Here is a 55829-nt window from a genome sequence, read left to right on the forward strand (position 1 = left end):
CGTCCTCGCGGGACGCGCCGACGCAGGTCAGGTGGGCCACCGGCAGGACGGGCGTGCCCTGCAGCAGCTTGCTCACGACGTTGCGCGCGGTGGCGCGGTCGCCGCCGCCCGCGCCGTAGGTGACGGAGATGAAGTCGGGACGTGTCGCGACGAGCCGCTGCGCGGTCTCCCAGAACTTCGGCGCGGCGTCGGGACGGCGCGGCGGCATGAGCTCGAAGGAGATCGTCGGGCGGCTCGGGTGCGGCGTCTCGACTGCCATGAAAATGATGCTCCCATCGGGCCTGGCGTTAGCACCTTGCCCGCGCCCGGAGGCCGGCAGGTTGCTGCGGTGTCGACGAGCCAGGACTCTCGACCGCTCTTGATGGACGGCAAGTATCGTCACACATGTCCACGACCGGATCGTTGTCGTGCTCACGTGCCGAGACGGCGCGTAGGGTGGCAGGCATGGACAACGAAGAGCGCCTCGCCGTCTTCATCGACTACGAGAACCTTGCGCTCGGTGCCCGGGAGCACCTGGGCGGCATGCAGTTCGACTTCGGGCCCATCGCCGACGCCCTCGCGGTGCGCGGCAGGGTCGTGGTGCGCCGCGCGTACGCGGACTGGTCGTACTTCGACGAGGACCGCCGCGCGCTGACGCGGCACCAGGTCGAGCTGATCGAGATGCCGCAGCGGATGGGGGCCTCCCGGAAGAACGCCGCCGACATCAAGATGGTCGTCGACGTCATCGAGATGGCCTTCGAGCGCGACTACATCTCCACGTTCGTGATGTGCACCGGGGACAGCGACTTCTCGCCGCTCGTGCACAAGCTGCGGGAGCTGAACAAGCGGGTGATCGGCGTCGGCGTGGAGCTGTCGACGTCGCGCCTGCTGCCCGCCGCCTGCGACGAGTTCCTCTTCTACGACCGCCTGGAAGGCGTGGACGTGCCGGACGAGGCCCCGGCCCCGGCGCCGAAGTCCCGCGGACGACGCCGGGCCGGGACGGCGGCCGGCGCGCGCGCCAGGGCCGTGCCGAGCGAGGAACTCGCGGAGAAGGCCCCCGAGGCCGAGGCCGCGGAGCCGGTGGCCCCGGAGGAACCCGCCGCGAAGGACGAGACGGGTGCCAAGGGCCGGGCGGCGTCGTCGTCGGGCCGGCGCCGGAAGCCGAAGGCGACGCCCGAGCCGGCCGACGTCGGCGTGCACGACGACGTCCAGGACGACGAGGCCGACGAGCCGGGCGGCGAGTCGCCGACCATGGAGGTACGGGTCGCGCAGACGCTCAAGGACATGCAGGCGTCCGCCGAGGGGTCGGTGACCGCGTCCATGCTGAAGCGGACGCTGGTGCGCAAGGACCCGACGTTCAGCGAGTCCGACTACGGGTTCCGGACGTTCGGCGAGTTCCTGCGGTTCCTGGCGGAGCGCGGGTTCGTCGTGCTGTCGGACGGCCCGTCGAAGGGCGACCCGGAGGTCTCCCTGCCCGAGGCGGGCAACGCGGACTCCGCGTTCGCGCTGCTGCGTGCGGTGGTGCAGGGGTCGGGCGGGAACGCCGTGCTGTCGGGGCTGAAGAACCGGGTGCGCAAGGAGCGGCCGGACTTCTCGGAGAAGGCGCTCGGGTACCGCGGGTTCCTGCAGTTCGCCAAGGCCGCGCAGACGGCGGGGGCGATCGACCTGACCTGGGACGACGACGCCGACGACTACCTGGTGACCGCGCGCTGACGTCGTGTTGATCACATCCGGCGGTTTGGTCGGATTCCCCTCGGGGGCGGTGTGCCAGGGCACAATGTGCGGGTGACCTACCGGGTACTCAAGCTCATCCTCTCGCTCCTGATCTTCGCGCTCCTGCGGCCGCGGGTCACGGGCGCCGAGAACATCCCGCGCCAGGGCCCGGTGATCATCGCGAGCAACCACCTGTCGTTCATCGACTCGATCCTCATCCCGATCATCGTGCCCCGGCACGTGACGTTCCTGGCCAAGAAGGAGTACTGGACCGGGCGCGGTATCAAGGGCGCGCTGTCGCGGTGGTTCTTCACCACGATGGGGGACATCCCGGTGGACCGCAACGACCCGCGTGCCGGGCAGCGGTCGCTGGAGGACGCGCTCGCGGTGCTGGAGCGGGGCGGGGCGTTCGGGATCTACCCGGAGGGGACGCGGTCCCGGGACGGCAAGCTGCACCGGGGCCACACCGGCGCCGCGTGGCTCGCGCTGCAGGGCCGGGCGAAGGTGGTGCCCGTCGGCCTGATCGGGACCGACAAGGTCAAGCCGATCGGCAAGCTGCCGCGGCTCGGGCGGATCGAGATGCATTTCGGTGCTCCTATCGATCCGTCCCGTCAGATCGAGGCGGGCTCGAAGCCGGCGATGGCCCGCCGCCAGCTGACCGACGAGGTCATGACGTCGATCCAGAAGCTGAGCGGCCAGGAGCGCGCTGACTGACGGACGGGCAGCCGGCCAGGTGATCGTCGACGACGCCGCAGGCCTGCATGGCGGCGTACATCGTCGTCGGGCCGACGAAGCGGAAGCCGGCCTTCTTCAGGGCCTTGCTCAGGGCCTTCGACTCCGGGGTGTGTGCCGGCACGTCCGACCAGACCGCCGGGCGGGCGACGCGCTGGGACGGGTCCGGGGCGAAGGACCAGAACAGCTCGTCGAGGCTGCGCCCGGACTCGTGCAGCGCGACGAGGGCGCGGGCGTTGCCGACCGTCGCCTCGATCTTGCTGCGGTTGCGGATGATGCGGGCGTCCTCGAGGAGCCGTTCGACGTCGTCGTCCGTGAACGCGGCGACCGCCTCCGGGTCGAAGTCCTTGAACACCTCGCGGAAGGCGGGGCGTTTGCGCAGCACCGTGATCCACGAGAGGCCCGACTGGAAGCCCTCGAGGGTGATGCGTTCGTAGAGCGCGGACTCGCCGTGCACGGGCAGGCCCCACTCGGTGTCGTGGTACTGCTCGTAGAGCGGGGTGCCGTCGCCGAAGCAGCGGGCGCCGGACAGTGGCTGCGGTGAGATCAACTCGGTCATGCCACAACTGTGCACCGGGTGGCTGACAGCGGGCCGAAGTTATCCACAATCCGCAGCTCAAGGCGTGTCTCGAGCCCCAGCGTCCGCCGAATCCACGTCGATGTCAGTACTCGATGTCAGTGGCCGGTGTGATGCTAGGGGCCATGGCACGAGACTCTCTGAGCAGATCGCAGGCGCGGCGGGTGGCGCTGGCCGCGCAGGGGCTGGCCCGGCCGCGGGTCGCCGGCGAGGACGGCGCCGGGCCGACGACCAGGCAGGTGCACGGTGCGCTGCAGCGGCTCGGGGTGCTGCAGATCGACTCCGTGAACGTCCTGGCGCGGGCGCACCTGATGCCGCTGTACTCGCGGCTCGGCGCGTACGACGTCGGGCAGCTCGTGCGCCTCGCCTCGCGTGCGCCGCGGCGGATCGTGGAGACCTGGGCTCACGAGGCCTCGTACGTTCCCGTGTCCACCTGGCCGCTGCTCGGGTGGCGGCGGCGTGAGTACCGCGATCACGCCTGGGGATCGATCGCCCGGACCGCCCACGATCACCCGGCGGAGCTCGACGTCGTCCGGCAGATCGTCGCGGCATCCGGACCCGTGACCGCCGCGCAGGTGCACACGATCATGGAGGCCGGCGGCGGCCCGGCGCGTCCCCCGAAGGACAACTGGGGGTGGAACTGGTCCGTCGCGCGACGCTGCCTGGAACTGCTGTTCTTCACCGGGGAGATCGCCGCCGCGGCACGCGACTCCGCGTTCCAGCGCCGGTACGACCTCACCGAACGTGTCGTCCCGCGGCAGATCCTCGCCGCCGGGGAGCCGGACGACGCCGCGGCCGTCCGCGGCCTGATCGAGATCGCCGCCCGGGCGCACGGCGTGGCCACGCAACGCGACCTGAACGACTACTTCCGCATCGGCAGGGGCGGCACCCGGGAACTGGCGAGGCAGGCCGTAGCCGACCTGGTCGACGAGGGCACGCTGCGCCCCGTCACCGTCCGGGACGCCCCCGGGGAGTGGTACCTCCACCGCGACGCCACCATCCCGCGCCGCGCGGAGGCCCATGCCCTGCTCAGTCCGTTCGACCCGGTCGTCTTCGAACGGAACCGGCTGGACGCGCTCTTCGACGTCCACTACCGCATCGAGATCTACGTCCCGAGGCACAAGCGCGTCCACGGCTACTACGTGCTGCCGTTCCTGCAGGGCGAGCACATCACCGCGCGTGCCGACCTCAAGGCGGACCGGCCCGCCGGAACGCTGCTGGTCCAGGCCGTGCACGCCGAGCCCTGGCTCCCCGCCGGGGAACAGCCGGGCACCGCGGAGGCACTCGCCCGGGAACTCCGCGGGCTGGCCGCATGGCTGGGCCTGGAGCAGGTCACCGTCGTCGGGCCCGGGGACCTCGCCCCCGCGCTCAAGGCCTGCCTGTCGTGAACCGCCCCGCAGACGTCGCCTCCCGGTACCCCGCGGCGGCCGCTCTGCAATACTGCCAAGCGTGCTCCGACGTCGCACCGCCCTGATCGTCGCCGCCGCTCTCGCGCTGCCCGCGGCGATCGTCGGCGTCGCCTGGAGCGTGCAGGAGAGCCGCGAGGTGGCCGCCGGGGAGGTCGCCGCGGCAGAGCTCCAGGACGCCCGGGCCTCCGTGGTCCGGCTCGTCGACGAGGGCCACGCCGCACGCGCCGACCTGGGCGAGCGCATCGCCGAGGCACGGGACGTCACGCGCGCGGGCCGCACCGCCGAGCGCGGCGTCATGCAGGCGCTCCAGGAGGCGCTGTCCACCGCGGAATCGCACCGCAGGGCCGAGGCCCCCCGGGTGCCGCCCGCCGACGCCGGCCCGGCAGCCCTCGCGGACGCCCGGTCCGCGGCCCGGGACTGGACCGGCGAGCTCACGTGGATGTCGGGCGAGCTCGCCAGGAACATCGCCGCGGCCGAGAAGTCCCAGCAGGAGTTCCGCCAGGCCCAGGAGGCGAGGCGGGAACGCGAGCGACAGCAGGCGGCCAGGGCCGGGCGGGAGCCGGCGTCCCGGCACGAGCCCGCCCCGCCGGGCACGCTCCCCGAGGCGCGGGACGCCCTCCGCCAGGCGGTCACCGACCTCCCGCCGCTCGTCGAGGACGCCGGGTTCACCATCGACTGGGCCGAGCAGGCGGGAGTCCCCGGCGACCTCGTGTCGCGCCTCCGGGCCCGGCTCGGCGAGGCCCAGGAGGCGCTCGCGGACGGCGAGGCGGTCGCCGGATCGGGCGAGCTCGGTGTCGTCGCCGGAGCGGCACGGCGGCTCGACGCCGCGTTCGCCGCGCTGGAGGAGGCCTCGTGGCGGGCCCGGGACGCCGGGGCGGACGGGACCAACGGGCGCCTCTCGCGTGCCGAGCTGTGCCTGGCGAGCCACAGCCCCGAGGGCCTGCGGCAGTACCTGCGGTGCGACGCCGCCGAGGCGTGGCGGCGGCTCGGCGCCGAGTTCGAGCAGGAGTTCGGTGTGCCGCTGTACGCGGAGTACGGCTACCGCGCCTACGACCTGCAGCTGTGGGCGATGGCCGTGTACGGCGCCGGGCAGGCCGCCGAGCCGGGCACGTCCAACCACGGCTGGGGCGAGGCGGTCGACCTGCAGGACGACGCGGGCTGGGGCTTCGGCGGCGAGTACCACGAGTGGCTCCGCGCGCACGCGCCCGCGTACGGCTGGGACAACCCGCCCTGGGCCCGCCAGGGCAACGGCCGCGAGGAGCCGTGGCACTGGGAGTACGGGACGAGCTGACGGCGCCGGCCCGTGGCCTGCCGGGTCACGGGACCGGCCGGGTCGGCCCGTGGCCTGCCGGGTCACAGGACCGCCGGGCCGGTCCGGGCGCCCGCGGGGCGCCGGGGTCGCCCGGGGGACAATGGCGTGTGCAGTGTTCCCATTACGAGGCCGGTCGCTGCCGTTCGTGCGCCCTGCTGGAGACGCCGTACGCGACCCAGGTCGCGGACAAGCAGGAGCAGGTGGCGCGGCTGCTGGACGCCCCGGGGATCGAGTGGCTGCCGCCGGTGACCGGCCCCGAGTCCGGGTTCCGCAACAAGGCGAAGATGGTGGTCAGCGGCACGATCGACGCGCCGGTGCTCGGCATCCTCGACCCCGCCGGGCGCGGCGTCGACCTCACCGACTGCGGGCTCTACCCGCCCGCGCTCCAGGCGGTGTTCGCCCCGCTCACGGAGTTCGTGACCCGCGCCCGCCTGGAGCCGTACCAGGTGACGGCGCCCCGGAACGCCCCCGCGCGCGGCGAGCTCAAGTACGTCCTGGTCACCATCTCCCCCGACGACGAGTTCATGGTCCGTTTCGTCATGCGCTCCACCGAGGCCGTGGCCCGGATCCGCAAGCACCTGCCCTGGCTCCGCGCGGCCCTCCCTGGCCTGGTGGTCGTCACGGTCAACGTGCAGCCCGCCCACGCGGCCGTTCTCGAGGGTGACCGCGAGATCGTGCTGACCGAACGCGAGGCCCTGACCATGCGAGTGGGCGGCGTCCCGCTCCAGCTCCGCCCGCAGAGCTTCTTCCAGACGAACACCCGGGTCGCGGCGGCGCTCTACCGGCAGGCGCGCGAGTGGGTCGACGACGTCTCGCCCGCCGGCCTCTGGGACCTGTACTGCGGCGTCGGGGGGTTCGCCCTCCACTGCGCGGCGCCGGGCCGGGCCGTGGCGGGGATCGAGCTGAGCGCCGAGGCGGTCGCCGCGGCGTCGGCCACGGCCGCCGGACTCGGGCTGACCGGCGTGACCTTCGAGGCGGGGGACGCGGGCGCCGTCGTCGGACGCCTGGCGGAATCCGCGCCGGAGATGGTGGTCGTGAACCCACCGCGGCGCGGCATCGGGCCGGAGCTCGCCCGCGCGCTGGACGCGTCCGAGGCGCGGCACGTCCTGTACTCGAGCTGCAACGCGACCACCCTCGCCGCGGATCTGGCCCACATGCCCGGACTACGCCCCGTCAGGGGGGTCCTGCTCGACATGTTCCCGCAGACGCGGCACTACGAGGTGCTCATCCACCTGACCCGGGCGTGACGGCGGCGCGGCCCGCGGCACCCGGAACGGCCCCGGGCGCGCGGAGCGTCCCCACCACGAGCACCGGCGAGGCCGCCCGCAGCAGCCAGAACGACTCCCGGACGTCGACGAACGCGCGCGTGCACTCCGCGCAGTCGATCAGGTGGTTCTCGAGCTCCTTGCGGCGGCTCGGCAGGAGGCGGTTGCGGATGTAGTCGTGGATCGCGCCGCGGGTGGTCCGGCACTCGGCGGCGTCGGACACCGGCACCTCCGCGGCCCCGCGCGCCGGGCCGCGCCCGGCGGCGCCGACGGGCCGCGCCGGACGGATCGACGGCGGCATCTCAAGTGGTGCCGCGGCCTCGGCCGACGGCGCGGCGACCAGCACCGGCTGCCCGGCCCGCCGGTGTTCGACGGCGGTCATCGGCGCCCCCAGCGGCGCCTCGACCGACGCCCGTGCCACGTCGACGGAGGCGTGGTGCCAGTAGTCCACCGGGCGGTCGACGACGCCGTGCACGGCGATCTCGTGGCAGAGCTGCTCGAGGCCCCGCCTCGTGGCCAGCACCGGGTCGGCGGCCGGCACCTGCCGAGCGACCGCGAAGATCACCGCGCGGCGGTGGGCAGCCCATTCACTCAGATCGGTGCTGGCGCGCGTCTGCAACTTCGTCCTCCGAATCCGCCGCAGCGCCGTGCCGCCGGCCGGCAGCAGGACGCCATGGCACATGGTGGCACCTGAATGTCTGCGCATGGAAGCGACGACCGGAATATCGTCGCGATCGCTGGGCATCTGCCCAGTTGACCTGTGCGAATGCACAAACAGAAGCGCCGAGGCAGCGCGTCCGGCGGGGGACGCACTGCCTCGGCGAGGTGGGGAACGGAGGTCGTCAGCCCCCGAAGAGCCCGGTGACGGCGCTGATCGTGTCCTCGACCGCCTGGGTGCCGGCGTCCGCCGCACCGGTCAGGCTCTGGGCCGGGTCCGTCAGACCCGGGGTGGTACCGCCGGCCGGCGGGGTCGGCCTCGGGGCAGGGGCCGACGGCGCCGGGGCCGGCGTGCCGCCGCCGATCACGTCGCCCGGTCCGCCGGAGGGCCGGGCGCCGCCGACGAGGTCGCCGAGACCGCCCGGCAGCGACTGCCCGCCGAGCAGGCCGGCGATCCCGCCCGGGATCTCGTCGACGGGGTTCGCCGGGGTAGCGGGTTCGCCCTCGTCCTTGTCCTGGCCGTTCCCGGTGTTGCTGTTGTCGTCGCCCTGGCCCTTGCCGTTGCCGTTCCCGTTCCCCTGGCCGTTCCCGTTGCCCTGACCGTTGCCTTGTCCGTTGCCCGGGCCGGAGGGTTCGGGCGACAGCTCGGGCTCCGGTTCCGGTTCCGGCTCGGGTTCAGGAGCTGGTTCCGGGGTGGGCTGCGGCGAGGGGGCGGGCTCCGGCGCCGGGGCGTCCTCCGGGGACCGGGCCGCGGGCGGGGCCGGCTCGTCACGAGGCTGTGGCTCGGCGGGCGGGACGACCGGCGGCACGTCCTCCGCCGGAGGCTCCGGTGCCGGGGGCTCCGCGGCCGGCGGTTCGGCTGCGGGCGGTGCGTCCGCGGGCGGCGGGGCCGCGGGAGCTTCCGGCGCAGGCTCGGCCGGCGTCTCCACCTCGGGAGACGCCTTGGCCGGCCGGTCCGGCTCCGTGGCCAGGTAGGCCGCGGCACCACCGGCGAGCGCGAGGGCCGCGAGGATGCTCGCGGCGATCGCCGCCTGCTTGCCGGGCGTGTTGTCCTTCGGCTTCGCCGCGCGGGCGACCGCGGCCGCGGTGCCGACGGTGGCGCCGCCGTAGAAGAAGACGTACAGCTTGTCGCCGAACTCGCGGAGCATCCAGGAGACCTCCCGGACGTCCACGAACGCGAGCGTGCACGCCGCGCAGGCGTCCAGGTGGAGCTCGAAGTTCTTCCGGCGCCGGGGAAGCAGCCGGGCCTTGAGGTAGTCGTGCATGGCCGCGCGGGTCCGGCGGCACTCCGGCGCTTCGACCTGCTGCGCGTGCGCCGCGGCGAACGCCCCGGCGAGCTTCTCCTCGGCGCGGCGCAGCCGCATCGTCACGGCGTGCGGCCGCATCCCGAGGTCGTCCGCGATGGCGTTGACGGCCTTGTCGTGCACGTGCCGGTCGAACAGGAGCTGGCGCTCGTCGTTCTTGAGCTTCTCGAGCGCGTCCCGCAGCAGCGTGACGTCGGCCTCGCGCTCGACGGCGCGATCCGCGCCGTCGTCCGCCGGCGCGAGCGCGTCGAGCGTCCCGTCCTCGACGACGACGGCGCGTCCTGCCTCCCGTGTCATGGAGATGCCCTCGTTGAGGGCCGCGCGGCGCCAGTACGCGGGCGGGTTCTCGATCGTCCCGCCGCCGTTGACGATCCGGATCATCTTCTCGAGGGCGCGGCTGGCGGCCTCCTCGGCGTCGATGCCCGAGATCCGGGCGGCGACGGAGCGCACGACGTTCGGCTGGTGGACGACCCAGTCCTTGATCGTGGTGTCGGTGGTGGTCACGGATGCTCCCCCCTTCGTCGTGCGGACCGCTGGACTCGGACACGCTCGCCCATGGTCCCATCCGTCTCGCGGGTGATGGCAAATCTCCAGGCAGGATCCGCCGGAAACGCGCGTCCGGCGCCGTATCACGGACGATGGAACGCCTCGTACACGGCCTCGACACCCCGCGGCCCGGTGGTGGCGTTGATGACCGCGAGGGCGACCTCGCAGGCGGCCGCACACAGATCGGAGGCCCCCCAGGTGTCGGCCAGCCGGTACAGGCTGACCGCGTCGCCGTCCGAGTAGGCGCGCAGGTACTGCGCACCGAGCCGGATGAGCTCGGTGTGTTCGGTGCTCGTCATGTCCGCCTGACGCGCGAGGGGATCCGATGTCACGGCATTCCAGCCCCTCCGTCAGGGTGATCTTCAGGTCGGCGCGCCAGGCGTGGTGCCGGATTTGCGATGGTTCTGCCCGCAAATTTTGCCCGACGCCGGGCGATCCCGCCTGTTGAGCCGATGAACCCATGGTGTGACGTGAGTCACACCCGTTTCCGGCGAGTGTGCCGTGACATCCTCGTGCGTCAGACGTCATCCCATCGACGCACACGAGTCCGGGCCGCGCTGGGGGCGGCCCGATCCGGGTGGGTCGAAGGGAGCCGGCGCCGGACGGACTGCTCTGGGGGCAGGTCGACCGTGCCGGGTCCCGCTTCTTCCGGCCGGGCGCCGGTTCGAACTGCGCTGGGGGCAGGTCGAGCCGGTGCCCGTGCCGGAGCTATGCCGCGTTGGTGCTCTCCCGGGCGCGGAGCTCGGCGAGTTCGGCGCGGATGGCGCGGAGCTCGGTGAGGATCTCCGCCTCCGCCTCGTCCTGCTCCTTGTCGAGCACCTGGATGTCGGCCTCGATGCTCTCCATCCCGCTGACGATCACGGCGATGAAGAGGTTCAGCACGGCGAAGCTGACGATGAGGATGAAGAGCACGAAGAAGATCCACGCGCCGGGGACCGTCTCCCGCACCGTGGCGGCCATGTCCGGCCACGCCTCGCCGGTCATCACCTGGAAGAGGCTGAAGGCCGTGGTTCCCAGGTCCCCGAAGTACTCCGGGGCCGCGGTCTTGAACAGCTCGGTGGCGATGACCGCCGACACGTACATCACGAGCACGAGCAGTGCGCCCACCGACCCGAGGCCGGGGATCGCGGCGACCAGCCCGCTCACGACCCGCTTCATCGACGGCACGGCGTCGATCACCCGCAGGGCCCGCAGGATCCGCAGGGCGCGGAGGGCCCCCAGGGATCCGGACGCCGGGATCAGCGCGATCCCGACGACGACCAGGTCGAACCAGCTCCACGGGTCGCGGAAGAACCGCCGTCCGAGCGCGAACATCCGTGCGGCCAGCTCGAGGACGAAGATCCACAGCATCACGTGGTCGACCTGACGGAGAACTTCTTCGACGGGACCCCCGTCGAGCTGCGCCTCGACGCCCAGGATCAGGGCGTTCGAGATGATCACCACGAGGACGGTCGTCGTGAACCACTTCGCTTCGACGACTGCCTTGACCCGCAGCCTCGCCGCTTCCACGTGCTTCACCCGTGTTCTCCGTTCATGATCGTAGTGCTGGCAACACGCCGACAAGGGAGCCTACCGACACGCCAATGTCCGGCATCAACCTCATAGGGATTTCGCCAACGATGTAAGGAATCGCCGCATACAGTGGGCGAAACCGGCAGTTTTCTGCCATGGTAGGTGCCGCAACACAACTCACTGGAGGGATACCACCATGAACTTCATCCTCTTCCTGATCCTCGGGCTGCTGGCGGGTGTCATCGCCCGCATCATCCTGCCGGGCAAGCAGAAGGGCGGCTTCTGGCTGACGCTGCTGCTCGGCGTGGTCGGCGCCGTGCTCGGCGGCTGGCTGAGCAACCTGATCTTCGGCATCGACATGAACGAGTTCTGGTCGTGGCAGGCCTGGCTCTTCTCGATCATCGGTGCGGTCATCGTCATCGGGATCTTCGAGTTGATCTTCAACAAGCGTCGCTCGGCCTGACGGCCGGGAACAACGTCAGAGCGCCGCGGCGCCGTCGGCAACCCTGCCGACGGCGCCGCGGCGCTCGTCATACGTGCGAAAACCCGGCCCCAGGCGTCAGACGACGCGGATGAAGACCGGGTTGTCCTGCCACATCTCGGTGTACCGGCCGGGCAGGCCCTCCTGGTACCACTCCATGATCATGCCGTCGCCCGCGTACAGGGCCACGTGACCGGGGGACCAGACGATGTCACCGGGCTGGGGGTCGTAGACCTGGTAGCCGGAGCTGAGCATCGCGGAGGACGAGTGCGGCAGGTCGATGCCGTACAGGCCGTAGACGTACTGGATGAAGCCGGAGCAGTCGAACGCGCCGGGGGTCGAGCCGCCCCAGACGTAGGCGCCCGACAGGTAGCTGTAGGCCGTGTTGGTGACCTGGACGTTCAGCGGCGTGGGCGGCGGCTCCGGAGCCGGCGTCACCTCGACGACGCCCTCGACCTGGGTGGCGCCCTCGGCCGTGATGGTGGCGCCCTCGACGTCGAGCTTCGTGTCGGTGCTGACCGTGACGGCCTTCGCCGAGCTGACGGCCTGACCGGCCGACTCCTTTAGCGCGTCGAGGTTGAGCCCGTCGAGCTTCGCCGTCGTCGTCCTGGCGTCGGCGGCGGGGGCCGCGTGCGACGTCGTCGCGAACGTCGAGACCAGGACACCGCCTGCGGCGACAGCCAGCGCGCCGCGGCGAGCGACGACACCGGCGTTCTCGGACGCCGTGCGGGCGATGATCGTTATGGGGGTTGTGGCCTTGCGGTCCGCGCGATGGCGACCGCGCTGGGTGGCGTTGGGCACCGTGTTCTCCTGTAGCGCCTACGAGGTGAGCTGTCGGGTTCGGGTGGGAGATGCTGGCACCCGGCCACGCGGACTTGGGGGGTCCGCCCGGCTTCACCCCAAGAACGCCGGCCCCTCGAAACCTCCTGGCTCCGCTGGCCCGCCGTCCGGAGATGGTTCCCCCGTCCCTGCCATGGTCATCCTGGGTCACGATGCGGTGGCAGGGCTCGGCGTCCGCCTCGTGACTCCACCGATTCCGGTGGAGCGAGACTCAAGGTACACACCTTCGACGAAAAAGTCACGAACGTGTCACGCACCGCGTGAAATCGGCGGCAGTTGGCCGATTTTGCCGAAGGATCGGGCATTCGTGGAGACGCCTGCCGCGCGGCTTCCGATACCCTCCGCCGCATGGCCGACGGCGTGACGGACACCACAGCACACGACACCGACGACTACCTCGACGACGCCGACGAACGACCCGGGAGGATCTCGGGATGGTGGCTGCTGCCGATCGGTGGCCTGCTCTGGTGGGCGGCCGGGTTCCTGCCCTGGCTGCTCCACGAGATCTACCAGGCCGTCGGCCTGGAGCCCGCCTCCCTCGAGGAGATCGACGGCTTCACCCCGTTGCCGCTGGCCGCGCCCGACGCCGTCGCCGTCCTGGTGACGACGAGCGTCATCGGCGGCGCCCTCGCCGGCGGCAGCACGCGCCTGGCGCGGTACCGGGCGAGCGGCGCCGTCGCCGCCGTCGTCGGGACGGCGCTCACGGCGGCCGGGGTCGGGGCCGTCGCCTGGTGGCAGGTCCTCAGCGCCGAGGGGGCCGACGACGCCAAGGCCAACGCCCTCCTGGCCGTCACCGCGGGCGGCACCCTCCTGGGCCTGTTCCTCGGGCTGCTCGCCGCCCTGGCGCCCGCGCCGCTGCGGGCCCTCGCCCTCGCCCTGCCCGTCGTCCTGGCGGACGGCTGGGTGTGGGGGCTCGTGCCCGGTCATTCCGCGGTGCCGCAGGGGACCTGGTGGATCTTCGCGATCGTGCTGGGGATCGCGCTCGGGCTGGGCGTGGACCGCAATCCGCTGCAGATGCTCGGCTGGCTACCGGCGGCGGGGCTCGTCTGGGTGCTCCAGGCGGCGGGCCCGGTGCTGGACGCCGTCGGCGGGTACTTCGCGCCGGGCGCGGCGCCGCTGGCGGTCCCGGCCGTGCTCGACGCGGCCTGGGGGCCGCTCGTGGAGACCACGCTCTCCACGGACGGGCACCACCTGGAGGGGTGGGTCGTGGGACTGCTGATCGGCGTGGCCGTCGCCGGGCTGCGCCTGACCTGGTTCTCCCGGGACGAGGACGACGACGAGGCGTTCGACGCCCTCCGCGGCGAGTTCGCCGGGCCGTGAGGCCCGTCGCCGGGGCGGGCGCGAACCGCAGCGCATCGCGCCGCCCCGGCGAAAGGAGTCTGTCGGTGGCTCGTCAGGCGACCCGGATGAACGTCGGGTTGTCCTGCCACATGGCGCGGTAGCTCAGCGGGGTGCCGTAGCTGATCGCCTCGACCACCATGCCGTTGCCGGCGTAGATGGCGACGTGTCCCGGCGTCCAGACGATGTCGCCCGGCCGCGCCTCGGCGGCCGACACCTGCGTGCCCGCGGAGAGCAGGGACGACGACGAGTGGGGCAGCGAGACGCCCAGCTGCCCGAAGGCGTACACCACCAGGCCGGAGCAGTCGAAGCCGCCGGGCGACGCCCCGCCCCAGGCGTACGGCGTGCCGACGTGCTGCAGCGCGATCGCGACGGCCTGCGCGCCGATCGAACCGTCCGAGACCGGGGCCGCGGCGGGCTCCGCGGCCGGGGCCTCCTCGGCGACGGCCTGCGTCGTGACGGCGGCCTCCGCCACCACGACGGGCTCGGGTTCCGGCTCCGGCGCCGGCTTGACCTTGATCGCCGCCGTGGCGACCTCGAGCTGTGCGTCCGGCGCCACCCGCACCGCCGGCGCCGTCCTGACGCCGTCCCGCGAGACGCGCCCGAGGCTTTCCTGCCGTACCTCCTGGAGGTGCTCGCGGTCGAGCTCCGTGACGTGGGTGTGGCGAGCGTTGTCGGGGGTGGCCGAGGCTGTGCTCGACAGCGTCGTCGCGATGATCCCCGATGCCGCCGCGACCAGGGCGCCCTTGCGGGCGTGGCGCGCGGCGGACTTCGACAGTGCAGTCAGGGGGGTGTGGGGAGCGTGGTCGGCGCGGTGTCGACCGCGCCGGACGTTGGTACTCACCAGTGGTTCTCCGAATCGCACTTGTGGTCCCGGCGGCCACGAGATGGTGCCGTGCGGCCTCCGGGGCTGCGCCTTGGGTGACGCAACGAGAACGACGCTAAGCGACGACATCCACCTTTGTCTCGATCAGATAACAGGTGACGCAGAATATCTTGACAAGATCGTTCGCGGAACTTTTGTACCCGTGGTCGATCCGCAGGTCGTGACGGCTAAATCGATCATGGGTCGACGACGTGGCGATTGCGAAGATTTATCAGCTCTCGGCGTGTCGCCGAGGTAGGTTTCCGGCATGCGTGAGGAGCCGGGAACATCGCCGTCCGCCGCTCGTGTCCGACGCCGGCGCCGGCCGGCCGTCGGCCTGCTCGTGCTCCTGGCCTCGGCCGTCGTCCTCGCGGCCCTCGTGCTCAACGGCGTCCTCTGGCCCAACCGGGTGCTGACCGCCGCCTACGACGTGCGCGGGATCGACGTGTCGCACCACAACGGCACCGTCGACTGGCGGGCCGTCGCGGAACAGGAGATCGACTTCGCGTACGTCAAGGCGACCGAGGGGTCGGGTCACGTCGACGAGCGGTTCGCGGAGAACTGGCGTGGCGCTCGTGAGGCGGGGCTGACCGTCGGGGCGTACCACTTCATGAGCTTCGAGAGCCCTGGCGCGGACCAGGCGGCGAACCTCATGGCCGAGGTGCCCGCGGCGGAAGGCGCGCTACCGCCCGTCGTCGACCTGGAGCCGTACGGCGGGCACGCCCTGCCGCCCGCGGACGACGTGCGCGCGATCCTCGACCCGCTGCTGGCCGCGATCGAGGAGCACTACGGGAAGCCCGCGATCATCTACACGACCTCCCAGGCGTACGACAAGTACCTGACCGGGCGGTACCCGCGCAACCCCGTCTGGATCCGCTCGATCGCGTGGGAGCCGCGGCTCTCCGACGGGCGCGCCTGGACGATCTGGCAGTACTCCGACCGGGACCGGCTGGACGGCGTGGGGAAGGACCCCGGCGTCGAACCGTACGTGGACATGAACGTGGTCGACGGCACCCTCGAGGACCTGGTCGCGGGAACGTAGTACGGGCGAGCGGCGTCGCGACGGGTCAGTTCCGCGGGAGGATGTCGTGGATGTCCGCGAGCAGCGGCTTGAGCAGGGTGGTGCGCCGGGTGCGCAGGACGTCCTCGGTGACGGCGGCGATCCGTTCCAGGAGGGCGAGCGACGTCGTCAGGCGCGGGTCCGGGGCCGGGGCCGGCGGGCGATTCCCCGTGCGGGCCAGGGTGCCGGACCATTCCTGGGCGGCGCCGGTCAGCATCGACGCGAGATCGTCACGCTCGACGGGCCGGGCCGACATCGCGTACGCGATGGCCGCCCGGTGCAGTGCGTTCCGCGCCTCGCCGACGCTGCGCCCCGCCCGGGCGGCCTCGAAGAAGCCGCCCGCGCTGGTCCGCGCGAGCACGGGTTTCAGCTCGGGCGCCTTCTCGATGATGATCGGGCGGGGATCCAGCGGGACCTCGTAGCACAGTCCCGCCGGCACGTCGGCGTCGGGCAGGGACAGCTCGGGAACGGTGGTCATGGTTCCTCCGGGGCCGGCCGACCGTCGTGACGTGTCGGCTGCTGGTTCTTCGTTCCCGGATTACCAGTGAATCGGGCCGGCCGCGCGCCGTGAGCCCGGTGTGGTCAGGCGTTTTCGTGATCGTGCGCGGAACGCAGGTGAGCGTCGGCGCCGGGCATGTCGTCGTCGTCGGACGTGCGGCGCGAGGCGGTCAGCAGTGCGTCGCGCAGCGTGTCGAGGGCGGCGTCGACCGCCGCCTCGCTCCAGAGGTCGGCGGGGCGGTGGGCGGCCCAGGGGGCGGAGTCCGTCAGGTTCGTGTTCATGTCCCGTGGACGCGCGGACCGGCCGGATGTCACGGCACTTCGGCGAAGTCCGCGCAGCCTGCCGGAATCTCGTGCTCACCTGGCGCGACGGTGGTGCCCCGAGGGGCGGACGGAGGTTTGCGGGCCGCTGCGCGGCGGGCAAGAATGATGCTTTGGTGGCTCGGGCAACCATTGCCGCCGATTCCTCGATCGTTCCTGGAAGGGAGCATCACCCATGTCTCTGCGTCCGTTCGTCCGGCACCGTGTGCCTCGTCTCGCCGCGCTCTCCGTCGTCGTCGTCGGTCTCGCCGGCTGCGCGGCGGGAGGATCGGCGCCGGGCGCGGGCGACAGCGCTGTTCCGGTCACCGGGGAGACCGCGGCGGCGCCCGTGGCGGCCGACGAGGCCCACTGGTCCTACGAGGGGCAGACCGGGCCCGCCCACTGGGGCGAGCTGTCGGACGAGTACGCGCTGTGCGCCGACGGATCGCACCAGTCGCCGGTGGACCTGCCGGCCCGGGTGCCGGCCACGGGCGAGAGGGTCGAGTTCGAGGTGGACGAGGTCGAGGGCGTCGTCGAGGACACCGGTCATGCCTTCCAGCTCCCGGCCGACGAGGGCGAGGGAACGAGCCTCGGGTACGACGGCGAGGAGTACGAGCTGGTGCAGATGCACTTCCACACGCCGTCGGAGCACACGGTCGAGAAGGACCCGGCGGACATCGAGTTCCACTTCGTGCACGCGAACGAGCGCGGCGAGCTGCTCGTGCTGGGCCTGCTGGGGGACGAGGGCGCCGAGACGCCCGCGCTGCGGCCGTTCGTCGAGGCGGTCGACGGCGGGCCGGAGGCCGAGCTCGACCTGGCCGGCCTCCTCCCGGAGGGCTCCGCGGCCTACGTGTACGACGGCAGCCTGACGACTCCTCCGTGCTCGGAGGACGTGCACTGGATCGTGCTGGAGGACCGCGTCACGCTCTCGGCGGAGCAGCTCGGCACGCTCACCGGGGCCGGCCACGACCACAACGCGAGGCCGGCGGCGCCGCTCGGGGACCGTGAGATCACCGGCGGCACCGCGACCTTCGACGAGTAGCCCGGCTCAGCTCCTCATGCACGTCATGGACGACGTCGGGGGCGTCCCGCTGCCGATCATGCCGAACGTGGCCGAACCGCCGGCCGGGAGCTGTCCGTTCCAGGTCTCGTTCCGCACGGTGATCAGGTTGCCGTCGGTGGTCATGCGACCGTTCCACACCTGGCTGACGGTCCCGCCGGTCCAGGAGACGCTCCACGACGACGTCGCGAACCTGACCTGCACCGTGACCTCACCCTGGTAACCGCCCTGCCACGAGTTCACCGTGCGGTACGTCGCGCTGCACGCGCCTGCGGGGGTCGGGGTGCCGGGCGTGGTCGGCGAGACGGTCGGCGTCGGGCTCACCGGGGGCGTCGGGCTGACCGACGGCGTCGGGCTGGAGGTGGGCGGCGTCGTCGTCGACGGCAGGGAGGTGAAGAAGTCCCAGACGTACCGCGGGATCCCGATCCCGTTGGCCTGCCACTGGTGACCGCTGTCGGTGGCGATCCAGGTGACGGGGTACCCGTCGCGGCAGGTGTACTCGGTCTTGTAGTGCTGGCCGCTGCCCGGTGCGGGCTCCTGCGCGTTCTTGGCCTGGCAGCCGTTGTTCTGCAGGAACTTGTCGCGCAGGGCACGGCCCTGCGAGATGTTCAGGACGTCGTCGACGACGCCGTGCGAGCCGAGGTACGCGACGGGCTGCGTGCCGCCGGAGCACCCGGACAGCTGGGCGCCGTTGAGGACCGCGACGGCGCGGAACACGTCGGCGCGCGCGCAGGCCAGGGCGTAGCTCATGCCGCCGCCGTAGCTGAAGCCGGTGGCGAACCGCTGGGTGGTGTCGACGCAGAGCGCGTTCTCGACGGTGCGCAGCACGTCGTCGACGAACGTGACGTCCTGGCCGCCGGAGTTGGGCCAGGCGTTGTCGATGCCCTGCGGGGCCACGAAGATCGTGCTCCCGTTCGAGAGCGGCTTCAGGCCGTAGTAGTTCTCGCTCACGACGTTGGAGGACGTGCCGTGCCACCAGTGCAGGCCGACGACGAGCCGGTAGGGCTTGTTCTGGTCGTAGCCGGAGGGCACGTCGAGCTGGAACGTGCGGGACCGCCCGCCGCTCTGGATGGTGTGGTTGCCGGTCGACAGGCCCGCGGGCTTGCCGCAACCAGGGGTCGCCGCCGTGGTGGCCGTGGAGAGCTGGGCCTCGGCGACGGCGGACGCGGGCGCTATCAGGCCCGTGGTCGCCAGCAGGGCGGCGGCCGCCGCGAGCAGGACTCGCCGGCCTCGGGACGGGGTGGGATGGTGCATCGGTGCGCTCCCTTCAGGTTCCCCGGCAGCGTCGCCGGGGACGGTTTTCGCGGGCCGGGCCCGCAGGGCGTGGTGAATATATCGATAAACCGGACGTAGTAGAAGGGACTCAAACGCTTCACTACCGCGGGCTGGATCCGGCGGGCGAGCTGGTCCACACTGCCCTCATGCCGATTTTCCTCGTGCCCGGCCGCGGGCGGGTGCCCCGTCGGGCCGGAGCGCTCTGATGGGGCAGGAGCCGTGGGGCCTGAACGAGGCGCTCGCGGCCCGGCTGAGCCGGCTCCCGGAGCGGGACGTACGGCGGGTGCTCGGGCTCGGCCTGCCCGCGATCGCCCGCGGGGCCGCGGCGGTGGCGCTGCGCCTGCCCGACGGCGCGCTCGTCTCGCAGAAGACCGGGACGACCTGCGGGGCCGCGGTGCTGCTGATGCTCGCGGCGCAGCGGGAACCCGAGCTGGCGTGGTTCCTGTCCACGGGCGAACGGATCGAGGGGCGCGTCCCGGAGTTCCTCTTGGGTGCCCGCATCGGCACGAGGGGTACGACGACGCACGGCGGGGCGCCGGCGGGTGCTCGTGCCGGCGCCGGCGCGTCCGGACCGACGGACCGGCGCCTCGCCGCGGTCCAGGTCGCCGTCCGGCGGCGCACCAACCGCTGGACGTTCTGGCCGGGCGTGTTCTTCGGCTCGGCGCCGTGGGGCTACGTCCGCGAGGTGCGGAGGGTGACCGGGCGGCCCGTCGAGGCGGTGTACTCGGCTCTCGGCCCGCTCGGTCCGGACCGCCTCGACGTCGTCGACCGGGCCGTGGCGGCGGTGGACCGCGGCGTGCTCGTCCCGTTCCTCGCCGGTCCCTCGGCCGGTCAGAGCCGGGCCCGCCTGCCGCGGCACTACGTCCTCCTGGTGGGTCACGACGGCGACACGCTGCGGTTCTACGAACCCGCTTCCGGTGAGGTGCGGCGCGTGCCGCTGACCGCGGTGCGGGGCGGGGACGTCGGCGGGAACGACGTCTTCGGCGGGTGGGGCGCGGTCTACGGGGTCTTCCTGCCGGAGGCGTGAGGTTCACGCCTCGGCCGTGCGGGCCGCGCCGGGCGCGCCGGCCGTGGCGCGTGCGCCGGGCCGGTCCGTGATCCTGGGGTTGTAGCGGGACAGCCCGTCGAGGCGCCAGCGCAGCGGGAACCGGTGCTCGAGCTCGACGACGTGCTGGATCCGGAGGTCCACGAGGCGCTCTGCGCCGGGAAAGCGCGCCGCGCGCGCCTCGTCCCAGTCGACGGTGGCGGTGCCGGTCAGGTGCAGGGTGCGGCCGTTCTCCCAGTCGGCGAACAGCAGCCCTGCCCGCGGGTCGAGCTGGAGGTTCCCGAGCGTCATGTACATGGAGTTGCCGACGTACTCGGGCCAGGTCAGCCGGCCGGGCGTGGCGACGACGAAGCCGGGGTCGCCCCCGCGGTGCGAGGCATCGGCGCCGAGCCCGGGCGCGCGGGTCCCGACGAAGAACGTGTCGGCCGAGCCGATCCACGCGACCTGCTCCGGGCTCAGGGTGGTTCCGGTCCTGGCCACGGTGGCCGGTGACGTGAGCTCGGCCGGTTCCCCGTGCCGCGCGGTGAGGTACTTCGGGCAGTTCGACAGCACCTGATCGGCCTCGACGACGAGCGCCGTCCCGTCGGCGCGGGCCGTGCCGTTGATCCGCATCCGGCGCCGGGTGGCGGGCTCGATCGCGAGCATCCCGATCGGTCGTGGCGTGCCGAACGCCCCGGCCAGCGGGTCGACCGGCGGGAGCGTGGCGTCGACGCGGAAGACGGCGTCGCCGACGTGCCGCACGAATCCCGGCGGACCCGTGAGGATCGTCGTCCACACGGCGTCGTCGGACATCGCGGCGACCACGATCATCGGCTGTTCGTGCAGGAACTGCTCGGCGCGCGGCGGTACGGCGTTGCCCACGCGCGCGCTGCCGTGCGCGACCGCCGGGAACCCCGCGCGCCGCTGGACGGCGACCTCGCCGGAGTGATGCATCGGTTCTCCTCGGGACGGGCCCGGGGCGCGGGGCCCCGGGCCGGTGGGTGGGTGCGGAGGCTCGCGACTCAGAAGAAACCGCAGGTAGGGGCGCCCTTGACGGGTGCGGAGGACCCGTCGACGCCCGCCGGGGTGTAGATCTCGAGCCGGACGCCGTCGGGGTCGCTGAAGAAGACGCCGCCGGAGCCGGCGCCCTCGCCGTGCGCGACGACGCCGTCGTACGCGAACTCCACGCCGAGATCCTTCAGGACCGTCTCGGCCGCGCGCACGGCCTCGACGTCCGGCACCTCGAAGGACAGGTGGTGCAGGCCGGGCAGGCCGGTCGCGAAGGCGCCCTCGCTCTGCTGCCACAGCGCGATGCGCAGGGCGCCGTCGGTGCCGAGCAGCGCCCAGGCGCGCTCGTCGTCGGAGCGGGCAAGGATCTCGACGTCGAACAGGGCCTCGTAGAAATCGATCGATCGGGCCAGATCGGTCACGTTCAGCGCGACGTGGCCGGTCTTGAGCTGGGGCTTGGTCATGAGTCCTCCGGTTGCGAGTGCCTGGGTCTGAACTAACGGTTGTGAAGCCAACAACCATTAGTGGACGCTAGCGGCTAAGCTAATGGAAGGCAAGTGGTTCATCCGTTAGGCCGTTAGGGAAGGGAGGGTTCTCGTGTCGGACGACGTCGTGCCCGACCTGTACCCGGGCGAACCGGCCGTGGTGCGCCTCATGAACACCGTCTGGGCCGACCGGGCGGGGGTCCACGACGCCCTGAGCACGGTGAACGCGCTCGAACGATGGGCGGCGCAGTGCGGCCTCCGGCCGTTCTCGGACCTCGATCGCGCGGATCTCGAGGCGGCCCGCACGCTGCGCGACGCCGCCCGCCGGCTTGCCGCCGCGGCCCTCGACGACGCGCGGCCGGGCGCCGTCGCGGACGACCAGGCGGTGGGCGACGCGCTGGCCGTCCTCAACCGGTTCCAGGCCTCCTGCGCCCCCGAGCTGCAGCGCGCCGAGGGCGGGTTCCGGCAGGGCTGGGCCCACCGCGACGACGGGTTCGACCAGGTGCTCGCCACCCTCGCGCTGGAGACGGCCGCTCTGCTCGACGGCGGCGCCGCCCGCCTCGGCGCCTGCCACGGCCCCGGCTGCGTCCTCTACTTCGCACGCGTCCCGGCCCGCCGCGCCTGGTGCTCCGAGGGCTGCGGCAACCGCGCCCGGGTGGCCCGCCACTACCAGCGCCACAAGGCCGGGGGCGCCTGAACGTCCTGGACCGGGCTGCCGGGTGCTGCGGGTCACCGGTCTACTTTTCTGTTCGTTCTGCCCGGCTGCTGCCAGGATCAGCTCATGACCACCGAGGATGCCGCGGCTGAACCTTCGCCGGATGCGGCCGGCGGGCAGGGAGTTCCGTACGCCTCATGGGGTGCGCGCGTCGTCGCGGCGCTGCTGGACAACGGGATCGTCGCGGGCGTCGCCTGGCTCGCCGGCACCGACGCGGCGGTGCGGCTCTACTTCGGGATGGCGGCGTCGTCGGCCCGGGTGAACGAGGTGGAATGGCCGGCGATCGCCTGGCCGCTCGGCGTCCTGGCCGTGATCCTGGTGGTGCAGGGCGTCACGGGCTGGACGCCGGGGAAGCTGGTGACGGGGATCCGGGTGGTCGACGGAGGGTCCGGGCGTCCGGCGGGTGCGATCAGGGTGCTGGGGCGCCAGCTGTGGCACTTCCTCGACGCGATCTGCTTCCTGGGCTACCTCCGGCCGCTCGTGCACGAGAGGCGCCGCACCATCGCGGACTCGATCACCGGCACCGTCGTCGTCGAGCAGCTGCCCCGGCTGCCGCGGCGGCCGCGGATCGCGATCCATGCGGCAGCCCTCGTGGTCTGTGCGCTGGGCATCGGTTACGGGTATGTGCCGATCTCGGGCGCCGCCGCGTCCGGCACCGATGTCGTCGAGCTCTGTGACGTCGAGAACGACGACCCGCGGCTGACCTCGGGCGAGGTCTCGGTGGGCGGCGAGATCCTGACGGAGTCGGACCGCAGGCTGTGGACCGTGCGGAGCACCGCGACGGCGAAGCCGCGCGTCATCGTCCGCTGGAACAGCGACCAGGCGAGCGACTCGGTCTACCGGATCAAGGTGCGTGTACGGCCGCTGGGCGAGAACGACCCGAGCATCTCGAACACCTGGCGGATCAGCAGGCACCGCGGGGTCAGCCCGCACTTCTCGCGCTGGTCCGTCACCCCGAGCCGTATCGACCGAGCCGACGGCGACGTCGACACCTTCGAGCTGCGGCTGAACCGGGCGCCGGAGAACCTCGGTCAGCACGTGCGGATCGACGTCCGGGTCCTCGCCGGGGACGACGAACTGATGACGTGCAGCGGGACCATGCGCCCGGAGGGCGTGTCCCCGGTCTGACGCCGGGCCCAGCGGTACCGCACGCCCGCCCCAGGAGGTCATGCAGGGACGGACGTGCGGCTGTCGGTCAGACCCGGCTCCACCGCTGGTTGGCGTTGGAGTGGCACGACCACAGGATCACGGCCGTGCCGTTCGCGGTGGCGGCGCCGTTCACGTCGACGCACAGCGACGGGAACCGGACGCTGCTGATCGAGCTGCCGTTGAACGTCCACTGCTGGTTGCTGCCCCCGTTGCAGTCCCACAGCGTCACCCGGGTGCCGTTCACGGCGTTCGTGGGGACGTCCAGGCACTTGCCCAGCATCCGCAGCGTCTGGCCGTTCTGGGTGATCTGCTGGTTGACGCCGTTGTAGCAGTCGTAGATCTGCAGGCCCGTGCCGTTGGTGGTGGTGCCGTTCGGCACGTCGATGCACCGGCCCGCGGACTCGCTCCGCAGGCGGAACGTAGTGCCCGGCTGGGTCGAGCCGCCGTTGAGCGCGTCGAGGACGGAGTAGTAGGCGGCCTTCTTGTTGCCCGAGCGGTCGAACAGCAGCGGGTTGTCGTCACGCCAGGAGGTGTCGTCGCGCACACCCCACGCCGTGATGCCGGTGCAGCGCGAGACCGCGAGGCACGCCCGGGTCACCGCCGCGTAGATGTTGGCCTGGTTGCTGCCCTGCTCCACGTCGAGCTCGGTGATCTGCACGTCGACACCCAGGTCCGCGAACCGCTGCAGGTTGGCCTGGTAGTCGCCGGAGAGCGTGGTCCCCAGGTGCGACTGGAACCCGACGCAGTCGATCGGCACCCCGCGGGCCTTGAAGTCCCGGACCATGTTGTAGATCCCGGTCGACTTCGCGTTGATCCCGTCGGTGTTGTAGTCGTTGTAGCAGAGCTTGGCGCCCGGGTCGGCCGCCCGTGCGGCCCGGAACGCCGCCTCGATCCAGTCGTTCCCCGTGCGCTGCAGGTTCGAGTCGCGCCGGCCGCCCGAACCGCCGTCGGCGAACGCCTCGTTGACCACGTCCCAGGCGTAGACCTTGCCCCGGTAGTGCTCGGCGACCTTGGTCACGTGGTTGAGCAGCGCGCTGCGCAGCGCGCTGCCCGACATGTTCTGCATCCAGCCCGGCTGCTGGGCGTGCCACGCCAGCGTGTGCCCGCGCACCCGCTTGCCGTTGCTGATCGCCCAGTTCGCGATCCGGTCGCCGCTGGTGAAGTTGAACTGGTTCTGCGACGGCTCGGTCGCGTCCATCTTCATCTCGTTCTCGGCCGTGATCATGTTGAACTCACGGTTCAGGATCGTGGTGTAGGCCGACTCGCTCAGCCGGCCGGCCGGCACTGCCGCACCGAAGTACCGCCCGGTCTGCGCGGCCGCGGCACCCAGGGTGCTCTCCGCCGCCTCTGCCGGCGCGGCAGCCGTCAGACCGGCGATCACCGACACGATGCACAACGCCGCACCCACTAGGGCGCGACGGCCTCGCCTTGATGTTGTCCTCAACGCAAACTCCTCCCTACGTCGCCTGGCGTCCTCGACAGGCGTGGACCGAGCGAGAGGTTCCGCTCGTGTTAGCGATCACATAACACCGCTCGGCGACCCTCTGTCGACGTCCTCGCAACGAATGAAACGTTTGATGACCCACAGGCGGGAACGAGCGGCGGATGCCTGACGAGCTGCCCGCCGAGCGGGTTCGCAGCCGCGTCGTGTCCATGTACGTGGGCACCGACACGATGTCCACGTACGTGGACATCGCGGAGCGCTCAGGCCGGGGTAGACCTGATGTCTCAGACCTGCATGTCGACGAAGCGCTGGTAGTGGCCCTGGAAGGCGACCGTGATGACGTCGGTCGGGCCGTTACGGTGCTTGGCGACGATCAGGTCCGCCTCGCCCGCGCGGGGGGACTCCTTCTCGTAGGCGTCCTCGCGGTGAAGCAGGATCACAACGTCGGCATCCTGCTCAATTGATCCACTTTCGCGCAGATCCGACATCTGCGGTTTCTTGTCGCCACGTTGTTCCGGGCCACGGTTCAGCTGGGAGATCGCGATCACCGGGACCTCGAGTTCCTTCGCCAGGAGCTTGAGGGCGCGGGAGAACTCCGAGACCTCCTGCTGACGCGACTCGACGCGCTTGCCGGAGGACATGAGCTGGAGGTAGTCGATCACGACGAGGCTCAGGTTGTGGCGTTGCTTCAGCCGCCGGCACTTGGCCCGGATCTCCATGAGCGACATGTTCGGCGAGTCGTCGATGAACAGCGGGGCGTCCGAGATCTTGCCCATGGTCGCGGCCAGCTTCTGCCAGTCGCCGTCGTCCATCTTCCCGGACCGCATCCGCGTCAGCGGCACCCGCGCCTCGCTCGCGAGCAGGCGCATCGTGATCTCGTTCCGGCTCATCTCGAGCGAGAAGATCACCGCGGCCTTGTTGTGATGAATGGCCGCATGTCCTGCGACATTAATGCCCAAAACGGACTTACCGACCGCAGGTCGGGCGGCCACCACGATCATCTGGCCCGGGTGGAGCCCGTTCGTCAGGCGGTCGAAGTCCGAGTAGCCCGTGGGCACGCCGACCATGCCCTCGCCGCGGCCCTGGGCCGCGTCGATCTCGTCGAAGGTGGGACCGATGATCTCCGAGAGCGGGAGGTAGTCCTCGCTCGCGCGTCGCTCCGTGACCGCGTAGACCTCGGCCTGGGCGTTGTCGACGACGGTGTCCACCTCGCCGTCCGCCGAGTACCCCATCTGCACGATGCGCGTGCCCGCCTCGACGAGCCGCCGCAGGATGGCGCGCTCGCGCACGATCCTGGCGTAGTACCCGGCGTTGGCCGCCGTGGGCACGCCCGCGATCAGGTCGTGCAGGTAGGGGGCGCCGCCGACCTTCGCCAGCGTGCCGCGCTTGTTCAGCTCCGCCGACACCGTGATCGAGTCGGCCGGTTCACCACGCCCGTACAGGTCGATGATCGCGTCGTAGACCATCTCGTGGGCAGGGCGGTAGAAGTCGACGCCGCGGATCTGCTCGATCACGTCCGCGATCGCGTCCTTCGACAGCAGCATGCCGCCGAGCACGCTCATCTCCGCCTGGATGTCCTGGGGCGGTGTGCGGTCGAGACCGTGCCCAGGTCCGGAAAAGCCTGCTTCGAGCTCGTCGATCGACATCCGGACCTCCTTTCGCTGTCTCGCACCGCCTTCACGGCGGCCACCGGTGCCTGCGGTTCGCCCTCGCCGGGCCTGGCTCCAGTTGTACTCCGGGACACTGACATGGCGGCCCGACACCCCGCAACGCGGCCTGTGGATAACTCTGTGGACAAGGATGTGGAAAAGTGGCTCAGGCTGTGTACAGCGGGCCACAACCGGTGGACAACCCTGTGGACAACTGTGGACAGTCGCTGTGCATAACTCGCAGATTCCACCCCTGACCTGCAAGGACATTACCCCCAGCCTGTGGAGGAAGAAAAAGTTGGGCGAGTCTCGTCACGCCACGCCGACACCTGATGACAACACTCCCGACGCCAGGAGTTCAGATACCACGGACCCGCAAGCGCGCCCCGGAGCACGGTTATCCACAGGCCCGGCCCCGTCCGGTACGACCCGGGACAGCCCCGCGATCAACCGCGAGATCCTTGCCCTCGCCGTCCCGGCCCTCGGCGCGCTCGTCGCCGAGCCGTTGTTCGTCCTGGCCGATTCCGCGATCGTCGGCCACCTCGGCACGGCCCAGCTCGCGGGCCTGAGTCTCGCCTCCAACGTCATCCTCACCGTCGTCGGCCTGTGCATCTTCCTCGCCTACACGACGACGGCGCAGGTGGCCCGCCTCATGGGCGCGGGCCGCGAACGCGACGCGCTCCAGGCGGGCCTCGACGGCATCTGGCTCGCCCTCGGCCTGGGCGCCGTCCTCGCCACGACCCTCGTCCTCACCGCCGACGTCACCGTCGCGGCCCTGGGCGGCACCGGCGACGTGGCCCGCCATGCCGTCTCCTACCTGCGGTGGGCCGCCCCCGGCCTGGCCGGGATGCTCATGGTCAACGCGTCGACGGGCGTGCTGCGCGGCCTCCGCGACACCCGCACCCCGCTCGTCGTCGCGGCAGCCGGTGCGGTCGCGAACCTCGTCCTCAACATCGCCCTCGTCTACGGCGCGAACCTCGGCATCGCCGGCTCCGCGATCGGCACCATGCTCACCCAGTTCGGCATGGCCACGGCCCTGGCGGTCATCGTGGTCCGCGGCGCCCGGTCCCGCGGCGCGAACCTCCGCCCGCACGCCCGCGGCATCCTCTCCGGCGCCCGCGCGGGGCTCCCGCTCGTCATCCGCACCCTCAGCCTGCGGGCCGCGATCCTCCTGACCGTCTACGTGGCCACGGGCCTCGGCGCCGTCGCGCTCGCCGCCCACCAGGTCGTCAACAGCATGTGGGGCCTGACCGCCCTCGCCCTCGACGCGCTGGCCATCGCCTCGCAGGCGCTCGTCGGCCATGCGCTCGGCGCGGCCGACGTCCCGCGCGTCCGCGCGATCCTGCGCCGCTGCCTGCACTGGGGCGTCGCCTCCGGCGCCGCGATCGGCCTGCTCATGGCGGCGGGCGGCTGGTTCGTCGCACCGCTGTTCACGCCCGACGACGACGTCCGCGGGGCCATCGCCCTCGCCTTCGCCGTCTGCGGCCTCCTGCTGCCGGTGGCGGGGTACGTCTTCGTGCTCGACGGCGTCCTCATCGGCGCGGGCGACGGCCGCTACCTCGCCTGGGCGGGCCTCGCGACGCTGGTCGTCTATGTCCCGTGCGCCCTCGCCGTCCACGCCTGGGCTCCCCCCGGCCCGGTCGGCCTCGCCTGGCTCTGGGCCGCCTTCGCGGGCGCCTTCATGGCCGCCCGCGCGGTCACGACGGGGCTGCGAGCGCGCACCGATCGCTGGCTGGTCACCGGAGCCTGACATCGCGTGGCCCGCCCTGTCCGACAGCCCGTGCCGGAGATGCCAGGAAATGCCACGTGAATCACGTATCTTCGTTGCCGGACACCCCGATGCGGGTAACTGTGGTTCGAGCCGTCATGAGATGGCCTACCCCATGCGTCCTTGTTCGCGGACGCCGGATCGCAGGAGGCTTCATGCGACGTCGCATCATGTCCGGGAGGAGAGCAGCCGCCGCGCTCGCGGCGGCACTGTCGCTCGCGGCCGTCCCGGCGGGAGGTGCCGTACCGGCACTCGCCGGGCAGGCCGGGGAACCCGGGAGGGCGAGCGCCGTCGCCCCGGCCGCCCTCGTCACCGGTCAGCGGGACGGCTCCCGGCAGGACTCCGCGGACGCCGCCCGGAGGAAGCTCTCCACGACCCTCCGCGCCCGCCTCGAGGCCGAGACGGACCGGCCCACCGGTTTCTGGATCCGCCTCGAGGACCGGGCCGACCTGTCCGCGGCGTCGTCCGTCACCGGCTGGGCCGATCGCGGTCGGTACGTCTACGACGCACTGACCAGCACCGCGAAGGCGTCCCAGGCCGGTGTCGTGAAGGAGCTGCGCGCCGCGGGCGCGCGCTACGAGAGGTTCTGGATCAGCAACGCCATCCTCGTGACCGACGGCGACCTGGGTCTCGCCGAACGTCTCGCCGCGGTGCCCGCCGTCGAGCGCCTCCACGAGCGGGTCACGGCCGAGCGCATCGAGCCGGTCGAGCGCCGGGCCGCGGTCGACGCCCTGACCGGGAGCTCCGACGAGGCCGTCGAGTGGGGCGTCGCGGCCGTCAACGCCCCGGCGGTCTGGGACCTCGGCCACACGGGCGAGGGCATCACGGTCTCCGCCGTCGACTCCGGCGCCGACCTGCGCCACCCCGCGCTCGCGTCGCACTACCGCGGCGCCCGGGAGGACGGCACGTTCAGCCACGACCACAACTGGTTCGACGCCGCCGGCTCCTGTGCCGGCGAGCCCTGCGACACCTACGGCCACGGTACCCACGTGACGGGCACGATGGTCGGCGACGACGGCGCGGAGAACCACACCGGCGTCGCTCCGGGAGCGCGCTGGATCGCGGCGAACGGCTGCCGCTCCTGCGCCGACGCCGATCTGCTCGCGTCCGGCCAGTGGATCCTGGCGCCGACGCGCGCCGACGGCAGGCAGCCCGACCCGGCCATGCGGCCCCACGTCGTGAACAACTCCTGGGGATCCCAGCTGGAGGGCGACATCAACGGCTTCTTCGCGGACGAGGTGGCGGCCTGGGAGGCCGCGGGCATCTTCGCCGTGTGGGCGGCCGGCAACGCCGGCAGGTTCGGCTGTGCGACGGCGTCGTCCCCGGGCGCGAACGCTCCCGCGTTCTCGGTCGGCGCGACGACGGCGGACGGCGAGATCGCGGTCTACTCGTCCCGGGGCCCGGGCGAGAACGGCCTGACCAAGCCGAACGTCGCGGCTCCCGGCCAGGACGTCCGTTCCGCGGTCCCCGGCGGCGGGTACGAGGCGTACTCCGGCACCTCGATGGCCGCCCCGCACGTCGCGGGCGCCGTCGCCCTGCTCTGGTCGGCCGTGCCGAGCCTGATCGGTGACGTCGCCGCGACGCGGGACCTGCTGCACGCGTCCGCCGCCGACCACCCCGACGACGAGTGCGGCGGCGTGGCCGGCAACAACAACGTGTACGGCGAGGGCGACCTCGACGTGCTCGCGCTGGTCCAGGCTGCGGGGCAGGAGGAGCGCGGCCACCTCGCCGGGACCGTCGCCGGCGCGGACGGTGAGGCGCTCGACGGCGCCACCGTCACGGTCGCCGACCGCGGTACCACCGTGCACGACGTCGTCCTCGGCGCGGCGACCAGGACGACGATCACGCACTCCTCCTCGCAGGAGATCGCGCCCGGGAACTCGGCCGCGTGCGTCGAGGCGGCGACGCAGGTGCTGCGGACCTTCACGCTGGACGACTTCGGGATCGCCGGGGACTTCGCCGTGACGAACGTGTCGTTCGGCGTGGAGGTGGCGGACGCCGGCGCCGAGGTGACCGTGAACCTCTACACGCTGGACGGCGCGCTGCTCTACGAGAACCTGGAGCTCCTCGGCTCGGCGCAGGCCACGCTGGAGGCGCAGGAGCTCACGCTGGTGGACGTTCCCGTGACGGGTGTCGCGCCCGCGGGCAGCACGCTCGTGGTGGAGGTCGCGGTGCAGGACGGGCCGTTCTTCTTCGTCGGGTCCAACGCGGAGCCGGAGACGGCGCCCACCTACATCGCGAGCGAGCCGTGCGGTCACACCGAACCGGTCGAGGTCGCCGGGACCGGGTACCCCGGCATGCACGCGGTGATCGACGTGACCGGGGAGGCCGAGACCGAGGTGCCCTGGCTCGACGGGCGGCCGCCGGCTTTCACGCCGAGACCGGGGCGTGGCGGAGCACACCCCGGTGGTCCAGGGGCAGACCGTGGTGAAGAACTTCCCGCTGACGGAGTTCTCCGGGTGAGGTGAGGTGGGCCGGCGGCGCGGACGGCGTCCGCGCCGCCTCCGGTCCTACTCGCCCCGGATCCAGGCCTCCAGGAGGGCGCGGGCCTCCATGTCCTCCCGCTGTTCCGGCGGGGACTTCATGAAGTAGGTCGACGCCGGCTGGATCGGGCCGCCCTCGTTGCGGTCGAGGGCGATCTTGGCGCAGCGCACGGCGTCGATGATGATGCCCGCCGAGTTGGGGGAGTCCCAGACCTCGAGCTTGTACTCCAGGTTGAGCGGGACCTCGCCGAAGGCCCGGCCTTCCAGGCGGACGTAGGCCCACTTGCGGTCGTCGAGCCAGGCGACGTAGTCGGACGGGCCGATGTGGACGTTGCGGTCCTCCGTGACGCCGGCGAGGGGGCCGTCCGTGAGGTTGGAGGTGACGGCCTGCGTCTTGGAGACCTTCTTGGACTCCAGGCGCTCGCGCTGCAGCATGTTCTTGAAGTCCATGTTGCCGCCGACGTTGAGCTGGTAGGTGCGGTCCAGCACGACGCCGCGGTCCTCGAAGAGCTTGGCCAGGACGCGGTGGGTGATGGTCGCGCCGACCTGGGACTTGATGTCGTCGCCGATGATCGGGACGCCCGCGTCCTCGAACTTCTTGGCCCATTCCGGGTCCGAGGCGATGAAGACCGGGAGGGCGTTGACGAAGGCGACGCCGGCGTCGACGGCGCACTGGGCGTAGAACTTGTCCGCCTCCTCGGAACCCACGGGGAGGTAGGAGACCAGGACGTCGGCCCGCGCCTCGCGGAGGGCGGCGACGACGTCGACCGGCTCGGCGTCGGACTCGTCGATCGTGGCCCGGTAGTAGGTGCCCAGGCCGTCGAGGGTGGGCCCGCGCTGGACGTGGACGCCCGTGGGCGGCACGTCGGCGATCTTGATCGTGTTGTTCTCGGACGCGGTGATCGCGTCGGAGAGATCGAAGCCCACCTTCTTCGCGTCGACGTCGAACGCCGCCACGAACTCGAGATCACGCACGTGGTAGTCGCCGAGCTGGACGTGCATCAGCCCCGGCACCTTGTCGTGCGGGTCGGCGTCCCGGTAGAAGTGCACGCCCTGGATCAGGGACGACGCACAGTTCCCTACGCCAACGATCGCGACGCGGATGGAAGGCATCCTTACTCCTTACTGTGACTTCATGGCGTTCACCCCAACAACGGCTCCGGCGCGAGCGTTCCACGGCGCGGGGTGTCGCCGCTCACTGTTCCGCGGGCGCGGCCTGGCGCCGGTCCGAAATGTGGTGAACGCGTGAAGGCGCGGCACGGGGCCTGCGGGCGGCGTGGGGGAACTGGGGCGGCTGCCGGGTGATTCCACTCTCACCGTTGCTTGACGTCGAGGCAGTGCCTCTATTGTGTCGGGTGGTTCGTCGTGCCCTGGACCGTGCGGGTCCTCACCCCAGTTCGGGCACCGGACGCCCCTGAACGAGAGGAAGAGGCAGGACGTGGCTACTTGGAGTGCCCCGCAGATCCCGCCGTTCCGCCCGCGCGCGCGTAAGCAGTTCTGGAACTACCCGCGACCGTACCGCACGGGCTGGAAGGCTTGGCTGCCGTCGTGGCGTTTCGTCGTCGGCACGATGCTGGCCGGCTTCGCCCTGATCGGCGGCGTCGCGGTGGCGGCCTGGACGGGCACGACCATCGAGGGCGAGGTCGCGACGGCGACCCTGGAGACCTCGGTCGTCAAGTTCGCCGGCGACGGCGGAACCCTCGGTGAGTTCAAGGCCGAGGAGGACCGCAAGATCGTGACGGTCGACGAACTGCCGATCTGGGTGGCCAACGCCCCGGTGGCGTCCGAGGAGCGCGACTTCTACGCGCCGAACAACCTCGGCATCAGCATCCCCGGTATCGCGCGCTCGATCATCAACGGATCCGGGGGCGGGTCGACGCTGACCCAGCAGTACGTCGAGCAGTACCACATGGGCTGGAAGGCGTCGCCCACCTACACGGACAAGATCCGCGAGATGATCATGGCGATGAAGGTCCGCCAGGACCCGGAGGGCTATCCGGTCGAGAAGATTCTCGACGGCTACCTCAACGTCATCAACCTGGGCCGCGGCTCGTTCGGGATCCAGTCGGCCGCGAACGCCTACTACGGGAAGCAGGCCAAGGACCTCACGCCGTCGGAGTCCGCGTTCCTCGCCGGGATCATCCCGTCGCCGAACACCTATGACGCGTCCGAGGCGGGCCAGGAATGGGCTCAGGGGCGCTGGAAGCGCACACTCCGCCTGATGCACGAGGACGAGTGGATCGACGACGCGCAGTACGACGAGGCGGTCAAGGCGGGGTTCCCGACGCCCAAGGAGCAGAAGCCCCGGTCCTCGATGGGCGGTCCCAAGGGCTACGTTCTCGCGGAGATCGAGCGAGAGCTCGCCGATCAGGGATTCGATGTCTCAACGCTCAACCGGGACGGTCTCGTGGTCCACACGACGATCGACAAGAAGCTTCAGGCGCGCGCGGAGAAAGAGGCCGAGCTGCCGGATGACGCGAAGCAGAAGACGCGTTCCTCGCTCGTCTCCATCGACCCGAAGACCGGCGCGATCCGCGCGATGTACGGCGGGCCGGATTACACCGAGGAGAAGTTCGGGCAGAACGCGGCGACGGACAACTGGCAGCAGGGCGGTTCGACGTACAAGCCTTTCACCCTGATCGCGGCCCTGGAGAAGAAGATCTCGTTGTACGAGACGTACAACGGCGATGAGCCCCAGGAGTTCGACTTCTACACGCAGAGGAACGAGGCGACAGGACTGGAGGAACCGAAGCCGGTCACGAACTTCGGCAACCAGGACTTCGGTGAGATCAACCTGCTCGACGCGACGGCGCATTCGGTCAACACCGTGTACGTCCAACTCAACAACGACGTGACGTCGGCCGCCTCGGCGGATGTGGCCAAGCGCCTCGGTCTGGGTGTGGAGGGCTCCAACGCCTATCGCAAGTGGGAGGACGGCGGGAAGAAGGAGGGCGGCCCGGGCGAGGCGGAAGACGACATCTCGAACGTGCTCGGAACCTCGTACGTCTACACGGTCGACCTCGCTCGCGCCTACGCCACGATCGCGAACAAGGGCGTACGGACGACGCCGCACCTGGTGGACAAGGTGGTGAACCCGGACACAGGAGAGGTGCTGTACCAGGCCAACTACACGCCGGAGAGCGACCTGTTCGATCAACAGGTTATCGCCGATGCGACCTATGCCATGCAGCAGGTGGTCGACAACCCCGAGGGCTCCGGCCACTTCGCCCGATCGATGATCCCGGAGGAACGGCCCCTGGCAGGGAAGACCGGTTCGTCAAACGACAACTACTCGGCCTGGTTCGCCGGTTTCACACCGCAGCTCGCCACGGTGGTGGGTGTCTATCAGTTCGACACCGAGAAGCCGGGCTTTGAGCCGATCACCCCCTTCGGCGGGTTCGAGGCAGTCACCGGTGGTACCTGGCCGGTCCAGACGTGGACGAAGTTCATGGCGCCGGCGCTCGAGGGTATGCCGATCGAAGAGTTCCCCGAGCCGTCTCTGCAACCGGTACCTTCACCGACGCCTAGCCCGACGATCTCGGAGCCTGCGCTGATCATGGTGCCGACAGATCTGGTGGGGCGGCCGTGGGCAGACGTCCAAGCTGCGTTGATCGCGCTCGGTCTGAATCCTCAGCCGAGGACCGTCCAGGGGCACGGCAATGAGGCACCGGAGACGGTCGTGAACGTGGTCCAAGCCGGTCAGGAGGTACCTGCCGGTACCCAGATCGATGTCGAGATCACCGGCGGCGAGGAAGAGACCAGTACCGTCCCCTACGTCATCGACATGAACGTGGCGGAAGCGGAGACGACGCTGCGGCAGGCCGGATACAACGTGTCCCAGCAATGGGTCGAGAACGACGCGCCGAACGGAACGGTCATCGACCAGTCTCCGGGCGCGGAGACGGAACTGCCGCCCAATCAGACCGTGACCATCGTGGTTTCCAACGGCCCGACCGAGGACCCCGATGACGAGCCGACCTGCGGCGGTATCTTCAACGATCCCTGCGACGACGGCGGAGGGGAGCCCAGTCCGGATCCGACCATGTCGGAGCCCGGTACCGAGCCCGGTCCCGGCGGCGGCAACGGCAACGGGAACGACAGCGCCACCGAGTAGCACGGCCTGGTGACCGACAGCACCCCGTCCCGGATTCGTCCGGGGCGGGGTGCTGTCGGTAGACTCGGCCCTTGCTGCGCTCGACGCCACGCGATCTCGCGTGCTGCGGCCGGGCGCGGCGACGTGAAGAACCCTCCTGTCACGGATCGACCGTGACCGCTGAGACCAGAGGAGGTGGGTATCGACATGCGTCAGTACGAACTGATGGTGATCCTGGACCCGGAGGTCGAGGAGCGCACCGTCCAGCCGTCGCTCGAGAAGCTGCTCACGGTCGTGAAGACCGATGGCGGCTCCATCGACAAGATGGACATCTGGGGCCGGCGCCGCCTGTCCTTCGACATCGAGAAGAAGTCCGAGGGCATCTACGCCGTCATCGACTTCACCTCGACGCCGGACACCGCGAAGGAGCTGGACCGCCAGCTCGGCCTGAACGAGGTCGTGCTGCGCACCAAGATCCTGCGCACGGGCGGCCGCTGAGGCCATCCGGCAACACGCTTGAGCTGAAGTCCCCTCTCGCCCTGACCTCGCCGCACGGCGGATGTCAGTGTCTCGTGATGGGATGTGCGACGAAACGGCGTCGAGACGAATCGAGGAACTGTCATGGCCGGCGAGACCGTCATCACCGTGGTGGGAAACCTGACCGGTGACCCCGAGCTGCGCTTCACCCCGTCGGGTGCGGCCGTGGCGAACTTCACGATCGCGTCCACGCCCCGTGTCTTCGACCGCCAGAGCAACGAGTGGAAGGACGGGGAGACCCTGTTCATGCGCTGCTCGCTCTGGCGTGAGGCCGCGGAGAACGTCGCGGAGTCGCTCACCAAGGGCATGCGCTGCATCGCGCAGGGCCGCCTGGTGCAGCGCTCGTACGAGACCCGCGAGGGCGAGAAGCGCACCGTCGTCGAACTGCAGGTGGACGAGATCGGTCCGTCCCTGCGTCGCGCCACGGCCAAGGTCAGCCGCTCCAACCGGGGCGGCGGAGGCGGCGGCTTCGGCGGCGGCGACAACTTCGGTGGAGGCGGCGGCCAGGCCGGCGGCTTCTCCCAAGGCGGTTCCGGCGGAGGCTTCAGCTCGTCCGGTGGTGGTCAGCAGTCGGACCCGTGGGCCACGGCAGGCCCGGCGTCGTCCGGCGGCGGCGGGTTCTCGGAGGACCCGCCCTTCTGATCGGCACCAACCCAGATACCATCTTTCGCCCGTGCCCCTGGCGCTCGCGCCGGGCACGGACGGCACCTGAAGAAGGAGCAACACCATGGCGAAGCCTGTGGTGCGCAAGCCCAAGAAGAAGATCAACCCGCTGAAGTCGGCGAAGATCGCGAACATCGACTACAAGGACACCGCCCTGCTGCGGAAGTTCATCTCGGACCGCGGCAAGATCCGCGCCCGCCGGGTCACCGGTGTGTCCGTCCAGGAGCAGCGTCAGATCGCGAAGGCCGTGAAGAACGCCCGCGAGATGGCCCTGCTGCCGTACACGTCGACGGCTCGCTGAGGAAGGGATCGAGAACAATGGCAAAGCTGATCCTGACCAACGAGGTGACCGGCCTGGGCGAGCCCGGCGACGTCGTGGAGGTGAAGGACGGGTACGCCCGGAACTTCCTCATCCCGCGTTCGCTGGCCACCCCGTGGACCAAGGGCGCCGAGAAGGACGTCACCGCGATCCGTCGTGCCCGCAAGGCGCGCGAGATCGCCTCGCTCGACGACGCGAAGGCCCTGGCCGACTCGCTCAAGGCCAAGCCGGTCACGGTGAAGGCGAACGCCGGCCCCAGCGGCCGTCTGTTCGGTGCCGTCACCACCGGTGAGATCGCCGAGGCCGTCGCCGCGAACGGCGGCACGGTCGACAAGCGCAAGATCGAGATCGGCCAGCCCATCCGGGCCCTGGGCGACTACTCGGTCTCGATCCGCCTCCACCCGGAGGTCTCGGCCAAGATCAACGTCAAGGTCGTCAAGGGCTGACCCAGCCCGACCAGCGAGGGCCCCGGATCCACCAGGATCCGGGGCCCTTGTCGTCAACACCTGCTCCCACCCTCTGCTCAGCCGTTCGCCAGCGGCACGTACTTGCTGTAGCGCGAGTAGTACCTGTCCTGGAACGACCGGAAGGTGTCCCGCAGGAAACCTGTCTCCACCGCGTATTCCGCGAGCCCTCGGTAGTAGAACAGCTTCTCGTCGTCGAGCACGATGAACGGCATGATCCCCGCGGACAGGCATTGCTCGAACATCACGATGCGGCCCACCCGCCCGTTCCCGTCCTGGAACGGATGGATGGTCTCGAACCGATGGTGGAAATCGCAGATGTCCTCGAAGCTCATCGCCTCCGGATCGGGGTAGGCGGCAAGAAGTTCGGCGATGGCGCCATCCACCTCGTCAGGCGCCGTCGTCTCGATCTCGCCGACCATGTTCGGCACCTGTTTCCAGTCCCCCACGGCGAACCAGTCCTTGGCGGCGCCCCCGGTACCTGACTTGAGGATCCGGTGGTACTCCTTGATCCGCTCGGCGGACACGGCCGTCCCGACGCCGTCGAGCATCGCGTCGAACAGTCTGAAACTGTTGCTGGTCTCGACGACGTCATCTACCCGCGCGACCCCGTCCACGGTCCGGGTCTCGTAGATGTACCGCGTCTGCTCCTCCGACAGTTGGCTCCCCTCGATCCGGTTGGAGTTGTACGCCATCTGGACCTGGTTCAGATGATAGAGCCCTCCGCTGAGCCGCATGGCCCGTTGCTCCAGCAGCACCTCCCGGAACTTACCTCCATCGATCGGGTACTCCTCGCGGCTTCCCATACGCCAATCCTTCCAGGTGCCGGGTCAGAGCGGTCGCGCCTGGCGGGCACATTCCTCGATCGCTGCGATGAAAAGTCCGCCGGTTCCAGTGAGATTCGGGTGAGATTGTGTCCCCGCCTCGCCCACAGCCTTCGCGAAGGCCCCAGTCATCGCCACGTGCAACTTTTTGTGCCACGATCGATCAGCAACCCACGTCCACGTGCAGTTCGGCAGCCGCTTTCAGGGCGAACGCTGAGATGCTTCTCCCATGGACGGGGCGAGGTTCTTGGCGTGTACGTCCGCGCTCGCGATAAGGCAGGTGAATAGTGCAGTCTGGTCTAGGTTAGACCGCGGCGGGTGCTCTCAGACTGTCGGCCACCAATAGCACGCCCGAACTCGCGGCGATGTCGGGCTAGTGTCGGACCGCCGTTCGCATAGTGCTTCTGGTGGCGTGGCAGATCGTGGACCTGGCAGCAATCTTCCTCGGGGCTCTGTTGCAAGCTGTCCATCCGGTCGGGCCTTGCGAGCGATGCCCGTCGTAGTTCATCAACCCGATCACGGCTGCTGCAGTAGTTGGAGTGAGACATCTCACTCTTTATCTACTTTAGGCTCAAAGCAGCTAAGATCTCACATGTCTGTTCACCCGGCATGAGCTCTAGCCAGGGTGGAGTAGGCATGAAATGGCCTCGATTCCAGGAGGATACATGAAGAGATCCAGAGTGGCCGCGTCGGCCGCTGTGCTCGCGCTCGGTCTGGCGATCGGAGCGGCCGCGCCAGCGAGTGCAACGATCACCTACCCGCCGGAGGGTGGTCGTTGGAACCATGGTGCCGACGCAGATACCGTGTGGTCTATCTACTACCACCCGAGCAAGATTCACAAGGCGTCTACGTACGGTGCTAGCGGCTCGAAGAGCAGTGGCTGGAAGTCGTCCAACACGACTGCCTCTTGTGTAGATGGCGCGCGACTGTTCGGCAACAAAGCGTACTACGACGTTCTCTAGATCCTGACAGGTGGGTCGCCCCGTTCAGGGGTGGCCCACCTGCAGCGTTTAGGCCATCAGACAAATTTCGGAGCTTGAGTTCGAGGTGTGAAGATGAAATTTCGTGGAGTTCATTTTTCCTTTGCCGTTGTGTTGGGGCTCTTGACTACGGCCTGCAGTCAGGAAAGTCACACAGATGTGGATGTGCCGAATTTCGATGGGCCGTATGCCAACGAGTTCTCCGAATTCTATTCCAATACGAGTTCGGACTTTGCTAGGGAAGTACTCCACGATGGCGAGATTTCCGACGCCGAATATGCTGATATGGAGAAAATGTTTGGAGATTGCCTTCAAGATGGCGGCATCGAATTTAGTGGGTTCGCGCCGGACGGATCCTATGAAACGTCTGCTGCGCCAAATCCAGATGACACGCGTGGAATCGTCACTGGGTGTGAAGCTAAAATTGGATCCGACGTGATCGGTGCGTTGCACGACATTATTAGAGTAAATCCCGAAAACATCGACGCGGGACAGGCTGCTACTGAATGCCTGGTTGAGAGAGGCGTCGTCGCGGATGGGTATGACGTTAGTGACTACGAGCGCGACCTTGAAGGGAGGTTCGCAGATGCTGGAAGTCTTCCGCTGGAGCTGAGAGGCGCATTTCTCGAATGCGCATCTAATCCGTTTGGCTAACAAGCTGCGTCAGCATCTTCGCAATTCGTTGCTTTCAAGAAGTGCAAGAACCAGGCCGGTCGAGAGCTGAAAGGAGCCCGGCCTATACCGCATCGGCGTCTACATTCGCGGCCCGAATGCTAAGCTCTGATTCATTTCCTGGAGGTCCGCCGACGCCGCGGCCTGCCATCAGACTGGTCGCGTCTGACGGGCACGTTCCTCGATCGCTTCGATGAACCGTTCGCCGGTAGCCGGAACGATGGCCTCGCCCGCGTCGGCCACAGCCTTCGCGAAGGCCTCCGGCATCGCCGCGTGCATCTTGTGTCCGCGCTCGATCAACCAGTCCGCGTCCACCTGCAGTTCGGCGGCTGCCGTTTCGATCTGCGGCCAGCTGATCCGCCGCAGCCCGTACTCCCCGGCGATCTTCATCGCGAGTTTGCCCTTGTAGAACACCTCGCGTGGGGGCAGAACCAGCGCGGCCGACATGAGGTCGTAGAGCGGGGCCAAAGCCGAAGTACCACCGACATGAATCAGCGCGAAGTTCTTGGCGTGCGCGTCGGTGCCCGCGACAAGCCAGTTGAAGAGCGCGGCCTCCGCCAGCGCGTGCCGGGCGCTTTCAGCGCGCCTGCCGCCGACGGCGCGGCCAACCGTCTCCGCGATGACAGGCAAGGTCGGACCACCATCCGCCTGATACTTCTGATGACGAGGCAGACCGAGAGCCTGGCAGAAATCCTCCTGGTGGACTCGGTCCGGCGGCCATGTTCCTGGCGCGCTTCGCCTGTCGAAGCGCTCGACGACCACGGCCGACTGGTCCTCGAACCTCATGAGTTCGACGCGAGCGACATTGAGGCCCAGATGGCTTGCCGCACGCATCGTCACGAACTCGGCTGCATCGCTCTCGTCAAGGTGGCTGATCCCGACCTTCACGATGTGCGTGCTTGGGGCGCTGCCCGTCGGAATCCCCCACTCGCCCTCGTTGAGCGACAGCGCGAACTTGCCCTGCTGCCCGCTGAGAGACCAGCGGTCGCCTGAGTTCTTGACCGTCCAGGAGATGTCGTCCTTGCGCAGCGCGCGGAGACGTGCAGCGATATCTGCTTCGGTAAGCCGCGTGAACTCACCGGTGTCACGGGTGTCACCGGGCGCATTGCTCTCGTCGAAAAACTGAACAGCGCCTGCGCAGTCGAGCCCGATGTGGGAGAGCAGCGCGAATGGTGTCGGGTTCACTTCCTCGAACTCGACGGCCCACCGGGCGCGAACTCTGCCGTTGTCCGGCATCAGGTTGTCGATCCACGGGAAGATCGAGTCATGCGGATGCGTGTCTCGGGTCAGGGGGAGCGACAGAGACAGCGGCGTGGGGCTGAGGCTACTTCGGTAGCCGTCGTCGTACCGGAATGTGAGGCTGCCGTTCTCGGCCTGGCTGAGGTGTCCGGTGAGCCCTCCGTTCAGCCAGACCGTAAGGCAATTTGCCATTTGCAAAGAATCGACGAAATGACGATCCGATGCAAGGTCTTTGATGCGCGGCGTCGGGATGTCAGCAATTCCTTGCACGGCAATCAGACCAGCCCGTGCCGATGGGCCAGCACGACCGCCTGGACGCGGTCGCGGAGGTGGAGCTTGGACAGCAGGTTGGAGACGTGGGTCTTGACCGTGGCCTCGCCCAGCCAGAGGCGCTGGGCGATCTCGCTGTTGGACAGGCCCGTGCCGACCAGTTCCAGGACCTCGCGTTCGCGGGGCGTGAGGGTCGCGAGGGCGGCGTCGTCCGGCACGGGACGATCCGCCGCCCGGAGGGTGTCCGACGACGTCGCCGGGCCCGCGCCGACCGCCGCCCCACCCGCCCCGCCGTCGACCATCTGCCGGATCACGCGCCGCGTGACCTCCGGCGCCAGCAGCGCGTGACCCGCGGCGACCGTGCGGACCGCCTCGACCATGCGTTCCGCGTCCGAGTTCTTCAGGAGGAAGCCGCTCGCGCCCGCCGACAGCGCCTGGAAGACGTACTCGTCGTTGTCGAAGGTGGTCAGGACCAGGACCCGCGCGAGGTCGTCGGCGACGAAGCGCCGGGTCGCCTCGATGCCGTCCATGACCGGCATCTGCACGTCCATGAGGACGACGTCGGGCCGCAGCTCGCGGGCGAGCTCCACGGCCTCGGCGCCGTCGGACGCCTCGCCGACCACCTCGATGTCGTCCTCCACCGAGAGGATGAGCGCGAACCCGGACCGCACCAGCCGCTGGTCGTCGACCAGCATCACCCGGATCACCGCAGTGCCCCTTCCGGCAGGGGGAGGCGGACGCGGACCCGGTAGCCCGTCGTGGCCCGGGGCCCCGCGTCCACCTCGCCGTCGTGGGCCGCCGCCCGTTCCCGGATGCCGAGCAGCCCGAGGCCGCTTCCCGACGTTCCCGGCCGCGGGCGCCCGTCGTCCAGCACCTCGACCTCCGCCCACCCGTGCGGCATCCTCCGGTCCCCGCGCCGGTCCACCCGCAGCGTCACGGACGCGCCCCGGGCCGTCGAGTGTTTCCGCACGTTGTTCAGCGCCTCCTGAGTCGTCCGGTACAACGTCGCCCCTACCGGCCCCGGAACGGACTCGGTCGCGCCCACGGGTTCCTCGACCAGCCGGTACGCACATGTCAGCCCGTCGGTGTCGTCCCCGGCCAGCAACGCGATCCCCGCCAGGTTCGCGGTGCTCGCCGAGTCGGCCGGCGTCGTCCCCTCGGAACCGTCGCCCTGCCGCAGCGTCCCCACCAGACCGCGCATCTGCTCGACCCCCTCCCGCGACGACTTCTCGATCACCGCAAGCGCCTCGGTCGCCTTGTCCGGGTCCCGCGTCAGCACCCGCCGCGCCGCGGCGGCCTGCACGCCGATCACCGACACATGATGTGCGACGACGTCGTGCAGCTCGCGGGCGATCCGCATCCGCTCCTCCAGGATCGCGTGATCCCGCAGCTCCTCGGCCTGGCGCTCGATCGTGGCCGACTGGACCGCGATCTGCTCCCGCCGCCGGGCCCCGTGCCAGCCGGACTGCCCCAGCAGGATCGCACCCCCGAAGTAGACGATGTTCATGAGCAGCTGGTGCAGGGTCAGCGCGACCCACGGCGACAGCAGGCCCGGCTGGTCGCGGCCGATGAACTCCAGGAACTCGTCGCGCACCGTGGCGTCCGAGAGCTGCACCGCGATCCAGCCGAACATCGTCACCAGGACGACGCCGACCCCGATGAGCATCGCCCGCCGGTCCCGCGCCCACGCCACCCCCGAGTACAGCGCCATGAACGAGGCGACCTGTAGCGGAGCCACCTGCGTCACCGCGTTCATCGACAGCCCGGTGCCGAGGAACAGCGCGTACACGACGAGCATCGACGCGATCGGGAACCGCCGCCGCCAGGCCAGCGGCAGCGTGGTCACGGCGGCCAGCACGTGCGGCGCCCATCCCGGCAGGTCCGAGCCCTGGGACGTGCCCAGGAACATGCCGGCGCTGCGCGCCAGCTCGGTCGCGAGGACGCCGAGCGTCATGAGGCACCCGGCGAGGATCAGGTCGTGGCGGTAGGCACGGCGCGGGTCGGCGGGCACGCGTTCCCACTCGGCGTCGGCCCCGAACCACCGCGTCATCCTGGCTAGCGAACTCACGCCCTCACCCTAGGCACGCATCGGGCGCTGCGGTTCCCCCTGCGGGTGGAGGTCGGCGGTGGTGGTCGACCCGGCTGACCTCCAGCAAGTAGGTTGGCGCCGTGATCGTCGACGTTCCCGCCTCGTCCCGCACCACCGTGCTGCTGCGGTACGCCGCGGCCTTCCTCGTGTGCGGGTCGGCGATCCTGCTGTTCGCCGTCCACATCCGGCCGATCGCGTACCTGCCGCTCGTCGCGGGCGTGCTCCTGGGCCTCTGGGTCGACCGAGCGCTCGGCAAGGACCTCGCGCTGATCGCCGTCGGCCTCGGCATCATCTCGACGATCTCCCTGGAAGCGGACCTGTCGAACGCCGGCATGCTGCGCTTCACGCTCGCGCTCGGCGGCGCCGTGCTCGTGCCGTGGGCGCTGTCGCGTTACCTGCTGAAGGACGACGCCGTGAAGTTCCCCGTCGCGACGGGCACCCGGTGGGGGCGCGGCCAGTGGGTCTACCTGGCCGCCGTCGTCGTGATCGGCTACCTGATCCTGCCGTTCTACTTCCTGGGCTCCGGCGCCTACCTCAACTGGCCGGACCTCGAGGGCTCGCAGGACATCTGGCGGCTGTTCGTCGGCGTGAACGCCGTGGGGATCTGGGACGAGCTGTTCTTCATCTGCGTGTGCTTCACGCTGCTGTGCCGCCACTTCCCGGTGTGGCACGCCAACGTGCTGCAGTCGCTGATCTTCGTGTCGTTCCTCTGGGAGCTCGGCTACCGCGAGTGGGGGCCGCTGCTGACCGTCCCGTTCGCGCTGGTCCAGGGGTGGATCTTCGCGAAGTTCAAGTCCCTGCCGTACGTGGTCACGGTCCACCTGCTGTTCGACGCCGTCGTGTTCGCCGTCCTGGTGCACGGCCACCACCCGCAGCTCTTCGACGTCTTCGTCACGGCGCCGTAGGCGCCCCGCACCTCACAGCCCGTCGAGCAGTTCCCTCATGCGGGCCGTCTCCGCCTGCTGGTCGACGCCGATGTTCGCGGCGAGCTCCTGGATCTTCTGGTCGACGCCGGTGGTCGTGATGTCCGAGCACATCGCGATCGCGCCCCGGTGATGCTCGATCATTCCCTCCAGGAACAGGCGGTCGAACTCCGTGCCCGACGCCGCCTCCAGCTCCGCCATCTCGGCCGCCGTGAGCATTCCTGGCATGAGGTCGTGGCCGTGCGGGTCGTCCGGGACGCGCGGGCCGGTGCCGTCGCCGCCGCCGTCGTGCAGGACCGGGACGGGCTGGTCGCGTTCGGTGAGCCAGTCCGACATGAGGCCGATCTCGGCCTCCTGCATGTTGTTCATCCGGTCGGCAAGTGCCTTGACCTGCTCGGACGCGGAGCGCTCCGGCACCCAGGCGGTCATGACCACGGCCTGGTCGTGGTGCCGGATCATGCCGGCGGCGAACTCGGCGTCGGCCTCGTTCCAGTCGTCCTCGGCGGGGGCGCCGGTGAAGTCCTCGGGGGCGACGGTCCGGGCCGGTTCGCCCGGCTTGCCGGGCTGCAGCACCACGGACGACGGCGTGGAGACCGCCGTCGGCTCGGCCCCGCCGGTGCAACCGGCCGCGCCCAGCGCCGCCACGAGCACGCCGCACGCGACCGCCCGGCCGCGCCCCGGACGCCGTCGTCGTGCCACGGCGTTCGCCGGCCTGCGCGTGGGCTGCATCGTTCACTCCAAGAAATCTTCGTGCGGAACTGCGGTTGCCGGAACGATCCTCTCGCGCCCGTGTCACCGGCCTGTAAAAAATGTCCGATCGTGCTGGACGAATCCTCCGAAGAAGGTAAGACTCGCAAGTGACCCTAGCAAGGAGGTGTGACGCACGTGCGTCGATCAACACTGAAGAAATTGCGTCCGAAGGGAGCCGCAGCGACCCTCGCGGTAGCCCTCACGACGGTCATGTTCGCGGCGCCCATGGCCGCTGCCGAGCCCGGCGACGGCGCCGGGGCCGCTGACACGACGACGACGTCGGTCAGCGGTGCAGCCACCAGGAGCGCGGCGGACCCGGACGTCCCGCCGGGCGAGGTCGAGAGCTTCCGCCTGCAGCACCTGCACAACAACCCGAAGAACGGGACCCTGCAGAGCACGGGCTCGGACATCGCGTTCAAGGGCAGGTACGCGTTCGCCGGGAACTACGACGGCTTCACCGTCTACGACCTGTCGAACCCGGCCGCTCCCGAGCAACTGGTGCAGGTGTACTGCCCGGGCGGGCAGAACGACGTGTCGGTCCACGGGAACATCCTGGTGACGTCCACGGACTCGCGGCGTACGGACGACTCGTGCGACAGCACGTCGTCGTCGGACCCCGCGAACTACTGGGAGGGCATCCGGGTCTGGGACATCTCCGACCCGGCGAACCCGGTGTACGTGAAGTCGGTGGAGACGTCCTGCGGTTCGCACACCAACTCGCTCGCGCCGTCGAAGGACGGCAGGAGCGTGTACGTGTACGTGTCCTCGTACTTCCCGAGCGACACGCTCGTGAACTGCACGCGGCCCCACGACCTGATCTCGATCGTGAAGATCCCGAAGGCGGACCTCGCGGCCTCCGAGATCGTGGCCACCCCGGTGCTCTTCCCGGACGGCGGGTACACGCACCCCGAGGGCCCGGACAGCTACTACTCGACGTCGGGCTGCCACGACATCACCACCTACGTGAAGTTCGATCTCGCGGCGGGCGCGTGCATGGGTGACGGCATCCTGATGGACATCTCCGACCGCGAGAAGCCGCGGATCATCAGCAGCGCACGGGACACGGAGAACTTCGCGTTCTGGCACTCGGCGACGTTCAGCAACGACGGCACCAAGGTGGTCTTCACCGACGAGCTCGGCGGCGGCGGTCTGGCGACCTGCACCGACGAGTTCCGGCCGGAGCAGGGCGCCAACGGGATCTACGACATCAAGCGCGGCAAGCTGCGGTTCGCGTCGTACTACAAGATCCCGCGGATCAACACCGCGGCCGAGAACTGCGTGGCCCACAACGGCTCGCTGATCCCGGTCAAGGGCAAGGACCTGATGGTGCAGTCCTGGTACCAGGGCGGCGTCTCGGCGTTTGACTTCACCGACTCGAAGAACCCGAAGGAGATCGCCTGGTTCGACCGCGGCGAGGGCCTGAGCGGCGGCGGCACGTGGTCCACGTACTACTACAACGGCTACGTGTACTCGAACGACCTGTCGGTCGGCTTCGACACCTTCAAGCTCGACCCGTCGATCGACCGCCGGGCGAACAAGCACCTCCCGGGTCTGAACCCGCAGACCCAGACGCAGTTCTGACCGGACCGCCCGGGTAGGGCCGTCGGGTACGGGGTAGGGCCTGCGGGCGCCACGACGAGGCGCTCGCAGGCCCGACGTCGCGCCGTCAGGCTGCTTCCCCCGGCGGTTCCCGGGCGCACGGTTGTGGCGGGACCGGGAGTTCGTATGGGAACCTTCCGGACATGACTTCCGAGGCCGCGGGGCGATCCGGATACGACCTGGGCAAGAGGCTGCGGGTCATGGGGGCGATCCTGGCTGCCGGGATCGCGGCCGTGCTCGCCGTGGTGCTGTGGCTGGGCGTCGCCGTCCCCGCCCAGCAGGCCGCCGACGGCTACAGCGACGCCGACCGGGTGTACGCCCAGGTCATGGCCGAGCACAACGCCCAGGCGATCGAGCTGGCGTCCCTCGCGCCCGCGCGGAGCGACAACCCGGTGGTGCTGGAGCTGGTGCACGAGGTCGGCAGCGCGTCCGCCGAGCAGGCCGACGCCCTCGCGGTGTGGCTGGCCGAGCGGCGGATCCCCGTCCCGGCGTCGGCCACGGCGGCCCTCGCGCTCGTCGAGGCGGGCGGCCTGGACGGCACGAGGGACGACGGCGCCGCCGGGTCCGGCCCCCGGGCGCCGGCCGGCCTGCAGCACGTGCACGGCAAGGGGACCGACCACGGCATGCTCACGCCCGAGCAGATCGACGCGATGTCGCAGCTCGAGGAGGCCGAGTTCGACGCGGCGCTGCTCGGCGCGCTGATCGAGCACCACTACGGCGGCCTGGAACCCGCCGACGAGGAGATCGCCGGCGGCAGGGACGCCGACGCGATCGCGCTGGCGGAAGCCGAGCGCGAACGGATCAGCGGCGAGGCGAACAGGCTCCAGGAGATGCTCGCGGTCGTGGGCCCGACGGCGCAGTAGCCCGCGCCCGCGCCCACCTCCTCGGCACCGAGCCCGCGGGCCGGGCCGCTGCCCCGCGAAGGCCCGACCTCAGGCGGAAGCGACTCCCTCTCCAGGGTGATCTGCGGCGGCTGCCGCAGGTCCTAGCGTGAGCCCCATGAGCACAGCACAGGGGGAGGGCCTCGAGGTCCGGTCCCTCGTTCGCGTCTTCGGCAGCGGCGGCACGGCCGTGCGCGCCGTGGACGACGTCAGCTTCCACGCGCCCGCCGGCCTGCTGACGGGTTTCGTCGGCGGCAACGGCGCCGGCAAGACGTCCACGATGCGGATGATGATGGGCGTCCTGGCGCCGTCGTCGGGCGAGACCCTGTTCGGCGGCCGCCCCGTCACGGCGGCGGACCGGCGCACGTTCGGCTACATGCCCGAGGAACGCGGCCTCTACCCCAAGCAACCCGTCCTCGACCAGCTCGTCTACCTCGCGCGCCTGCGCGGCATCCCCGCCGCGACCGCCCGCGCCGAGGTGCTGGACCACCTCGCCCGCCTCGGCCTCGCGGACCGCGCCCGGGAGCACGTCGAGAAACTCTCCCTCGGGAACCAGCAGCGCGTGCAGATCATCGCCGCGGTCATGGGCTCGCCCCGCGCACTGATCCTCGACGAGCCGTTCAGCGGCCTCGACCCGGCCGCCGTCGACGGCATGGTCGACCTGCTGCGCGAGCACACCTCCCGCGGCGTGCCCGTCCTGTTCTCGTCGCACCAGCTCGACCTGGTCGAACGCCTCTGCGAGCGGCTCGTGATCCTGCGCCAGGGCAAGGTCGTCGCCGACGGCACCCCCGCGAGCCTCGCCGCGCGCGGCGTCGTCCGGCACCGCCTCGTCCTGTCCGGCGACGCCGGCTGGGTGCGCGGCATGGACGGCGTGCACGCCGTCGACATCGACGGTTCCGTCGCGCTCGTCGAGGTGTCCGACGACGACGCCGCCCGCCGCCTGCTCGGCGCGGCCCTGGACCGGGGCGGGGTCCACGAGTTCTCGCCCGTGCGCCCCAGCCTGACCGAGATCTACCGAGAGGTGGCCGCCTGATGCCTGTCTCCGAGCGCGAACGCCCCCTGGCCGCCACGACCGGGCCGCGCCCCGGCCCGGCGGCGCCTGCGGACTCCCCCGCCTGGCTCATCGTCATGCAGCGCGAGATCGTCGCGCGCGTCATGAACAAGGCCTTCCTCCTCGGGCTCGGCGTGACCGTGCTGCTCATCGCGGGCATCGCCGGGTTCTTCGCCTGGCAGGGCGGTCAGGCCGACAGCTACGCCGTCGCCGTCGTCGCGGGCGACGAGCCCGCGGCCGACGCCGTCGGGCTGGCCGACGAGGACCTGCGCGAGAACGGCGGCGAGGGGGAGCTGACCGTGCTGGAGGTCGCCGACGCCGAGGCGGCGCGGGCGGCGCTCGCGGACGAGTCGGCCGACGTGTGGCTGAGCAGCGCGGGCGGCGGCTCCGCCGCGGCGGACGGCGGGGCGGCCGGGGCCGCCCCCGAGTTCGACTGGAACCTCGCCGGCTGGGGCGAGCCGAGCCAGAAGCTCACGCTGCTCCTGGCCCCCGTCGCCGAGCAGGTGACGCTCGCCGAGCGGGCCGAGGCGTCGGGCACGAGCCTGACCGCGCTGTCGCGCGGCGGCGAGCTGGACACCCGGCGGCTGGACGGCAGCGGCGTCGGGGCGGGGGTGGTCGAGTTCGCGAGCTACGCGATGGCGTTCCTCTTCTTCATCGGGGCGCTCGGGTCCGGGCAGATGATCGCGTCCAGCGTCGTCGAGGAGAAGCAGTCCCGGCTGGTGGAGATCATCGCGTCGGCGGTGCCGCTGCGGCACGTCCTGGCGGGCAAGGTGCTGGGGAACTCCGTGATCGCGCTCGCGCAGAACCTCGTGTTCGCGTCCGTGGGGCTGATCGGGCTGGCCCTGACGGACTACAAGGGCGCGGTGCCGGCGATGACCGCCTCGCTGACCTGGTTCGTCGTGTTCTTCACCGTCGGGTTCGTGGCGGTGGCGTCCCTGTACGCGATGTCGGGGGCGCTGGCGTCGCGTACCGAGGACCTGCAGGGCACGACGGCGCCGCTGACGATGGTGCTGATGGCCATCTACCTGACGACCTTCGGGGCGGAGGGGACGCTCGAGCGGGTGCTGTCGTTCGTGCCGCTGACCTCGATCGTCTCCATGCCGACGCGGGTGCTCGCGGGGGACGCGGCGTGGTGGGAGCCGGTGGTCTCCGTCGTCCTCCTCGCGGCGTTCGCCGTGGTGGCCGTGCTGGTGTCGGAGAAGGCGTACCGGCGGGCCCTGCTGCAGACCGGCGGGCGGGTGAGCTGGAGGCACGCGCTCGGCCGCGCCTGACGGGGCCGGGGAGGTAGCTGCCGGAAACATGGGGTGAAGGGGTTTCACGGGCTTGTCCCGCGGCGGCAACACCACCGAAACCGCCCGGCCGCAGCATGGTGGGACCGAGGCGTCGACCCCGACGCCCTGCCCGCCAGGAGGCCGACCATGGATGCCGCGATCCGGATGCAGTCCATCATTGCCGCAGCTGAACGCTCCCGCCCCCTCGGGAACCGGCCGCAGCGCGTCCGGCCCGCCCCGGGCGAGGGGAACGCGGGCGACACGCTGACCACCGACCCCCAGGACCGCAAGCGCCGCGCCCACGCCGCCCTGCTGGACCTCGTCGAGCAGACGGCGGCCAAGCGCCGCCGCTGATCCGGCGGCCGGTGACCCGCCCGCGAGCAGAGCCGCCGCCGCGCGGTCCGCGGCCCCGCGCCGGGACGGCGGGCACCCGTTCGCGCGATCCGTCGTCCCGGAGCGCGGAGGGCATGGCCCGCGGGTGGTGGGCTGTGGAAAACTCCGTTCCATGTCCAGACCGGAGGACGATTCCCACGACGAGAGCGGCGTGCTGCTCGACAGCGTGCCCGAGCACATCAAGAACCCGTCCGGGGACGTGCCCGGCCCGGCCGATCCGGCGGACGACGACGCCGCCGGGGACGGCCGCTCGAACCGGGCGCGGCGGGGTCCGGTCGCGGGTGCGGCGCTGCTGGGTCCGGGGTTGCGGCGCTCCGCTGCCGCGTCCGCCGGCGGGCTGCGCAAGGCGGGCGGCGCGCTGCGGTCGATGGTCCCGGGCAGCGTCACGGGGCGGGCGATCCTCGCCGGTGGCGTCGCCGTCGTCGTCGCGGGCGCCGTCGTCGGCACGACCGTCGTCCAGGCGAACCAGCGCGACGCGCGCCTGCGCGCGGCGCCCGGGGGCGTGCTGACGCTGGCCGAGGCGCCTCGTGAGGCCTGGCACGTCGACCTCGGCGACGCCGTCGAACCGCGCGTCGTCCCCGTCGGGGACCTGGCCGCCGTCACGGCCGGGGGCAGGGTGCTCGGGCTCGACCCGGAGACCGGCGAGCAACGCTGGGCGGTGGAGGTGCTCGGCAAGGCCGCGGTGTCCCAGGGCGCCACGGTGCGGTGCGGGTCGTCACCCCAGCCGGTCGGGTCGATCGCGGTGCGCACGCCGGCGCCGTCGGACCCGCTGGTCTGCGTGACGGAGGGCGGCGGCACGACCGAGGCGATCGTGATCGGCGCCGACGGCGCCGTCGAACGCCGCGAGCTCAAGACGGCCGGGGACGACGCCGCCGGGCTGCCCGCTCCCGTGCTCGCGCCCCTGCCCGACGGCGGGATCGCGGTGCTGACCCGGGACGACACCCCCGTCGACCTCGGCGAGGCCCGCGTCGTCGAGGACGGCAGCACCGCGTCCGTCAAGGGGAACGTGCGATCCGCGCCCGGGCTCACCGTGCGCGTCGAGGACGCCGCGACCGGGGAACCGCGCTGGGAGCGCACGGTGGAGTTCGACGCCGGGGCGCAGGCGAACTCCTGCATCATGTGGACGCCCGAAGGCCCCGAGCTCGACGTGACCGGGGAGCTGACCTGGTCCGCGAACGGCGAGCTGATCAGCGCCGACTCCTGCGGGATCAGCGCGCGCCTGGCGACGTCGGACGGCGCGCCGCAACCCGTCGCCGACGGGGAGCCGACGGCCACGCCGTGGGCGACCGCCGATCCGGACCTCGACCCCGCGCTCGTCCCCCGGATCGAGGACGCGACCGGCGTCCTGGCGCAGACCGCGGGCACCGCGGTGCTGCTCACGGCGAAGGGCGAGATCGTGGCGTACGACGTCCGGTCCGGCGACCGGCGCTGGACCGCGGACGTCCTCGGGAAGGACGCCGCCACCGTCGCCGGCAGCTCCGCCTTCGGCGCGTACACGGACGGGCGGTCCGTGATGCTCGTGCTCGACGGCAGGGCCACCGGTGGCGACGGGCCGCTGCGCCTCGTCGCCCTCGACCTCGCGACCGGCGAGACCACCTGGGACATCTCGCAGGACCAGCCGTACTACCAGGTCGCCGCGATCGACGGGCACCTGGTGCAGATCAACGGGACCGGCGTGTCGGGGCTCGCGACCGCCTCCTGATATCGCCCGCCGCACAACCCTTTCCCGGGCAGGTTCGTCGGGAGGGGTATGACGCCACGGATCGGAGCCCGCCATGGGCTGGCATGACGAGCTCGAGACGCTCGCCAGGGAGCGCGGCAGCGCGCTGACCGGGTACGCCTACACCCTGTGCGGCGATCCGCGGCAGGCCGAGGACCTCGTGCAGGAGGCGCTCGTGCGCTACTGCTCCCGGCTCGTGACCCCGCGCGCGGTGCGCGGCCAGGACCACGGCGAGGCCGGGATGCGCGCCGTCCCCCTGGACGACGTCGGCGCCGGCCCGGCCGGGTCACCCGTGCGCGTCGAGCGGGTCGAGGCGTTCGTGCGCCGCACCATCCTCAACCTCTACCTCGACGGGTGGCGGCGCAGGAAGCGCTGGACGCTGCTCGAACCGCGCGTCGCGGAGGCCGGGTACATCCCCTTCCCCGACTCGGGCATCACCGCGCGCGCCGACGTCGTCCTCGCCCTGCGGTCGCTCACGCCCCGCCAGCGCTCCGCCGTCGTGCTGCGGTTCTTCGAGGACATGACGATCAATCAGGTCGCCGAGGCGCTCGGCACCGCGCCCGGCACCGTCAAGCGGTACCTGCACGAGGCGATGCGCACCCTGCGCGGCGTCCTGGAGCCGATGAACGCGGGCGGAGGTCTGTGATGAACCACGAGGACGACTGGAACCAGGACTACGGCTGGGCCGACCCCGAGGGGAGCAGGATCTTGGCCGAGACGCTCATCGCGATGGCCGACGGCGTCGACCCCTACTCGCCGACCGGGCCCGCCGCGAACGTCCGCGGGATGGCGGGCAGCGTGCGGCGGCGCCGGGCCGCGAAGCTCGGGGCGGCCGGCGGCGGGGCGCTCGCGGTCGCCGCGCTGCTGGTGTTCGGCGGGCCGCAGCTCGTGCCCGACGGCGACGCGGCGCCGGTGCTGCCGGGGAACCCGTCGCCGTCGTCGAGGGCGACCGAGGCGCCGGAGCGGTCCGCCGCGGTGGCGCCGCGGGCGCCGAGGCCGGTGCCGGTCGACGGCGCCCAGCTGCGGATCGACGAGGCCGCCGAGCAGCCCCCGCTGCTCCGGGGGACCCGGCTGCGGTGCGGGGAGTCGTGGTCGCGGGTGGGGACGTCGTTCGACACGCGGCTGGAGCTCTCCGGGCTCACCAGCACCGCGTCCTGGTACGAGGGCGAGTGGTACTTCGGCGAGCGGGCGGCGGTCAGGGCCGTGGACGCCGCCGGCGGGCCGGTGGTCCGTGCCGGCCTGCAGTGGCCGAACCTCGTGTGGACGACGCGCGCGGGCACCGTGGTCGACCTCGGTTCCGGCTGGGAGACCCCGGACTCGTTCACCAACACCGAGAACACGTCCGGCGTCACCGAGGCGTGGGACGACCGGTCCAGCGAGTGCCTGGACTCGAAGGACGGCGCCCTGCCGGACGGCACGTACCAGGTGCGGGCCGTGTCGGTCGAGGACGGCACGCTGGTGGCGAGCGAGCCGGTGGCGGTCACGATCGTGGCGGGCGAACGCTTCCTCGCCGGCGGCGGCCTGGAGACCGCGGAGCCGCTCGACCTTCCGCAGGGGCCGGACGCGGCGCTCCTGGAGCAGGGCGGGATCAACAGCGTCGTCCTGGACCGCACCGGCGAGTACGAGCGGCTGATCGGTTACGTCGGGGACTGGGCCGCGCTGGAGAAGACGGTGGCGCGGGACGTGGTGTTCGAGGTCCGCGGGAGCTGCTCCGTGGCCGCGGGCGTCACCGAGGCGCGCAGCGTCGGGCTGACGGTGCGCGGCTCGTTCAACGGCGCGATCGAGGCCGCGGAGCGGATCCGGTGCGACGGCCGGGAGCACGCGACGGGCGAGTACGTCCACAGCGGGATCCCGTTCAGCGCCGACGGCGACGTCGGGCTCTACCTGACCCAGGTGCCGGACGACGTCGCCCAGGCGAACGTGCGGCTGGTCCCGGCACAGGCCCCCGCCCCGGGCCCGACCGTGGCCACGGCCGGGTAGGGCCCTACCGCGCGGCCGGAGCCTCCGGCAGGGCCGCGCGCACCGCGTCCCAGACGCCCAGGAGGTACTGGATGCCGAGGGCGCGGTCGTAGAGGCCGTAGCCCGGGCGGGGGCGGTGGGTCGTGTTCTCGTCCCAGAGGTGCCGGCCGTGGTCCGGCCGGAGGTATCCCGTGTAGCCGGCCTCGGCGTAGGCGCGCATGATGCCGACGGTGTCGACGTCGCCCTCGCAGGCGCGGTGCGCCACCTCGGTGAAGTCGCCGCCGCCGAGGTGCTTGATGTTGCGCACGTGGCTGAAGTGGATGCGGTCCATGAACGTGACCACGGCGTCGACGGCGTCGGCCCCCTCGTTCGCCGAGAAGCTCCCGAGGCAGAGCGCGAGGCCGTGGCGCGGGCTGTCGTTCAGCGCGAGGACGCGCGCCAGGTCCTCCTTCGTGGACACGACGCGCGGCCAGCCGAACACGTCGAACGGCGGGTCGTCGGGGTGCACCGCGAGGCTGATGCCGAACTCGTCGCAGACCGGGACGACCGCGTCCAGGAAGTACTCGTAGTGCGCGTACATGTCGTCGTGGGTGACGCCCTCGTAGGCGGCGGCGATCTCGGGGAGGCGGGCCATGCGCTCGGGCTCCCAGCCGGGCAGGGTGAGCTCCGCCGCGCCGGACAGGACGGCGTCGGCCGCCTTGGCCGGATCCATCCGGTCGACGACGGCCTGCTCGTAGAACAACGCGGTCGAGCCGTCCGGGAGCGGGTGCCACAGGTCGGTGCGCAGCCAGTCGAAGACCGGCATGAAGTTGTACGTGACGACCTTGACGCCCGCGCGGGCGAGCCGTTCCAGCGTGGCGGCGTAGTTCTCGATCGCCTCGTCGCGGTCCATCCCGAGCACCCGCTTGCCGACCTTGATCGACTCGTGGACGTTCACCGACTCCACGACCTCGGCGTCGAACGTGCGCGTGACGCCGCGCTCGCGGGCCTCGGCGGGGATCGTGGTGATCCGCGCGACCTCGGCGTCGATCTCCTCCTGGCTCCACGCCTCGCCCGCCTGCTTGTGGTGCAGGGACCAGACGATCGTCTCGACTCCGGGGATCTGGCGGATGTGGTCGAGGGTGACGGTGTCGTTGCCGTCGCCGTACCAGCGAAAGCCCATCTTCATCGCGTGCGAGCTCCATCGGTCGTGGGTGAGTGCAAACGTTTGCACGATCGTAGCGCGCTCGAAGACGTCACTGGGGCATCGTCCGGGCGGGCGCCGTCCGCGGCCCTGCGGACACGGCCGACGGAGCCGGCCCACCAGGAACCGGGCCGTCCGCCGGTGGGTGGTCAGGCCGGGAGGCGGTCCCGGAGCCAGGTGATGTCCGGGGCCATGGCGCCCTTGGTCTCGCAGATGACCGGGGCGCCGGCCGCCGCGATGACGGCGACCAGCTCGGCCTCGGGGATCTGGCCCTGGCCGAAGTTGGTGTGGCGGTCCGCGCCGGAGCCCGCCGCGTCGCGGGAGTCGTTGGCGTGGACCAGGTCGATGCGGCCGGTGATCGCGCGGACCTGGGCGGCGGCCTCGCCGAGGTCCAGCCCGCCCGCCCAGGCGTGGCACGTGTCGAGGCAGAAACCCACCTTCGCCGCGCCGTCGGCCTGCTGGATCGCGGCCCAGAGCTGCTCGATCCGCTCCAGGCGGCGTGTCATGGAGTGATCGCCGCCCGCGGTGTTCTCGATGAGCACCGGGACGTCGGTCTCCAGCGCGTCGATCGCCTTGCGCCAGTTGTCGAAGCCCTTGGCGGGCTCGTCCTTCTCCCCGACGTGCCCGCCGTGCACGACGACGCCGAGCGCGCCCACCTCGGCGGCCCGGTCCATCGTGGTCTGCAGCAGCTTCCGGCTCGGGATCCGGATGCGGTTGTTCGTCGAGGCCACGTTGATGACGTAGGGCGCGTGGACGTACACGTCGAGCCCGGCCTCGGCGACGTCGGCCCGGAACCGGTCCACGCCGCCCTCGTACGGCAGGTCGCCGACCTTCCACTGCTGCGGATTGCTGAGGAACACCTGCACCTGGTCCGCCGCGAGCTCCTTCGCCGCCGCGACGGCCCCGGCCAGCTCCACGTGCGCGCCGATCTTCACCATGCGGACCACACTACGGCGACTCACTGACATCGGGGCCGCCGGAGATCAGTCGCTCAGCTCCCGGTCGATCCAGAAGGCCACGATCACCATGACCAGGCCCGCGACAGCGATCCCCCAGTCGACCGTGCCCTGCGGCTGGACCTGTGCCCAGTAGGCCTCGAACCATTCCGGGAAGGAGTCCGCCTGCGCCATCGGCGACGACCCCGGGTCGTCGTTGCTGGCAAGCACCCGGGCGGGAAAGAGCATCGTGATCCCGAAGGCGAGCAGCAGCACGACGAGGTGCACGGCGGGAGGCATCGACCCGACGCCGAACTGCGTGACCACCAGCAGCGCAAGGGCCAGGAGCGCGAGCAGCGACAGCACGCCCGTGAGCCATTCCGGCAGGGCAGGGGGAGCGATCGTGACCACCCACACCCCCGCGTAGAAGATCAGTGCCGGCGGGCACAGGAGCCTCTTGATCGCACCGCGCACCACCTGCCTCTGGCCCACCAGCACCAGGGGCAGGGCGGCGGGCATGATCATCAGGCAGAGCGCCGACCAGATCGCGAGCAGGGGCACGAACG

General features: G+C 71.0%; 54 protein-coding genes and 2 riboswitches (2 of these 56 only partly in view). Of the genes, 30 read left to right on the plus strand and 24 right to left on the minus strand.

Annotation, left to right across the window (positions count from 1 at the left end; genetic code table 11):
* Positions 1–259, minus strand: the 5' portion of a protein-coding gene (locus ABD208_RS11540) for a methylenetetrahydrofolate reductase (RefSeq protein ID WP_344102812.1). 686 nt of this gene lie to the left of the window's left edge; only the first 259 of its 945 coding nucleotides appear in the window; it begins with the start codon at positions 257–259; its stop codon lies beyond the left edge, outside the window.
* A gap of 10 nt (positions 260–269) precedes the next feature.
* A riboswitch (SAM riboswitch) is annotated at positions 270–368 on the minus strand.
* Between the two features lie 76 nt (positions 369–444).
* Between ABD208_RS11540 and ABD208_RS11545 the strand changes: the two genes are divergently transcribed.
* Both ABD208_RS11545 and ABD208_RS11550 read left to right on the plus strand, forming a co-directional pair.
* A complete protein-coding gene (locus ABD208_RS11545; protein ID WP_344102814.1) occupies positions 445–1692 on the plus strand; it encodes an NYN domain-containing protein in 1248 nt (415 codons plus the stop codon).
* Between the two features lie 72 nt (positions 1693–1764).
* Positions 1765–2406 (plus strand): lysophospholipid acyltransferase family protein, encoded by a 642-nt coding sequence (locus tag ABD208_RS11550; protein WP_344102816.1) that lies wholly within the window; start codon positions 1765–1767, stop codon positions 2404–2406.
* On the opposite strand, the gene ABD208_RS11555 is transcribed toward ABD208_RS11550, so the two are convergent.
* The gene (locus ABD208_RS11555; RefSeq protein WP_344102818.1) at positions 2360–2983 is read right to left on the minus strand and encodes a DNA-3-methyladenine glycosylase I; all 624 of its coding nucleotides are present in this window, start codon (positions 2981–2983) and stop codon (positions 2360–2362) included. The two genes, ABD208_RS11550 and ABD208_RS11555, sit on opposite strands and share 47 nt — an antisense overlap.
* Positions 2984–3126: 143 nt before the next feature.
* On the opposite strand from ABD208_RS11555, the gene ABD208_RS11560 reads away from it, so the two are divergent.
* From ABD208_RS11560 to rlmC, 3 genes are all read left to right on the plus strand, one after another.
* Positions 3127–4389, plus strand: a complete 1263-nt coding sequence (locus tag ABD208_RS11560) for a winged helix-turn-helix domain-containing protein (RefSeq protein ID WP_344102820.1) — start codon at positions 3127–3129, stop codon at positions 4387–4389.
* A 61-nt stretch (positions 4390–4450) separates the two neighbouring features.
* Entirely contained in the window at positions 4451–5701 is a 1251-nt protein-coding gene (locus tag ABD208_RS11565) for a M15 family metallopeptidase (RefSeq protein ID WP_344102822.1), read from the plus strand.
* Positions 5702–5829: 128 nt separating this feature from the next.
* The gene (gene rlmC, locus ABD208_RS11570) at positions 5830–6969 is read left to right on the plus strand and encodes a 23S rRNA (uracil(747)-C(5))-methyltransferase RlmC (RefSeq protein WP_344102824.1); all 1140 of its coding nucleotides are present in this window, start codon (positions 5830–5832) and stop codon (positions 6967–6969) included.
* Here the strand turns inward: rlmC and ABD208_RS11575 are convergent.
* From ABD208_RS11575 to ABD208_RS11590, 4 genes are all read right to left on the minus strand, one after another.
* Positions 6947–7669, minus strand: coding sequence for a zf-HC2 domain-containing protein (locus ABD208_RS11575; RefSeq protein WP_344102826.1), 723 nt, complete (start codon positions 7667–7669; stop codon positions 6947–6949). The two genes, rlmC and ABD208_RS11575, sit on opposite strands and share 23 nt — an antisense overlap.
* 160 nt (positions 7670–7829) lie before the next feature.
* Complete coding sequence (locus tag ABD208_RS11580; RefSeq protein WP_344102828.1) at positions 7830–9452, minus strand: zf-HC2 domain-containing protein; 1623 nt, start codon at positions 9450–9452, stop codon at positions 7830–7832.
* A 125-nt stretch (positions 9453–9577) separates the two neighbouring features.
* Positions 9578–9793, minus strand: a complete 216-nt coding sequence (locus tag ABD208_RS11585) for a hypothetical protein (RefSeq protein ID WP_344102831.1) — start codon at positions 9791–9793, stop codon at positions 9578–9580.
* Positions 9794–10202: 409 nt separating this feature from the next.
* Positions 10203–11012 (minus strand): ion transporter, encoded by an 810-nt coding sequence (locus tag ABD208_RS11590; protein WP_344102833.1) that lies wholly within the window; start codon positions 11010–11012, stop codon positions 10203–10205.
* 190 nt (positions 11013–11202) lie between these two features.
* On the opposite strand from ABD208_RS11590, the gene ABD208_RS11595 reads away from it, so the two are divergent.
* Positions 11203–11469: a GlsB/YeaQ/YmgE family stress response membrane protein gene (locus ABD208_RS11595; protein ID WP_344102835.1), complete on the plus strand. Its 267-nt coding sequence runs from the start codon at positions 11203–11205 to the stop codon at positions 11467–11469.
* 96 nt (positions 11470–11565) lie between these two features.
* Here the strand turns inward: ABD208_RS11595 and ABD208_RS11600 are convergent, their stop codons facing one another.
* Positions 11566–12288 carry a C40 family peptidase gene (locus ABD208_RS11600; protein WP_344102837.1) on the minus strand — a complete coding sequence of 241 codons (723 nt, stop codon included), beginning with the start codon at positions 12286–12288 and terminating at the stop codon, positions 11566–11568.
* A gap of 1 nt (position 12289) precedes the next feature.
* Positions 12290–12477: riboswitch (cyclic di-AMP (ydaO/yuaA leader) on the minus strand.
* 198 nt (positions 12478–12675) lie between these two features.
* On the opposite strand from ABD208_RS11600, the gene ABD208_RS11605 reads away from it, so the two are divergent.
* A complete protein-coding gene (locus tag ABD208_RS11605; RefSeq protein ID WP_344102839.1) occupies positions 12676–13647 on the plus strand; it encodes a hypothetical protein in 972 nt (323 codons plus the stop codon).
* A 73-nt stretch (positions 13648–13720) separates the two neighbouring features.
* Here ABD208_RS11605 and ABD208_RS11610 read toward each other — a convergent pair whose 3' ends face one another.
* Positions 13721–14509, minus strand: a complete 789-nt coding sequence (locus ABD208_RS11610; RefSeq protein WP_344102842.1) for a C40 family peptidase — start codon at positions 14507–14509, stop codon at positions 13721–13723.
* A gap of 289 nt (positions 14510–14798) precedes the next feature.
* Here ABD208_RS11610 and ABD208_RS11615 point away from each other — a divergent pair, with 289 nt between their 5' ends.
* The gene (locus ABD208_RS11615; protein ID WP_344102844.1) at positions 14799–15572 is read left to right on the plus strand and encodes a GH25 family lysozyme; all 774 of its coding nucleotides are present in this window, start codon (positions 14799–14801) and stop codon (positions 15570–15572) included.
* Between the two features lie 25 nt (positions 15573–15597).
* On the opposite strand, the gene ABD208_RS11620 is transcribed toward ABD208_RS11615, so the two are convergent.
* Both ABD208_RS11620 and ABD208_RS11625 read right to left on the minus strand, forming a co-directional pair.
* Complete coding sequence (locus tag ABD208_RS11620) at positions 15598–16068, minus strand: hypothetical protein (protein ID WP_344102846.1); 471 nt, start codon at positions 16066–16068, stop codon at positions 15598–15600.
* Positions 16069–16172: 104 nt separating this feature from the next.
* Positions 16173–16370: a hypothetical protein gene (locus ABD208_RS11625; RefSeq protein ID WP_344102849.1), complete on the minus strand. Its 198-nt coding sequence runs from the start codon at positions 16368–16370 to the stop codon at positions 16173–16175.
* 214 nt (positions 16371–16584) lie between these two features.
* On the opposite strand from ABD208_RS11625, the gene ABD208_RS11630 reads away from it, so the two are divergent.
* Positions 16585–17430 (plus strand): carbonic anhydrase family protein, encoded by an 846-nt coding sequence (locus ABD208_RS11630; RefSeq protein WP_344102851.1) that lies wholly within the window; start codon positions 16585–16587, stop codon positions 17428–17430.
* 6 nt (positions 17431–17436) lie between these two features.
* Here ABD208_RS11630 and ABD208_RS11635 read toward each other — a convergent pair whose 3' ends face one another.
* Positions 17437–18702, minus strand: a complete 1266-nt coding sequence (locus ABD208_RS11635) for a CE1 family esterase (RefSeq protein ID WP_344102853.1) — start codon at positions 18700–18702, stop codon at positions 17437–17439.
* Between the two features lie 226 nt (positions 18703–18928).
* Between ABD208_RS11635 and ABD208_RS11640 the strand changes: the two genes are divergently transcribed.
* The gene (locus ABD208_RS11640; RefSeq protein ID WP_344102855.1) at positions 18929–19750 is read left to right on the plus strand and encodes a hypothetical protein; all 822 of its coding nucleotides are present in this window, start codon (positions 18929–18931) and stop codon (positions 19748–19750) included.
* Between the two features lie 3 nt (positions 19751–19753).
* Here ABD208_RS11640 and ABD208_RS11645 read toward each other — a convergent pair whose 3' ends face one another.
* Both ABD208_RS11645 and ABD208_RS11650 read right to left on the minus strand, forming a co-directional pair.
* Positions 19754–20701: a pyridoxamine 5'-phosphate oxidase family protein gene (locus ABD208_RS11645; RefSeq protein ID WP_344102857.1), complete on the minus strand. Its 948-nt coding sequence runs from the start codon at positions 20699–20701 to the stop codon at positions 19754–19756.
* Positions 20702–20769: 68 nt separating this feature from the next.
* Positions 20770–21219, minus strand: coding sequence for a VOC family protein (locus tag ABD208_RS11650; protein WP_344102859.1), 450 nt, complete (start codon positions 21217–21219; stop codon positions 20770–20772).
* Between the two features lie 133 nt (positions 21220–21352).
* Between ABD208_RS11650 and ABD208_RS11655 the strand changes: the two genes are divergently transcribed.
* Positions 21353–21937: a CGNR zinc finger domain-containing protein gene (locus ABD208_RS11655; protein WP_344102861.1), complete on the plus strand. Its 585-nt coding sequence runs from the start codon at positions 21353–21355 to the stop codon at positions 21935–21937.
* Between the two features lie 84 nt (positions 21938–22021).
* Entirely contained in the window at positions 22022–23083 is a 1062-nt protein-coding gene (locus ABD208_RS11660) for an RDD family protein (RefSeq protein WP_344102863.1), read from the plus strand.
* 67 nt (positions 23084–23150) lie between these two features.
* Here ABD208_RS11660 and ABD208_RS11665 read toward each other — a convergent pair whose 3' ends face one another.
* Both ABD208_RS11665 and dnaB read right to left on the minus strand, forming a co-directional pair.
* The gene (locus ABD208_RS11665) at positions 23151–24485 is read right to left on the minus strand and encodes an endo-1,4-beta-xylanase (protein WP_344102865.1); all 1335 of its coding nucleotides are present in this window, start codon (positions 24483–24485) and stop codon (positions 23151–23153) included.
* 347 nt (positions 24486–24832) lie between these two features.
* On the minus strand, positions 24833–26194 hold the full coding sequence (gene dnaB, locus ABD208_RS11670) for a replicative DNA helicase (protein ID WP_344102867.1): 1362 nt from the start codon (positions 26192–26194) through the stop codon (positions 24833–24835).
* Between the two features lie 448 nt (positions 26195–26642).
* On the opposite strand from dnaB, the gene ABD208_RS11675 reads away from it, so the two are divergent.
* On the plus strand, positions 26643–27947 hold the full coding sequence (locus ABD208_RS11675; RefSeq protein ID WP_344103244.1) for an MATE family efflux transporter: 1305 nt from the start codon (positions 26643–26645) through the stop codon (positions 27945–27947).
* 173 nt (positions 27948–28120) lie between these two features.
* On the plus strand, positions 28121–30433 hold the full coding sequence (locus ABD208_RS11680) for a S8 family serine peptidase (protein ID WP_344102869.1): 2313 nt from the start codon (positions 28121–28123) through the stop codon (positions 30431–30433).
* Positions 30434–30475: 42 nt separating this feature from the next.
* Here ABD208_RS11680 and ABD208_RS11685 read toward each other — a convergent pair whose 3' ends face one another.
* A complete protein-coding gene (locus ABD208_RS11685; protein WP_344102871.1) occupies positions 30476–31561 on the minus strand; it encodes an inositol-3-phosphate synthase in 1086 nt (361 codons plus the stop codon).
* A gap of 325 nt (positions 31562–31886) precedes the next feature.
* Between ABD208_RS11685 and ABD208_RS11690 the strand changes: the two genes are divergently transcribed.
* The 5 genes from ABD208_RS11690 (at position 31887) to rplI (ending at position 36506) form a co-directional block, all read left to right on the plus strand.
* Positions 31887–34562 (plus strand): transglycosylase domain-containing protein, encoded by a 2676-nt coding sequence (locus tag ABD208_RS11690; RefSeq protein WP_344102873.1) that lies wholly within the window; start codon positions 31887–31889, stop codon positions 34560–34562.
* A gap of 186 nt (positions 34563–34748) precedes the next feature.
* Positions 34749–35039, plus strand: coding sequence for a 30S ribosomal protein S6 (rpsF, locus tag ABD208_RS11695; protein WP_344102875.1), 291 nt, complete (start codon positions 34749–34751; stop codon positions 35037–35039).
* A 123-nt stretch (positions 35040–35162) separates the two neighbouring features.
* Complete coding sequence (locus ABD208_RS11700) at positions 35163–35720, plus strand: single-stranded DNA-binding protein (RefSeq protein WP_344102877.1); 558 nt, start codon at positions 35163–35165, stop codon at positions 35718–35720.
* A gap of 85 nt (positions 35721–35805) precedes the next feature.
* Positions 35806–36042: a 30S ribosomal protein S18 gene (gene rpsR, locus ABD208_RS11705; RefSeq protein ID WP_020013532.1), complete on the plus strand. Its 237-nt coding sequence runs from the start codon at positions 35806–35808 to the stop codon at positions 36040–36042.
* A 17-nt stretch (positions 36043–36059) separates the two neighbouring features.
* Positions 36060–36506 carry a 50S ribosomal protein L9 gene (gene rplI / locus ABD208_RS11710; RefSeq protein WP_344102886.1) on the plus strand — a complete coding sequence of 149 codons (447 nt, stop codon included), beginning with the start codon at positions 36060–36062 and terminating at the stop codon, positions 36504–36506.
* Between the two features lie 77 nt (positions 36507–36583).
* Here the strand turns inward: rplI and ABD208_RS11715 are convergent, their stop codons facing one another.
* Positions 36584–37330: a Fic family protein gene (locus ABD208_RS11715; RefSeq protein WP_344102888.1), complete on the minus strand. Its 747-nt coding sequence runs from the start codon at positions 37328–37330 to the stop codon at positions 36584–36586.
* 683 nt (positions 37331–38013) lie between these two features.
* Here ABD208_RS11715 and ABD208_RS20465 point away from each other — a divergent pair.
* A complete protein-coding gene (locus tag ABD208_RS20465; protein WP_425561100.1) occupies positions 38014–38310 on the plus strand; it encodes a lactococcin 972 family bacteriocin in 297 nt (98 codons plus the stop codon).
* Between the two features lie 87 nt (positions 38311–38397).
* On the plus strand, positions 38398–38982 hold the full coding sequence (locus ABD208_RS11720; RefSeq protein ID WP_344102890.1) for a hypothetical protein: 585 nt from the start codon (positions 38398–38400) through the stop codon (positions 38980–38982).
* Positions 38983–39150: 168 nt separating this feature from the next.
* Here the strand turns inward: ABD208_RS11720 and ABD208_RS11725 are convergent, their stop codons facing one another.
* From ABD208_RS11725 to ABD208_RS11735, 3 genes are read right to left on the minus strand one after another with little or no spacing between them, the layout of a single operon-like run.
* Positions 39151–40509 carry a type II toxin-antitoxin system HipA family toxin gene (locus ABD208_RS11725; RefSeq protein ID WP_344102892.1) on the minus strand — a complete coding sequence of 453 codons (1359 nt, stop codon included), beginning with the start codon at positions 40507–40509 and terminating at the stop codon, positions 39151–39153.
* A gap of 5 nt (positions 40510–40514) precedes the next feature.
* Positions 40515–41216: a response regulator gene (locus ABD208_RS11730; protein WP_344102894.1), complete on the minus strand. Its 702-nt coding sequence runs from the start codon at positions 41214–41216 to the stop codon at positions 40515–40517.
* Positions 41213–42577 carry a histidine kinase gene (locus ABD208_RS11735; protein WP_344102896.1) on the minus strand — a complete coding sequence of 455 codons (1365 nt, stop codon included), beginning with the start codon at positions 42575–42577 and terminating at the stop codon, positions 41213–41215. The genes ABD208_RS11730 and ABD208_RS11735 overlap by 4 nt, the downstream gene beginning before the upstream one ends.
* A 104-nt stretch (positions 42578–42681) precedes the next feature.
* Between ABD208_RS11735 and ABD208_RS11740 the strand changes: the two genes are divergently transcribed.
* Positions 42682–43503, plus strand: coding sequence for a CPBP family intramembrane glutamic endopeptidase (locus ABD208_RS11740; protein WP_425561107.1), 822 nt, complete (start codon positions 42682–42684; stop codon positions 43501–43503).
* Between the two features lie 12 nt (positions 43504–43515).
* Here the strand turns inward: ABD208_RS11740 and ABD208_RS11745 are convergent, their stop codons facing one another.
* Positions 43516–44250 (minus strand): DUF305 domain-containing protein, encoded by a 735-nt coding sequence (locus ABD208_RS11745; protein WP_344102901.1) that lies wholly within the window; start codon positions 44248–44250, stop codon positions 43516–43518.
* 156 nt (positions 44251–44406) lie between these two features.
* Between ABD208_RS11745 and ABD208_RS11750 the strand changes: the two genes are divergently transcribed.
* The 8 genes from ABD208_RS11750 (at position 44407) to ABD208_RS11785 (ending at position 53166) form a co-directional block, all read left to right on the plus strand.
* Positions 44407–45852, plus strand: coding sequence for an LVIVD repeat-containing protein (locus tag ABD208_RS11750; protein WP_344102903.1), 1446 nt, complete (start codon positions 44407–44409; stop codon positions 45850–45852).
* A gap of 161 nt (positions 45853–46013) precedes the next feature.
* Positions 46014–46733, plus strand: coding sequence for a DUF305 domain-containing protein (locus tag ABD208_RS11755; RefSeq protein ID WP_344102905.1), 720 nt, complete (start codon positions 46014–46016; stop codon positions 46731–46733).
* Positions 46734–46869: 136 nt separating this feature from the next.
* Entirely contained in the window at positions 46870–47784 is a 915-nt protein-coding gene (locus ABD208_RS11760; RefSeq protein ID WP_344102907.1) for an ABC transporter ATP-binding protein, read from the plus strand.
* A complete protein-coding gene (locus ABD208_RS11765; protein WP_344102909.1) occupies positions 47784–49073 on the plus strand; it encodes an ABC transporter permease in 1290 nt (429 codons plus the stop codon). The genes ABD208_RS11760 and ABD208_RS11765 overlap by 1 nt, the downstream gene beginning before the upstream one ends.
* A gap of 147 nt (positions 49074–49220) precedes the next feature.
* The gene (locus ABD208_RS11770) at positions 49221–49427 is read left to right on the plus strand and encodes a hypothetical protein (protein WP_344102912.1); all 207 of its coding nucleotides are present in this window, start codon (positions 49221–49223) and stop codon (positions 49425–49427) included.
* Between the two features lie 151 nt (positions 49428–49578).
* Positions 49579–51168 carry an outer membrane protein assembly factor BamB family protein gene (locus ABD208_RS11775; protein ID WP_344102914.1) on the plus strand — a complete coding sequence of 530 codons (1590 nt, stop codon included), beginning with the start codon at positions 49579–49581 and terminating at the stop codon, positions 51166–51168.
* A 73-nt stretch (positions 51169–51241) separates the two neighbouring features.
* Positions 51242–51832: a sigma-70 family RNA polymerase sigma factor gene (locus ABD208_RS11780; protein WP_344102916.1), complete on the plus strand. Its 591-nt coding sequence runs from the start codon at positions 51242–51244 to the stop codon at positions 51830–51832.
* Positions 51832–53166 carry a hypothetical protein gene (locus tag ABD208_RS11785; protein ID WP_344102918.1) on the plus strand — a complete coding sequence of 445 codons (1335 nt, stop codon included), beginning with the start codon at positions 51832–51834 and terminating at the stop codon, positions 53164–53166. Before ABD208_RS11780 ends, ABD208_RS11785 begins: the two co-directional genes overlap by 1 nt.
* A 4-nt stretch (positions 53167–53170) precedes the next feature.
* On the opposite strand, the gene ABD208_RS11790 is transcribed toward ABD208_RS11785, so the two are convergent.
* The 3 genes from ABD208_RS11790 to ABD208_RS11800 form a co-directional block, all read right to left on the minus strand.
* A complete protein-coding gene (locus tag ABD208_RS11790) occupies positions 53171–54313 on the minus strand; it encodes a mannonate dehydratase (RefSeq protein WP_344102920.1) in 1143 nt (380 codons plus the stop codon).
* A 164-nt stretch (positions 54314–54477) separates the two neighbouring features.
* The gene (locus ABD208_RS11795; RefSeq protein ID WP_344102922.1) at positions 54478–55266 is read right to left on the minus strand and encodes a deoxyribonuclease IV; all 789 of its coding nucleotides are present in this window, start codon (positions 55264–55266) and stop codon (positions 54478–54480) included.
* Positions 55267–55311: 45 nt separating this feature from the next.
* A protein-coding gene (locus ABD208_RS11800; protein ID WP_344102924.1) for a hypothetical protein crosses the window boundary here: on the minus strand, positions 55312–55829 show its 3' portion. 181 nt of this gene lie beyond the right edge of the window; only the last 518 of its 699 coding nucleotides appear in the window; the start codon falls outside the window, past its right edge; its stop codon occupies positions 55312–55314.

Origin of the sequence: Myceligenerans crystallogenes, from assembly GCF_039529775.1 — a bacterium.
Taxonomy (GTDB): domain Bacteria; phylum Actinomycetota; class Actinomycetes; order Actinomycetales; family Cellulomonadaceae; genus Myceligenerans; species Myceligenerans crystallogenes.

Excerpts from the sequence above, each read along its gene's own strand:
- ABD208_RS11545 (WP_344102814.1), top strand. The coding sequence starts at position 445 with ATGGACAACGAAGAGCGCCTCGCCGTCTTCATCGACTACGAGAACCTT.
- ABD208_RS11555 (WP_344102818.1), bottom strand. The coding sequence starts at position 2,983 with ATGACCGAGTTGATCTCACCGCAGCCACTGTCCGGCGCCCGCTGCTTC.
- ABD208_RS11560 (WP_344102820.1), top strand. The coding sequence starts at position 3,127 with ATGGCACGAGACTCTCTGAGCAGATCGCAGGCGCGGCGGGTGGCGCTG.
- ABD208_RS11575 (WP_344102826.1), bottom strand. The coding sequence starts at position 7,669 with ATGTGCCATGGCGTCCTGCTGCCGGCCGGCGGCACGGCGCTGCGGCGG.
- ABD208_RS11585 (WP_344102831.1), bottom strand. The coding sequence starts at position 9,793 with ATGACGAGCACCGAACACACCGAGCTCATCCGGCTCGGTGCGCAGTAC.
- ABD208_RS11595 (WP_344102835.1), top strand. The coding sequence starts at position 11,203 with ATGAACTTCATCCTCTTCCTGATCCTCGGGCTGCTGGCGGGTGTCATC.
- ABD208_RS11605 (WP_344102839.1), top strand. The coding sequence starts at position 12,676 with ATGGCCGACGGCGTGACGGACACCACAGCACACGACACCGACGACTAC.
- ABD208_RS11615 (WP_344102844.1), top strand. The coding sequence starts at position 14,799 with ATGCGTGAGGAGCCGGGAACATCGCCGTCCGCCGCTCGTGTCCGACGC.
- ABD208_RS11620 (WP_344102846.1), bottom strand. The coding sequence starts at position 16,068 with ATGACCACCGTTCCCGAGCTGTCCCTGCCCGACGCCGACGTGCCGGCG.
- ABD208_RS11625 (WP_344102849.1), bottom strand. The coding sequence starts at position 16,370 with ATGAACACGAACCTGACGGACTCCGCCCCCTGGGCCGCCCACCGCCCC.
- ABD208_RS11630 (WP_344102851.1), top strand. The coding sequence starts at position 16,585 with ATGTCTCTGCGTCCGTTCGTCCGGCACCGTGTGCCTCGTCTCGCCGCG.
- ABD208_RS11635 (WP_344102853.1), bottom strand. The coding sequence starts at position 18,702 with ATGCACCATCCCACCCCGTCCCGAGGCCGGCGAGTCCTGCTCGCGGCG.
- ABD208_RS11640 (WP_344102855.1), top strand. The coding sequence starts at position 18,929 with ATGGGGCAGGAGCCGTGGGGCCTGAACGAGGCGCTCGCGGCCCGGCTG.
- ABD208_RS11645 (WP_344102857.1), bottom strand. The coding sequence starts at position 20,701 with ATGCATCACTCCGGCGAGGTCGCCGTCCAGCGGCGCGCGGGGTTCCCG.
- ABD208_RS11650 (WP_344102859.1), bottom strand. The coding sequence starts at position 21,219 with ATGACCAAGCCCCAGCTCAAGACCGGCCACGTCGCGCTGAACGTGACC.
- ABD208_RS11660 (WP_344102863.1), top strand. The coding sequence starts at position 22,022 with ATGACCACCGAGGATGCCGCGGCTGAACCTTCGCCGGATGCGGCCGGC.
- dnaB (WP_344102867.1), bottom strand. The coding sequence starts at position 26,194 with ATGTCGATCGACGAGCTCGAAGCAGGCTTTTCCGGACCTGGGCACGGT.
- ABD208_RS11680 (WP_344102869.1), top strand. The coding sequence starts at position 28,121 with ATGCGACGTCGCATCATGTCCGGGAGGAGAGCAGCCGCCGCGCTCGCG.
- ABD208_RS11685 (WP_344102871.1), bottom strand. The coding sequence starts at position 31,561 with ATGCCTTCCATCCGCGTCGCGATCGTTGGCGTAGGGAACTGTGCGTCG.
- rpsF (WP_344102875.1), top strand. The coding sequence starts at position 34,749 with ATGCGTCAGTACGAACTGATGGTGATCCTGGACCCGGAGGTCGAGGAG.
- ABD208_RS11700 (WP_344102877.1), top strand. The coding sequence starts at position 35,163 with ATGGCCGGCGAGACCGTCATCACCGTGGTGGGAAACCTGACCGGTGAC.
- rpsR (WP_020013532.1), top strand. The coding sequence starts at position 35,806 with ATGGCGAAGCCTGTGGTGCGCAAGCCCAAGAAGAAGATCAACCCGCTG.
- rplI (WP_344102886.1), top strand. The coding sequence starts at position 36,060 with ATGGCAAAGCTGATCCTGACCAACGAGGTGACCGGCCTGGGCGAGCCC.
- ABD208_RS11715 (WP_344102888.1), bottom strand. The coding sequence starts at position 37,330 with ATGGGAAGCCGCGAGGAGTACCCGATCGATGGAGGTAAGTTCCGGGAG.
- ABD208_RS20465 (WP_425561100.1), top strand. The coding sequence starts at position 38,014 with ATGAAGAGATCCAGAGTGGCCGCGTCGGCCGCTGTGCTCGCGCTCGGT.
- ABD208_RS11745 (WP_344102901.1), bottom strand. The coding sequence starts at position 44,250 with ATGCAGCCCACGCGCAGGCCGGCGAACGCCGTGGCACGACGACGGCGT.
- ABD208_RS11755 (WP_344102905.1), top strand. The coding sequence starts at position 46,014 with ATGACTTCCGAGGCCGCGGGGCGATCCGGATACGACCTGGGCAAGAGG.
- ABD208_RS11760 (WP_344102907.1), top strand. The coding sequence starts at position 46,870 with ATGAGCACAGCACAGGGGGAGGGCCTCGAGGTCCGGTCCCTCGTTCGC.
- ABD208_RS11765 (WP_344102909.1), top strand. The coding sequence starts at position 47,784 with ATGCCTGTCTCCGAGCGCGAACGCCCCCTGGCCGCCACGACCGGGCCG.
- ABD208_RS11770 (WP_344102912.1), top strand. The coding sequence starts at position 49,221 with ATGGATGCCGCGATCCGGATGCAGTCCATCATTGCCGCAGCTGAACGC.
- ABD208_RS11775 (WP_344102914.1), top strand. The coding sequence starts at position 49,579 with ATGTCCAGACCGGAGGACGATTCCCACGACGAGAGCGGCGTGCTGCTC.
- ABD208_RS11780 (WP_344102916.1), top strand. The coding sequence starts at position 51,242 with ATGGGCTGGCATGACGAGCTCGAGACGCTCGCCAGGGAGCGCGGCAGC.
- ABD208_RS11785 (WP_344102918.1), top strand. The coding sequence starts at position 51,832 with ATGAACCACGAGGACGACTGGAACCAGGACTACGGCTGGGCCGACCCC.
- ABD208_RS11790 (WP_344102920.1), bottom strand. The coding sequence starts at position 54,313 with ATGAAGATGGGCTTTCGCTGGTACGGCGACGGCAACGACACCGTCACC.
- ABD208_RS11795 (WP_344102922.1), bottom strand. The coding sequence starts at position 55,266 with ATGGTGAAGATCGGCGCGCACGTGGAGCTGGCCGGGGCCGTCGCGGCG.